Origin of the sequence: Citrobacter sp. FP75 (assembly GCF_018342065.1) — a bacterium.
GTDB lineage: Bacteria > Pseudomonadota > Gammaproteobacteria > Enterobacterales > Enterobacteriaceae > Citrobacter.
Window position 1 is genome coordinate 346,030 of the sequence record NZ_JAFDOE010000002.1, and the last position, 57,227, is coordinate 403,256.

At 53.2% G+C, this 57,227-nt stretch carries 56 protein-coding genes and 1 other RNA gene (2 of these 57 only partly in view); 30 read left to right on the top strand and 27 right to left on the bottom strand.

What is annotated here, in order from left to right:
- Both JQ822_RS09320 and JQ822_RS09325 read right to left on the bottom strand, forming a co-directional pair.
- Positions 1–117, bottom strand: the start of a protein-coding gene (locus tag JQ822_RS09320) for a YggT family protein (RefSeq protein WP_003825417.1). 450 nt of this gene lie to the left of the window's left edge; the window shows 117 of its 567 coding nt (coding positions 1–117); its start codon is at positions 115–117; the stop codon falls past the left edge of the window.
- Positions 118–135: 18 nt separating this feature from the next.
- Complete coding sequence (locus JQ822_RS09325; RefSeq protein ID WP_213133234.1) at positions 136–840, bottom strand: YggS family pyridoxal phosphate-dependent enzyme; 705 nt, start codon at positions 838–840, stop codon at positions 136–138.
- Positions 841–857: 17 nt separating this feature from the next.
- Between JQ822_RS09325 and JQ822_RS09330 the strand changes: the two genes are divergently transcribed.
- Positions 858–1,838, top strand: coding sequence for a type IV pilus twitching motility protein PilT (locus tag JQ822_RS09330; protein ID WP_213133235.1), 981 nt, complete (start codon positions 858–860; stop codon positions 1,836–1,838).
- Positions 1,839–1,847: 9 nt separating this feature from the next.
- Here JQ822_RS09330 and ruvX read toward each other — a convergent pair whose 3' ends face one another.
- The 8 genes from ruvX to metK all read right to left on the bottom strand — a co-directional run bounded on the left by ruvX (position 1,848) and on the right by metK (position 9,015).
- Complete coding sequence (gene ruvX / locus JQ822_RS09335; RefSeq protein ID WP_213133236.1) at positions 1,848–2,264, bottom strand: Holliday junction resolvase RuvX; 417 nt, start codon at positions 2,262–2,264, stop codon at positions 1,848–1,850.
- Positions 2,264–2,827, bottom strand: coding sequence for a YqgE/AlgH family protein (locus tag JQ822_RS09340; protein WP_213133237.1), 564 nt, complete (start codon positions 2,825–2,827; stop codon positions 2,264–2,266). Before JQ822_RS09340 ends, ruvX begins: the two co-directional genes overlap by 1 nt.
- Positions 2,828–2,938: 111 nt before the next feature.
- Positions 2,939–3,886, bottom strand: a complete 948-nt coding sequence (gene gshB, locus JQ822_RS09345; protein WP_213133238.1) for a glutathione synthase — start codon at positions 3,884–3,886, stop codon at positions 2,939–2,941.
- Between the two features lie 12 nt (positions 3,887–3,898).
- On the bottom strand, positions 3,899–4,630 hold the full coding sequence (gene rsmE / locus JQ822_RS09350) for a 16S rRNA (uracil(1498)-N(3))-methyltransferase (protein WP_213133239.1): 732 nt from the start codon (positions 4,628–4,630) through the stop codon (positions 3,899–3,901).
- Positions 4,631–4,705: 75 nt separating this feature from the next.
- The gene (gene endA / locus JQ822_RS09355) at positions 4,706–5,413 is read right to left on the bottom strand and encodes a deoxyribonuclease I (RefSeq protein ID WP_213133240.1); all 708 of its coding nucleotides are present in this window, start codon (positions 5,411–5,413) and stop codon (positions 4,706–4,708) included.
- Positions 5,414–5,507: 94 nt separating this feature from the next.
- Entirely contained in the window at positions 5,508–6,005 is a 498-nt protein-coding gene (locus JQ822_RS09360) for a SprT family zinc-dependent metalloprotease (protein ID WP_213133241.1), read from the bottom strand.
- 78 nt (positions 6,006–6,083) lie between these two features.
- Positions 6,084–7,478, bottom strand: coding sequence for a galactose/proton symporter (gene galP / locus JQ822_RS09365; protein ID WP_213133242.1), 1,395 nt, complete (start codon positions 7,476–7,478; stop codon positions 6,084–6,086).
- Positions 7,479–7,860: 382 nt separating this feature from the next.
- The gene (metK, locus tag JQ822_RS09370; RefSeq protein ID WP_135324376.1) at positions 7,861–9,015 is read right to left on the bottom strand and encodes a methionine adenosyltransferase; all 1,155 of its coding nucleotides are present in this window, start codon (positions 9,013–9,015) and stop codon (positions 7,861–7,863) included.
- A gap of 547 nt (positions 9,016–9,562) precedes the next feature.
- Between metK and JQ822_RS24520 the strand changes: the two genes are divergently transcribed.
- The 5 genes from JQ822_RS24520 to speB all read left to right on the top strand — a co-directional run bounded on the left by JQ822_RS24520 (position 9,563) and on the right by speB (position 13,846).
- The gene (locus JQ822_RS24520; protein WP_274608444.1) at positions 9,563–9,700 is read left to right on the top strand and encodes a hypothetical protein; all 138 of its coding nucleotides are present in this window, start codon (positions 9,563–9,565) and stop codon (positions 9,698–9,700) included.
- A 91-nt stretch (positions 9,701–9,791) separates the two neighbouring features.
- The gene (gene yqgB / locus JQ822_RS09380) at positions 9,792–9,923 is read left to right on the top strand and encodes an acid stress response protein YqgB (RefSeq protein ID WP_137382624.1); all 132 of its coding nucleotides are present in this window, start codon (positions 9,792–9,794) and stop codon (positions 9,921–9,923) included.
- 8 nt (positions 9,924–9,931) lie between these two features.
- Entirely contained in the window at positions 9,932–11,908 is a 1,977-nt protein-coding gene (speA, locus tag JQ822_RS09385; RefSeq protein ID WP_213133244.1) for a biosynthetic arginine decarboxylase, read from the top strand.
- Positions 11,909–12,059: 151 nt separating this feature from the next.
- A complete protein-coding gene (locus JQ822_RS09390) occupies positions 12,060–12,791 on the top strand; it encodes a hypothetical protein (RefSeq protein ID WP_213133245.1) in 732 nt (243 codons plus the stop codon).
- Between the two features lie 134 nt (positions 12,792–12,925).
- Positions 12,926–13,846, top strand: a complete 921-nt coding sequence (gene speB, locus JQ822_RS09395) for an agmatinase (RefSeq protein WP_198905842.1) — start codon at positions 12,926–12,928, stop codon at positions 13,844–13,846.
- Positions 13,847–14,040: 194 nt separating this feature from the next.
- Here speB and loiP read toward each other — a convergent pair whose 3' ends face one another.
- Entirely contained in the window at positions 14,041–14,799 is a 759-nt protein-coding gene (gene loiP, locus JQ822_RS09400) for a metalloprotease LoiP (protein WP_213133246.1), read from the bottom strand.
- A gap of 279 nt (positions 14,800–15,078) precedes the next feature.
- Between loiP and tkt the strand changes: the two genes are divergently transcribed.
- The 7 genes from tkt (at position 15,079) to JQ822_RS09435 (ending at position 22,736) form a co-directional block, all read left to right on the top strand.
- The gene (gene tkt, locus JQ822_RS09405) at positions 15,079–17,070 is read left to right on the top strand and encodes a transketolase (protein ID WP_213133247.1); all 1,992 of its coding nucleotides are present in this window, start codon (positions 15,079–15,081) and stop codon (positions 17,068–17,070) included.
- Between the two features lie 316 nt (positions 17,071–17,386).
- Positions 17,387–17,830: a PTS mannitol transporter subunit IIA gene (gene cmtB, locus JQ822_RS09410; protein WP_213133248.1), complete on the top strand. Its 444-nt coding sequence runs from the start codon at positions 17,387–17,389 to the stop codon at positions 17,828–17,830.
- A gap of 27 nt (positions 17,831–17,857) precedes the next feature.
- Positions 17,858–19,234: a PTS mannitol transporter subunit IICB gene (locus tag JQ822_RS09415; RefSeq protein WP_213133249.1), complete on the top strand. Its 1,377-nt coding sequence runs from the start codon at positions 17,858–17,860 to the stop codon at positions 19,232–19,234.
- A gap of 24 nt (positions 19,235–19,258) precedes the next feature.
- On the top strand, positions 19,259–20,536 hold the full coding sequence (locus JQ822_RS09420) for a zinc-binding dehydrogenase (RefSeq protein WP_213133250.1): 1,278 nt from the start codon (positions 19,259–19,261) through the stop codon (positions 20,534–20,536).
- Positions 20,533–21,504, top strand: coding sequence for a class II fructose-bisphosphatase (gene glpX, locus JQ822_RS09425; protein ID WP_213133251.1), 972 nt, complete (start codon positions 20,533–20,535; stop codon positions 21,502–21,504). Before JQ822_RS09420 ends, glpX begins: the two co-directional genes overlap by 4 nt.
- A 15-nt stretch (positions 21,505–21,519) precedes the next feature.
- Positions 21,520–22,029: an MltR family transcriptional regulator gene (locus JQ822_RS09430; RefSeq protein ID WP_213133252.1), complete on the top strand. Its 510-nt coding sequence runs from the start codon at positions 21,520–21,522 to the stop codon at positions 22,027–22,029.
- On the top strand, positions 22,026–22,736 hold the full coding sequence (locus JQ822_RS09435; protein WP_213133253.1) for a nucleoside/nucleotide kinase family protein: 711 nt from the start codon (positions 22,026–22,028) through the stop codon (positions 22,734–22,736). The genes JQ822_RS09430 and JQ822_RS09435 overlap by 4 nt, the downstream gene beginning before the upstream one ends.
- Here JQ822_RS09435 and JQ822_RS09440 read toward each other — a convergent pair.
- Genes JQ822_RS09440 through JQ822_RS09460 form a run of 5 tightly spaced genes read right to left on the bottom strand, consistent with a single transcriptional unit; the run spans position 22,693 to position 25,771 of the window.
- Positions 22,693–23,376, bottom strand: a complete 684-nt coding sequence (locus JQ822_RS09440) for an ABC transporter ATP-binding protein (protein ID WP_213133254.1) — start codon at positions 23,374–23,376, stop codon at positions 22,693–22,695. The two genes, JQ822_RS09435 and JQ822_RS09440, sit on opposite strands and share 44 nt — an antisense overlap.
- Complete coding sequence (locus JQ822_RS09445; RefSeq protein WP_213133255.1) at positions 23,370–24,047, bottom strand: ABC transporter ATP-binding protein; 678 nt, start codon at positions 24,045–24,047, stop codon at positions 23,370–23,372. Before JQ822_RS09445 ends, JQ822_RS09440 begins: the two co-directional genes overlap by 7 nt.
- Positions 24,035–24,742 (bottom strand): energy-coupling factor transporter transmembrane component T, encoded by a 708-nt coding sequence (locus tag JQ822_RS09450; RefSeq protein ID WP_213133256.1) that lies wholly within the window; start codon positions 24,740–24,742, stop codon positions 24,035–24,037. Before JQ822_RS09450 ends, JQ822_RS09445 begins: the two co-directional genes overlap by 13 nt.
- Complete coding sequence (locus tag JQ822_RS09455; RefSeq protein ID WP_213133257.1) at positions 24,743–25,321, bottom strand: ECF transporter S component; 579 nt, start codon at positions 25,319–25,321, stop codon at positions 24,743–24,745.
- A gap of 24 nt (positions 25,322–25,345) precedes the next feature.
- On the bottom strand, positions 25,346–25,771 hold the full coding sequence (locus tag JQ822_RS09460; protein WP_213133258.1) for a PPC domain-containing DNA-binding protein: 426 nt from the start codon (positions 25,769–25,771) through the stop codon (positions 25,346–25,348).
- Positions 25,772–26,146: 375 nt separating this feature from the next.
- On the opposite strand from JQ822_RS09460, the gene epd reads away from it, so the two are divergent.
- From epd to JQ822_RS09480, 4 genes are all read left to right on the top strand, one after another.
- On the top strand, positions 26,147–27,166 hold the full coding sequence (epd, locus tag JQ822_RS09465; protein WP_135324388.1) for an erythrose-4-phosphate dehydrogenase: 1,020 nt from the start codon (positions 26,147–26,149) through the stop codon (positions 27,164–27,166).
- Between the two features lie 48 nt (positions 27,167–27,214).
- On the top strand, positions 27,215–28,378 hold the full coding sequence (gene pgk / locus JQ822_RS09470; RefSeq protein ID WP_135324389.1) for a phosphoglycerate kinase: 1,164 nt from the start codon (positions 27,215–27,217) through the stop codon (positions 28,376–28,378).
- Between the two features lie 214 nt (positions 28,379–28,592).
- Positions 28,593–29,672, top strand: coding sequence for a class II fructose-bisphosphate aldolase (fbaA, locus tag JQ822_RS09475; RefSeq protein ID WP_135324390.1), 1,080 nt, complete (start codon positions 28,593–28,595; stop codon positions 29,670–29,672).
- Positions 29,673–29,862: 190 nt separating this feature from the next.
- A complete protein-coding gene (locus JQ822_RS09480; RefSeq protein ID WP_213133259.1) occupies positions 29,863–30,720 on the top strand; it encodes a small-conductance mechanosensitive channel MscS in 858 nt (285 codons plus the stop codon).
- Between the two features lie 48 nt (positions 30,721–30,768).
- Here JQ822_RS09480 and dctP read toward each other — a convergent pair whose 3' ends face one another.
- Entirely contained in the window at positions 30,769–31,818 is a 1,050-nt protein-coding gene (gene dctP, locus JQ822_RS09485) for a TRAP transporter substrate-binding protein DctP (RefSeq protein ID WP_244848829.1), read from the bottom strand.
- Positions 31,819–32,005: 187 nt separating this feature from the next.
- Here dctP and argO point away from each other — a divergent pair, with 187 nt between their 5' ends.
- From argO to srsR, 3 genes are all read left to right on the top strand, one after another.
- Positions 32,006–32,641, top strand: a complete 636-nt coding sequence (gene argO, locus JQ822_RS09490) for an arginine exporter ArgO (protein WP_213133261.1) — start codon at positions 32,006–32,008, stop codon at positions 32,639–32,641.
- Positions 32,642–32,734: 93 nt separating this feature from the next.
- Positions 32,735–33,481, top strand: coding sequence for an oxidative stress defense protein (locus JQ822_RS09495; RefSeq protein ID WP_213133262.1), 747 nt, complete (start codon positions 32,735–32,737; stop codon positions 33,479–33,481).
- A 121-nt stretch (positions 33,482–33,602) separates the two neighbouring features.
- A complete protein-coding gene (gene srsR / locus JQ822_RS09500; protein ID WP_213133263.1) occupies positions 33,603–34,499 on the top strand; it encodes a LysR family transcriptional regulator SrsR in 897 nt (298 codons plus the stop codon).
- On the opposite strand, the gene JQ822_RS09505 is transcribed toward srsR, so the two are convergent.
- From JQ822_RS09505 to argP, 5 genes are all read right to left on the bottom strand, one after another.
- Entirely contained in the window at positions 34,496–35,962 is a 1,467-nt protein-coding gene (locus JQ822_RS09505; protein WP_213133264.1) for an acetyl-CoA hydrolase/transferase family protein, read from the bottom strand. The two genes, srsR and JQ822_RS09505, sit on opposite strands and share 4 nt — an antisense overlap.
- Positions 35,963–35,986: 24 nt before the next feature.
- On the bottom strand, positions 35,987–36,772 hold the full coding sequence (gene scpB, locus JQ822_RS09510) for a methylmalonyl-CoA decarboxylase (protein ID WP_213133265.1): 786 nt from the start codon (positions 36,770–36,772) through the stop codon (positions 35,987–35,989).
- Between the two features lie 10 nt (positions 36,773–36,782).
- Positions 36,783–37,778 (bottom strand): methylmalonyl Co-A mutase-associated GTPase MeaB, encoded by a 996-nt coding sequence (gene meaB / locus JQ822_RS09515; RefSeq protein ID WP_213133266.1) that lies wholly within the window; start codon positions 37,776–37,778, stop codon positions 36,783–36,785.
- Positions 37,771–39,915: a methylmalonyl-CoA mutase gene (scpA, locus tag JQ822_RS09520; protein WP_213133267.1), complete on the bottom strand. Its 2,145-nt coding sequence runs from the start codon at positions 39,913–39,915 to the stop codon at positions 37,771–37,773. The genes meaB and scpA overlap by 8 nt, the downstream gene beginning before the upstream one ends.
- Positions 39,916–40,134: 219 nt before the next feature.
- Entirely contained in the window at positions 40,135–41,028 is an 894-nt protein-coding gene (gene argP, locus JQ822_RS09525; protein WP_003026988.1) for a DNA-binding transcriptional regulator ArgP, read from the bottom strand.
- A 170-nt stretch (positions 41,029–41,198) separates the two neighbouring features.
- Here argP and rpiA point away from each other — a divergent pair, with 170 nt between their 5' ends.
- Positions 41,199–41,858, top strand: a complete 660-nt coding sequence (gene rpiA / locus JQ822_RS09530; protein WP_136345248.1) for a ribose-5-phosphate isomerase RpiA — start codon at positions 41,199–41,201, stop codon at positions 41,856–41,858.
- Positions 41,859–42,132: 274 nt separating this feature from the next.
- Positions 42,133–43,365 carry a phosphoglycerate dehydrogenase gene (gene serA, locus JQ822_RS09535; RefSeq protein ID WP_135324400.1) on the top strand — a complete coding sequence of 411 codons (1,233 nt, stop codon included), beginning with the start codon at positions 42,133–42,135 and terminating at the stop codon, positions 43,363–43,365.
- Positions 43,366–43,746: 381 nt separating this feature from the next.
- On the opposite strand, the gene JQ822_RS09540 is transcribed toward serA, so the two are convergent.
- The 3 genes from JQ822_RS09540 to zapA all read right to left on the bottom strand — a co-directional run bounded on the left by JQ822_RS09540 (position 43,747) and on the right by zapA (position 44,917).
- Positions 43,747–44,343 (bottom strand): 5-formyltetrahydrofolate cyclo-ligase, encoded by a 597-nt coding sequence (locus JQ822_RS09540; protein WP_213133268.1) that lies wholly within the window; start codon positions 44,341–44,343, stop codon positions 43,747–43,749.
- A 19-nt stretch (positions 44,344–44,362) separates the two neighbouring features.
- A non-coding RNA gene (ssrS, locus tag JQ822_RS09545) (6S RNA) lies at positions 44,363–44,546 on the bottom strand.
- A 41-nt stretch (positions 44,547–44,587) separates the two neighbouring features.
- On the bottom strand, positions 44,588–44,917 hold the full coding sequence (gene zapA / locus JQ822_RS09550) for a cell division protein ZapA (protein ID WP_096755784.1): 330 nt from the start codon (positions 44,915–44,917) through the stop codon (positions 44,588–44,590).
- A gap of 166 nt (positions 44,918–45,083) precedes the next feature.
- On the opposite strand from zapA, the gene JQ822_RS09555 reads away from it, so the two are divergent.
- The 8 genes from JQ822_RS09555 to JQ822_RS09590 all read left to right on the top strand — a co-directional run bounded on the left by JQ822_RS09555 (position 45,084) and on the right by JQ822_RS09590 (position 55,357).
- Positions 45,084–45,665, top strand: a complete 582-nt coding sequence (locus JQ822_RS09555) for a YecA/YgfB family protein (protein ID WP_213133269.1) — start codon at positions 45,084–45,086, stop codon at positions 45,663–45,665.
- A gap of 25 nt (positions 45,666–45,690) precedes the next feature.
- Positions 45,691–47,007, top strand: coding sequence for a Xaa-Pro aminopeptidase (gene pepP / locus JQ822_RS09560; RefSeq protein ID WP_213133270.1), 1,317 nt, complete (start codon positions 45,691–45,693; stop codon positions 47,005–47,007).
- Positions 47,004–48,182 (top strand): 2-octaprenyl-6-methoxyphenyl hydroxylase, encoded by a 1,179-nt coding sequence (ubiH, locus tag JQ822_RS09565; protein WP_213133271.1) that lies wholly within the window; start codon positions 47,004–47,006, stop codon positions 48,180–48,182. The genes pepP and ubiH overlap by 4 nt, the downstream gene beginning before the upstream one ends.
- Positions 48,183–48,397: 215 nt before the next feature.
- Complete coding sequence (ubiI, locus tag JQ822_RS09570; RefSeq protein WP_213133272.1) at positions 48,398–49,600, top strand: FAD-dependent 2-octaprenylphenol hydroxylase; 1,203 nt, start codon at positions 48,398–48,400, stop codon at positions 49,598–49,600.
- Between the two features lie 452 nt (positions 49,601–50,052).
- Positions 50,053–51,147, top strand: a complete 1,095-nt coding sequence (gcvT, locus tag JQ822_RS09575; protein ID WP_213133273.1) for a glycine cleavage system aminomethyltransferase GcvT — start codon at positions 50,053–50,055, stop codon at positions 51,145–51,147.
- A gap of 25 nt (positions 51,148–51,172) precedes the next feature.
- Positions 51,173–51,562 (top strand): glycine cleavage system protein GcvH, encoded by a 390-nt coding sequence (gene gcvH, locus JQ822_RS09580; protein ID WP_213133274.1) that lies wholly within the window; start codon positions 51,173–51,175, stop codon positions 51,560–51,562.
- A gap of 117 nt (positions 51,563–51,679) precedes the next feature.
- Complete coding sequence (gene gcvP / locus JQ822_RS09585) at positions 51,680–54,553, top strand: aminomethyl-transferring glycine dehydrogenase (RefSeq protein WP_213133275.1); 2,874 nt, start codon at positions 51,680–51,682, stop codon at positions 54,551–54,553.
- Positions 54,554–54,613: 60 nt separating this feature from the next.
- Positions 54,614–55,357 (top strand): SDR family oxidoreductase, encoded by a 744-nt coding sequence (locus JQ822_RS09590; RefSeq protein WP_213133276.1) that lies wholly within the window; start codon positions 54,614–54,616, stop codon positions 55,355–55,357.
- A gap of 41 nt (positions 55,358–55,398) precedes the next feature.
- Here JQ822_RS09590 and bglA read toward each other — a convergent pair whose 3' ends face one another.
- A complete protein-coding gene (gene bglA / locus JQ822_RS09595; RefSeq protein ID WP_213133277.1) occupies positions 55,399–56,832 on the bottom strand; it encodes a 6-phospho-beta-glucosidase BglA in 1,434 nt (477 codons plus the stop codon).
- A gap of 120 nt (positions 56,833–56,952) precedes the next feature.
- Positions 56,953–57,227: the 3' end of a MurR/RpiR family transcriptional regulator gene (locus JQ822_RS09600; RefSeq protein ID WP_213133543.1), read on the bottom strand. Its footprint extends 454 nt past the window's final position; only the last 275 of its 729 coding nucleotides appear in the window; its start codon lies beyond the right edge, outside the window; its stop codon occupies positions 56,953–56,955.

Consider the following 57,227-nt stretch of genomic DNA (forward strand, 5'->3'; position numbering starts at 1 on the left):
AAACTGCGAGAACGGGTTGTAGAAATCGCAGCGAGACCATTGCATCCACACGCGCAGTAGCAGCGCCATGGTATACAGCTCAATTACCGTTGAGAGCAGGAAGGTCAACGTATTCATGGTGTTCCTTAGTTTTCCTTAATTTTTTGTGTAATCACGAGCACCAAAAATAGCAGTGCCGATGCGCACCATCGTGCTACCCGCCGCGATGGCGGCATCCATATCATCAGACATGCCCAGTGAGAGCGTATCGATAGTCGGGTAGCGTGTTTTCAACCCGGCAAATGCTACAGCCATTTGCTGTGCAACTTCAAACTGCCTTACATAATCTGACTCAGGCGCCGGGATTGCCATCAGACCACGCAGGGTAATGCGCGGTAGTGCGGCGACCTCTGCGGCCAGTGCATCAAGCTCCGCCAGCGGAATACCTGATTTGCTGTTCTCATCGCTGATATTTATCTGAATCAGCACATTCAGCGGCGGCAACTCAGTCGGGCGCTGTTCACTTAAACGGGCAGCTATACGCAGACGGTCTATCGTATGGCACCAGTCAAAATGTTCAGCGACCAGACGGCTTTTGTTGGACTGCAATGGACCGATAAAGTGCCACTGCAGATTATTGACGCCTTTTTCCTGAAAGTAGCGGATTTTGTCCACGCCTTCCTGAACATAGTTTTCGCCAAAAGCATGCTGCCCGGCGGCAATGGCTTCTTCGATGGCGCTCGCAGGTTTGGTTTTGCTCACTGCAAGCAATGTAACTTCTTCTGAAGACCGCCCGCAACGCGTCGCGGCGGCTGAGATTTTGTCCCGGACATGTGCCAGGTTATGCGCGATATCGTTCATTTTCCGAGGATGTTCATATGAATATGGAAGAAATAGTGGCCCTTAGTGTAAAGCATAACGTGTCGGATCTACACCTGTGCAATGCATGGCCTGCGCGTTGGCGCATATGTGGGAGGGTAGAAATCGCACCGTTTACCGTGCCTGACGTAGACGCGCTGCTATTAACCTGGCTCAGTGAGCAACAACAGGTACAGTGGCGGGAAAATAGCCAGGTTGATTTTGCCATCGCGTTGGCGGATTCCCGGCGTTTACGGGTCAGCGCGTTTGCCCATCAGCAGGGAACTTCGCTGGCGCTGAGACTGCTGCCAGTTGCCTGTCCACGGTTAGATGAGCTCCAGACGCCCGCTGTTTTACCTGAACTGCTGCACAGTGAAAATGGATTGATTCTGGTGACGGGGGCGACCGGCAGCGGTAAGTCGACGACGTTGGCGGCGATGGTGGATTATCTCAATCAACACGTTGAAGGTCATATTCTGACGCTGGAAGACCCGATTGAATACCGCCATACCAGCCAGCGTTGTCTGATCCAACAGCGTGAAATTGGTGTGCACTGCACTTCTTTTGCTGCCGGTCTTCGGGCCGCATTACGTGAAGATCCGGATGTGATCTTACTGGGGGAACTGCGCGACGGTGAGACGATTCGTCTGGCGCTCACCGCAGCGGAAACCGGGCATCTGGTGCTGGCAACGTTGCATACGCGCGGCGCGGCGCAGGCGGTGGAGCGGCTGGTGGATACGTTTCCCGCGCAGGAAAAAGATCCGGTGCGTAATCAACTGGCGGGGAGTTTGCGGGCGGTGCTCGCGCAAAAGTTGGAGGAAGATAAGCACGGCGGGCGCGTGGCGTTATTCGAAATGCTCGTCAACACGCCTGCCGTCGGCAATCTGATCCGTGAAGGGAAAACTCATCAGTTGCCCGGTGTGATACAAACCGGGCAACAGGCGGGTATGCAGACGTTTGCACAGAGCCAGCAGCAGCGTCAGGCGCAGGGCAGGCTGTAAATATGAGCCTTAGTAGCCCTGTTCGAAATAGCTTTCGAGAATAATGACGGCAGACGCGGAGTCTACTTTACCTTTATTTAGCGCGCGGTATCCACCTTGCTCAAACAGGCCGGAACGTGCTTCGACGGTGCTCAGACGTTCATCGTGCAGCGTGACGGTTACGCCAAAACGGCCGTGAATGCGGTTGGCGAACTTGCGTGCGCGTGCGGTAAGCGGTTGTTCGGTGCCATCCATATTGAGCGGCAGGCCGACAATGATTTCATCCGGCTGCCACTCTTTCAGCAGGCGTTCAATCACGTTCCAGTCCGGCGTACCGTCCTGCGCTTTGATGGCGGGCAACGGTCTGGCAGTGCCGGTGATACGCTGACCAATTGCCACGCCAATACTTTTGGTACCGAAATCAAAAGAGAGTAATGTTTTACTCATTATGCGTGTCCCGCCACGCCAGGCATGGTCAGGATATCAATCCCGATAAGTTTGGCCGCGTCGCGCCAGCGATCTGCAATCGGCGTTTTAAACAGAATGTTGAGATCGGCGGGAGCGGTGAGCCAGGCGTTATCCAGCAACTCTTGCTCCAGTTGGCCTTTTTCCCATGATGAATAACCCAAGGTGACCAATACTTCAGAAGGTTGTTCCTGAGTACCTAAGGTTTCCAGCACATCGCGGGAGGTCGTGATAATGGTGTTGTCCGAAATGCGAATACTGGATGCAAAGCGTGAAGGCGGAGTATGCAGAATAAACCCACGGTCTTCCGCCAGCGGGCCGCCGAGCATCACGGGTTTATCCAGACGGATCGCCGGATCTCGCGCCTCAGGGGTGATCTTCAGCTTTTCCAGAATCCCTTCAATCTGTAAGTTTTCCAGGGGCTTATTGACGATAATCCCCATTGCTCCGTTCTCATTGTGTTCACAGATGTACACCACGGAACGGCGGAAAATTGGATCCTGGAGAGCAGGCATGGCAATAAGAAAGTGATGCTGTAAATTCATTGTCAGAGGTTCTGTTTCCTGGTTCAAAAAAGCAACAGCGCCCAGTATGCGTACAAACAGAGGCGCTGTCACTACTAGTGTTGGTAGGGTCCCTTCTACCGACGAGCTTTTTTATTTTTGCAAACGCGCTTCAATGGCATCCATCAGCATACCGGTAATAGACACCGGGAACTCAGCTTCAATTTCGCGAATACAGGTTGGGCTGGTGACGTTTATCTCCGTCAGGCGATCGCCAATGATGTCCAGACCGACAAAAATCAAACCTTTGGCTTTAAGCGTTGGTCCAATGCGACGGGCAATTTCCCAATCGCTGTCGGTTAACGGACGCGGTTCGCCACGACCACCGGCGGCCAGATTGCCACGGGTTTCGCCGCCCTGCGGAATGCGCGCCAGGCAGTACGGAACGGGTTCGCCGTCGACCACCAGTACACGTTTATCGCCATCTTTAATCGCGGGCAGATAGTTCTGCGCCATGCAGTAGCGGGTACCGTGCTCGGTCAGCGTTTCGGCAATGACGCCGAGGTTAGGATCGCCTTCCTTCACGCGGAAGATAGAGGCCCCGCCCATGCCGTCCAACGGCTTAAGAATGATGTCGCTGTGTTTTTGCCAGAAGGCTTTCAACTGCGCTTTGTTACGCGTGACCAGCGTTTCTGGCGTCAGGTCAGCGAACCAGGCGGTGAACAGCTTTTCGTTGCAATCACGCAGGCTCTGCGGTTTGTTGACGATCAGCGTCCCTTGTTCTTCTGCACGCTCCAGAATATAGGTGGCGTAGATAAACTCGGTATCAAACGGAGGATCTTTACGCATTAGAATGACGTCCAGGTCAGCCAGCGGCAGATCCTGCTCGCTGTTGAACTCATACCATTTGTCGTAGTTCTGCTCTACGCTCAGGGTACGCGTGCGGGCGCGGGCTTCACCATTGATCAGATAAAGATCGGCCATCTCCATGTAATGAAGTTCGTAACCACGACGTTGTGCTTCCAGTAGCATAGCGAAGCTGGAATCTTTCTTGATGTTGATGCTAGCGATGGGGTCCATCACGATGCCGAGCTTGATCATTCTAGTTCTCCTTTAGCCCAGATCGCCAAAACGCACCTGTAGCGCAGTAATGGCGGTGAGCGCAGTTGTCTCAGTACGCAGAACGCGAGGTCCTAACAGAATATCAGTAAACTGATACCGTGCGGTCATGGCAATTTCATCTGCCGACAGCCCGCCTTCCGGGCCAATCAGCAGTCGGATGCGCTCCACCGGTAGCGGCAGCGTGTTAATACTGGCACTGGCACGCGGATGCAGGTTCAGTTTTAATCCCTCGTCCTGTTCGGCACACCACGTTTCCAGATCCATTGCCGGGCGAATCTCTGGCACCCGGTTGCGACCGCACTGTTCGCAGGCGGCAATAGCAATCTTCTGCCACTGCTGGAGCTTCTTGTTCAGGCGTTCACTGTCCAGTTTAACGCCGCAACGCTCAGAAAAAAGTGGCGTAATGAGGCTTACACCCAGTTCGATCGATTTCTGGATAGTAAATTCCATTTTTTCACCGCGCGACATCACCTGACCCAGGTGGATGTGCAACGGCGATTCACGGTCGTCAAGTTCAGCGCTGATTACCTTCACATCCACGCTCTTTTTACTGGCGTGGGTGATTTCGGCGTCAAATACCTGGTTGCTGCCGTCAAACAGCTGTAGCGCCTGGCCTGGCCCCATGCGCAGCACGCGACCGATATGGTTGGCGGCATCTTCACACAGTGAAATTTGGCTGCCGGAGGAGAGTGGTTCAGGGTGATAAATGCGAGGAATGCGCATAGTTAACCATCCGCGTCATCGCCCTGGGCGGCAAAACGCCAGGGCATGGGTTAAAAATATTGACGCTAGTGTAGGTTAGCTCTTTTGCGCCTGGCAAGCGCGTTGCACGTATGGGTTATGGTTCCCCTGCACCTTTGCAATGCGTTCGTCGCGTTCGCACTCCCAGTCGGTCACCGGATACTGTTTATTCCAGGCATTAAAAAGCTGGGTTTGCTGACGGGAAAGCGTCAGGTTGTACTGGTCGCGCATGTAAAAATAGGTGCGTGCGATGGCGCCGCGGGCGCGGGCTGGTGGCTCAGCAACTTTTTCTTTGAAATCGACTTTCATACCGCATTGCCCGTACTGGCCTTCGCCGCCGTTCCACTGGCTGTACATAAAGTTAGCGCGATCGCCATTCACTTCACCCACCGCGGGTTGCAGGTTATGCATATCACTTTCCATCTTGCGATAGACGGGATCTTTGGCGCAGTTTTTGCGCCCTCCGTCCTGCCAGCACTGGCGTTGATGACCAAATTGCCAGGCGGGAACAACGTGTTCCCATTCAATACGGCTGGCGCGGTTCTCGTTTTTTCGCACTTTATAGCCGCAGGATTCGAGGTCAACGACCCCTTTTTTGCCTTGCCAGTTAATTTTACAGCCGCAGTAGAAATCGCCGGGCGCATCGGCGTTTACTTTTACGCCTGCGGCTTTTGCCTGAGAAAAACTGTTGATGCCTTCGGCGAACACTGCGCCTGAAAATGCAGCGGCTAATATGGCCGCTGCAAAAGAAAGATTACGGTACATCACGAACTCCGTGTCAAAACGAGCCCGCAACGTAGCGAAAGTTGTTCCTGTATGCAATCAGCTAGATCAGAAAAGTTCCTGATAATTAGGAGTATTATTCGGCAACCAGTGGTTCACCACAGTGGACGCAACGATAGGTTGCCTCGCCGCGCACAATGCGGTTATGACGGCGAACGGTCAACTGGTGTTCCTGGCACTTGCAGCGGTAGGTAAAGGTATTGCGCTGCACGGATTGCAGTTCGAACTGATGCGTGCGTCGGGCCGGAACGCCCAGCACGCTCTCCATCATCCATTTCCACTCTTTTCCGTGCGGCGGCACGCGACCAAAGTGTTTCCATACCAGCAAGTGCGCCAGTTCATGCGGCACAACCTCGTTAACAAACGCCTCCACGTTCTCCAGCAGCAGTACCGGGTTAAGGCGAATTTCGTAACTTTGTAGCCACGCCGTACCCGCAGCGGTACCGCGCTGTTGGTACACCAGCTTGGGTTCAGGGTAATTGCGTTCGAGCTTGAGATTGGCCTGAGCGAGTTTTTCCCGCAGGCTGCGCATAACGGCTTGCTGGATGGCGATGGGAAGACGGGAGGTTTTCATAACGCCAGAGGATAGTGCGACAGGAAAAGGACTGCAAGAGGAAGGCTCCCTCCCGTCAGGGGAGGAAGCCGCAGGCGATTAGTCGTGTGCGCCAATTTCGCGCAGTTTACGACCTTTCATCAGATTACGTTCAATGTGTTCCAGAGAGACATTTTTGGTTTCCGGAATCAGCCACAAGGTCAGAAAGATGAACAGGACGTTCAGACCGCCGTAGACCCAGAAGGTGTTGGCGCTGCCCAGCGAGTTCAGCATCGTCAGGAAGGTTGCGCCGACTATCATGTTGGCTATCCAGTTGGTGGCGGTAGAACAGGTGATACCGAAATCGCGGCCTTTCAGCGGCTGGATTTCAGAACACAGTACCCAAATCAGCGGACCGGCGCTCATTGCGAAGCCAACGATAAACATCAGCAGCATCAGCACGGCAAAGTACTGGGCGGCAGGGGAGTGGATGCCTATGTGCATCATTGTCCCCAGTACGCCCATACCGACAGCCATCACGATAAAACCGAGGATCAGCGTAGGTTTACGACCCCAACGGTCAACCAGGCCAATGGCGATAAAGGTAGCCAGCACGTTGGTCAGGCCAACGATAACGGTGCCCCACATCTGCTCGGTGGTATTGGTATAGCCCGCCAGTTCAAAGATTTTTGGCGCGTAGTACATGATGACGTTCATCCCGGTAAACTGCTGCATCACTTGTAACAGCACGCCAAGAAATACCGCGCGGCGGAAGTTGCTGTTTTCTTTAAACAGCGCCCAGCCACTCTGTTTTACCTGCAGGCTTTCACGAATTTCATCCAGCTCACGTTTAGCTTCTGCGCTGGTATCGCGCAGACGCAACAACACGCGTTCGGCATCCACAAAGCGACGTTTAGCCGCGAACCAGCGCGGGCTGTCCGGCAGGAAGAACACGCCAACCAGCAGCAGCAGGGCAGGAATGATGATCACGCCCAGCATCCAGCGCCATGCACCGCTATAGCTAAAGGCGGTATCGGACAGGTAGGCGCCGAGGATCCCGATGGTGATCATCAACTGATACATGGAGATCATGCTGCCACGAATTTTTTCCGGCGCGATCTCAGACAGATACAGAGGCGCAGTGTAGGAAGCTACACCTACGGCCAGACCCAGCAGGATACGGGAGAGAAGCAGCACTTCCACGTTAGGCGCGGCGGCAGAGAACAGTGAACCCGCGACAAACAGGATCGCGCCGATCATCAGGCTTTTTTTGCGCCCCAGTTTGAAGGAGAGCCAACCGCTGCCGACAGCACCCACGGCAGCGCCAAACATCATGGAGCTGACCACCCATTCCTGAGTGTGCGGGGTAATTTGAAACTCATCGGTGATGAACGGTAACGCACCGGCAATAACACCGATATCCAGGCCAAAAAGTAATCCTGCCAGGGCTGCCAGAAAGCAGACAAAAAATGTCATGGCTTTGTTGGAACGCCCCTGTTTTTTAGTACCAGGCATGATGCCCTCCGGTTGGGTAACTTATTTTGTTGATGTTAAGGGTAGGTGAGTACGGAGTAAAAAAATGCGATTCATATCACATTAGTGTAATCGCTTACACTACCATTCAGATGGGTTATGTATTAATGCATTGAAAATTAAGGGTTTTAATAAAAGTAGAGGATAGGTGATTGCCTGAAATTAAGACAACACTGAAAAATAATGTAACATCAATGAAAATGCAGAAACAAAGGGATGTAAAGCCAGTTATAAAAGATGATAGCTAAATGTAATCGCTTTCATTTGTATTGATAGTCAGGGCGAAACAGAAGAGAGGCGAAGGTGCAGGCAAAAAAAAGACCAGCCTTCAGGCTGGTCTTGGTAAGCGTTCAGTCTTCAGTTATTACTTCAGGCCGGCAGCATCACGCAGCAGCTGCGCTTTGTCGGTTTTTTCCCATGGGAAATGTTCACGACCAAAGTGGCCGTAGGCTGCGGTTTCTTTGTAGATCGGGTGCAGCAGATCCAGCATCTGGATCAGACCGTACGGACGCAGATCGAAGAACTCGCGTACCAGCAGGGTCAGTTGCTCAGAAGGCACTTTTTCAGTCCCGAACGTTTCAACCATGATAGAGGTCGGTTCAGCCACGCCAATGGCGTAGGAAACCTGAATCTCGCAACGGTCAGCCAGACCTGCAGCAACGATGTTTTTCGCGACATAACGGGCTGCATAGGCAGCAGAACGGTCAACTTTAGACGGATCTTTACCCGAGAATGCGCCGCCACCGTGACGCGCCATGCCGCCGTAGGTATCCACGATGATCTTACGACCGGTCAGACCGCAGTCACCCATTGGGCCACCGATAACGAAACGGCCAGTCGGGTTGATGAAGAACTTGGTCGATGCGGTCAGCCATTCGGTCGGCAGCACCGGCTTGATGATCTCTTCCATCACCGCTTCTTGCAGTGATTTCTGGTCGATATCCTGAGAGTGTTGAGTAGACAGAACGACTGCATCAATACCGACAATTTTGCCATCGTCATATTGGAAGGTGACCTGGCTTTTCGCATCCGGACGCAGCCAGGACAAGGTGCCGTTTTTGCGCACTTCAGCCTGACGCTGTACCAGACGGTGAGCGTAAGTGATTGGCGCAGGCATCAGCACGTCGGTTTCGTTGGTCGCATAACCAAACATCAGGCCCTGGTCGCCAGCGCCCTGTTCCAGCGGATCGGCACGGTCAACGCCCTGGTTGATATCCGGGGACTGTTTACCGATAGCGCTCAGTACTGCGCAAGAGTTGGCGTCAAAGCCCATGTCGGAATGCACATAGCCAATTTCGCGAACCGTATTACGCGTGATCTCTTCGATATCGACCCATGCGCTGGTGGTGATTTCACCGCCAACTAAAACCATACCGGTTTTAACATAGGTTTCGCAGGCGACGCGTGCTTTCGGATCCTGCTCGAGGATAGCGTCCAGCACGGCATCAGAGATTTGGTCAGCGATTTTGTCAGGATGCCCTTCTGATACGGACTCGGACGTAAAAAGGTGTTTTGCCATATTTAATTTCACCTAAGGAGAATTTGGTTAGCTCAAACTGTCGAGTGGAATAGCCATGTGTAGACGATTCTACCATGAGTCTGCAGATTTCGGACACTGGCAGTCTGAGTGTTAATCGGTATAGATGGATTAACATCTGGATGGCTATTTTAGGACAGTTCTTCGCCTGATTTCCAGCTTTTTTTGAGTAAGGTCTCATTGTACTGCAAATGTAACTGGAAATTTTTCCTGACGGTGCTGGCAATGTGCGCATTTATCTTTTGCTTTTTCGCATTGTTGTAGGTATAAAACGCGGCGCGCGGCTCATATCCGTCATACTTCAAGTTGCATGTGCGTTGGCTTCCTCGCTCGCCCCAGTCACTTACTAATGTAAGCTTCCGGGGACTCCCTGCGTTGCCGCCTGCCCGCAACTAGAATTATTTTGGATAGACAAAAAGCACACGACGTTTTCATCGTGTCGCCACTTCCAGCCGGGTTAACACTTTAGCTTTAGCTTTGGCTTGTGGGTTCGTTCCGTATGGAGCGACCGTGGAGGTGATACGAGATAATGAACCGTTGTATTCTGCTGAATCTGCCACACCGTTCTGGTGTACATATGTCCCCCGCAATCTGCATCTTGCATACCTGCCGATGTTATACCCATCTCGGCGCTTCTCAGGACTCCAGAGCCGGTAACGGTCACTAAGAACTGAACAAGGGCGCTCTTGGTAAACAAGAGTTTTCTCGTGGTTTCGCCGAACCGTCAGCATTAAGTTCGGTTACGTGTTTACAATGATATGAAAAAGAAACCGGTCGCACAGTCGGAGCGTCAGCACTATCTGCTGGAAAATCTGCCTGTTTATGGGTTGTTATCGCCTCTTCGGATTGCGATAGTAGTCAACTGTTTTACACTTGTTAATAAAATCTGAGGTTCGCTATGTCTGACGACATTTCTATGGGTTCGCCTTCGTCAGCAGGCGGACAGGGTGTACTACGCTCCATGCAGGAGGTTGCAATGAGTTCCCAGGAAGCCAGCAAGATGCTGCGTACATACAATATTGCCTGGTGGGGTAATAACTACTACGACGTCAACGAACTCGGTCACATCAGCGTGTGTCCGGACCCTGACGTCCCGGAAGCACGCGTTGATCTTGCCGAACTGGTAAAAGCCCGTGAAGCGCAGGGGCAACGCCTGCCTGCGCTGTTCTGCTTCCCGCAGATCCTGCAACACCGTCTGCGTTCGATTAACGCCGCGTTCAAGCGCGCACGTGAATCCTACGGCTACAAGGGTGATTATTTCCTCGTTTACCCGATCAAGGTCAACCAGCACCGTCGCGTGATTGAATCTCTGATCCACTCCGGTGAACCGCTGGGGCTGGAAGCGGGTTCCAAGGCTGAACTGATGGCGGTTTTGGCCCATGCAGGTATGACCCGCAGCGTGATTGTCTGTAACGGTTACAAAGACCGCGAATACATTCGTCTGGCGCTGATTGGCGAGAAGATGGGCCACAAGGTCTATCTGGTCATCGAGAAGATGTCTGAAATCGCTATTGTGCTGGATGAAGCCGAACGTCTGAATGTGATCCCGCGTTTGGGTGTGCGTGCGCGTCTGGCATCGCAAGGTTCCGGTAAATGGCAGTCCTCCGGCGGCGAAAAATCTAAATTCGGCCTGGCGGCGAACCAGGTGCTGCAACTGGTAGAAATTCTGCGCGAGCGCGGTCGTCTGGACAGCATTCAGCTGTTGCACTTCCACCTTGGTTCGCAGATGGCGAATATTCGCGATATCGCCACCGGCGTGCGTGAATCTGCGCGTTTCTACGTTGAGCTGCACAAGCTGGGCGTGAATATCCAGTGCTTTGACGTGGGTGGCGGACTGGGCGTGGACTACGAAGGGACGCGTTCGCAGTCTGACTGTTCCGTGAATTACGGTCTGAACGAATACGCCAACAACATTATCTGGGCGATTGGCGATGCCTGTGAAGAACACGGCCTGCCGCATCCGACGGTGATCACCGAATCGGGTCGTGCGGTGACTGCGCACCACACTGTGCTGGTGTCGAACATTATTGGCGTTGAGCGTAGCGAAATTTCCGACGCCACGCCGCCGGCTGACGATGCGCCGCGTTCCCTGCAAAATATGTGGGAAACCTGGCAGGAGATGCACGAGCCGGGCACTCGCCGTTCGCTGCGCGAATGGCTGCACGACAGCCAGATGGATCTGCACGATATTCACGTGGGCTACTCTTCTGGCAACTTTAGCTTGCAGGAGCGCGCGTGGGCAGAGCAGCTCTATCTGAACATGTGCCATGAAGTGCAGAAACAGCTCGACCCGAGCAACCGCGCGCACCGTCCGATTATTGACGAGCTGCAGGAACGTATGGCGGATAAGATTTACGTCAACTTCTCGCTGTTCCAGTCGATGCCGGATGCGTGGGGGATCGATCAGTTGTTCCCGGTGATGCCGCTGGAAGGGCTGAACCAGGTACCTGAGCGCCGTGCGGTGCTGTTGGATATCACCTGTGACTCTGACGGGGCTATTGACCATTACGTTGACGGGGATGGCATTGCCACCACCATGCCGATGCCGGAATACGACCCAGAGAACCCGCCGATGCTGGGCTTCTTTATGGTTGGTGCGTATCAGGAGATCCTCGGCAATATGCATAACTTGTTCGGCGATACCGAAGCGGTTGACGTGTTCGTCTTCCCTGACGGCAGCGTAGAAGTTGAGCTGTCCGACGAAGGCGATACCGTGGCGGATATGCTGCAGTACGTGCAGCTGGATCCGAAAACTTTGCTGACGCAGTTCCGTGACCAGGTGAAAAACACCGATCTGGATACCGAGCTGCAACAACAGTTCCTCGAAGAGTTTGAAGCGGGGCTGTACGGATATACTTATCTCGAAGACGAGTAATTAAGATTATTCCGCTTGAGGGTCGGCTTATTTATATAAGTCGGCCCTTTTTAGTAAATAATATCTGAAATATGATATTAATCCCTTCTTTTCTTTTTTTATATCCCTACCATTGCTGCCAGATTAACTTGCCACCGTAAAAGGAATGGATATGAAGGGATTTAAATTTAGCGCATTATTTGCGGTTGTTTTTTTGTTTCTCGGCGGCTGCTCGACTCCGATGCAACGTAGCAATGCTCCGGATTCCGAAGTGGGAACGACCTGGGGTAATGATGTTCACTCTACGGTGACGGGCGTGTCTGCTGAGCGCGTAGACCGTGAGCCAACAGAGATGATAGTCATTAATTACTCGACGAAATATCAGTCTGGTTATGACCAGGTTTACAGTATTCGTATTAGCGAGCTGGAATATGCGGTTCGTGATGCTAATTTCAAATCTATCCCTATTACCCGGAGCTATAATAATTCTGTTGGCAAATGGCAATATATTATCCCGGCAAAAGTGGGTATGACCTATCAATTGTATGTGCGTAACAACAGTCGCGATACGAATTACGAAATTGTGACCACGGTCGATGGACTGGATGTTCTTACCGGTAAGCCGGGTTCACTGAGCCACAATGGCTATATTGTAAATGCGGGAGATTCTTTGGCAATCAAAGGGTTCCGCAAAGACAGCAATACCGAAGCGGCATTCCAGTTTTCCTCTGCCTCCGACTCTTACGCGGCTAATTCCGCACAGGGCGATGTGCGTAACACCGGAGTGATTGGTTTTGCCGCCTTTGAGCTACAGGGAAAAGCCGTGAAGGCGTTACCGCCGTGCTCTGCCCAGGCGTTTCCAGCGGACAGTAACGGTTACGCGCCGCCGCCTTGCCGGAAGTAAACGCTTTGCTTGAAGCAGCGCAGTTTTAAGGCGATAATTACGCAAAATACGTTATTCGTAAATCAATCCCTTCCTCGTCGGGCTTAACGACGCGGAGGGGATTTTTTTTCACCGATTTTAAAAGAGGTCAGTACATGAGCACCTTAGGTCATCAATACGACAACTCCCTGGTTTCTAACGCCTTTGGTTTTTTGCGTCTGCCGATGAATTTCCAGCCATACGACAGCGATGCTGACTGGGTGATTACCGGCGTACCGTTTGATATGGCAACGTCCGGTCGTGCGGGCGGTCGTCATGGTCCGGCTGCGATCCGTCAGGTGTCTACCAACCTGGCCTGGGAGCATAACCGTTTCCCGTGGAACTTCGACATGCGTGAACGCCTGAACGTTGTGGACTGCGGCGATCTGGTTTATGCGTTTGGTGATGCCCGCGAAATGAGCGAAAAACTGCAAGCGCATGCTGAAAAGCTGCTGTCTGCCGGCAAGCGCATGCTCTCTTTCGGTGGTGACCACTTCGTCACGCTGCCGCTGCTGCGCGCGCACGCTAAGCACTTTGGTAAAATGGCACTGGTGCATTTTGATGCCCATACCGATACCTACGCCAACGGCTGCGAATTCGATCACGGCACTATGTTCTATACCGCACCGAACGAAGGTTTGATCGATCCGAACCACTCCGTGCAGATCGGTATTCGTACCGAGTTCGACAAAGACAACGGCTTTACCGTGCTGGATGCCTGCCAGGTGAACGATCGCGGCGTCGATGACATCATTGCTCAGGTGAAACAGATTGTCGGCGATATGCCAGTGTACCTGACCTTTGATATCGACTGCCTGGATCCGGCGTTTGCTCCGGGTACCGGCACGCCGGTGATCGGCGGTCTGACGTCGGATCGTGCGATCAAACTGGTGCGTGGTCTGAAGGATCTGAACATCGTCGGGATGGACGTGGTCGAAGTGGCTCCGGCCTACGATCAGTCAGAGATCACCGCGCTGGCGGCAGCTACGCTGGCTCTGGAGATGCTCTACATCCAGGCAGCAAAGAAAGGCGAATAACGGGGTTTCGGGCTATTTTACTCGCCATTTTGAACCCCGGGCAGTGCTCGCCATCCTCACGTACTCCGTGTACGCTCCGGTGGCTGTGCGCTGTCCGGGTCCAAACTTGCTTCGCCAATAACGCCCGATCACTGGACTAAATTTGTAGTTTTGTAGGCCGGATAAGGTAACGCCGCATTTGGCACGATTAACGGTTATTTGATCCCGTCTGCGCTCATGCGATCGCGAATATGCTGGGCGCGCTCGGCGGATGCCGGGTGATCGTCAAACATTGAGCTTTGACGACCGGCTTCCAGTTTTGCCAGTTTCTCAAAACTGGTCGCTAACCCCGCCGGATTGATCCCACGTTTGCGCAACAAATCATACGAGTAATCATCCGCTTCGGATTCCTGGCGCTGAGAGAACTGTGAGTTCACCAGTTTCTCGCCAAGATCGCCCAATTGCGACTGCGACAGGCTGCCGACAATGCCGCCAGCAGAAGCCGCTGCTGCACGCACGGCGTTGGTCCCCAACGCAACCTGCATGCCTTTCTTCACGTGGCCCAGCGCAACGTGCCCCATTTCGTGACCAATGACCGCCTCAACTTCGTTATCGGTCATCATATCCATCAGGCCGCTGTATACGCGGATGCAACCATTTGCCATCGCAAAGGCGTTGACGTCTTTCGCCACGTAGACTTTGTAATTCACCGGTTGGCCATTGATGTTATCGCCAAGCGCAGCGGCGATTTTGCCGAGACGTGTCGCATATTCGCTGCCAGCCGGGGCAATGGTCGCTTTGCTGTCCATATCCTGACAGGCCTGATTGCTCAGCGCGATGACCTGAGCATCGCTCAGGCTGTAGGCCTGGAAAGCGCCCGCGCCAGATGAAAGTAGTCCGTTGGAGTCCATATTCTGGCAGCCGGTCAATGCCGTTGCCATGCTCATAGCAAGCAGTAAAGCGCGAATTTTCATTTTTTCTCTTCCGCACGAAGTCAGGATTATTCTAAAAAATGCATCGTTTGCAGGTAAAACGACGCTCGACCTAAGTATAAAGAAAAGAACAACAAGCGGGCGAGAAGATTGCGCAACATGCGTGCATGATCCAGAGATTTCTGAAGCGGCAAAAGGATGCTCCATGTACATGGCACGCGGCTTGGGTTACATTGTTGGCACTTTTTTCCGGCGTAGCCCAAAACGCGCTGTCGTCAAGTCGTTTAGGGCGTGGCCTTCATTATCCGATCTGGAGTCAAAATGTCCTCACGTAAAGAGCTTGCCAATGCTATTCGTGCGCTGAGCATGGATGCAGTACAGAAAGCCAAATCCGGTCACCCGGGTGCCCCGATGGGTATGGCTGACATTGCCGAAGTCCTGTGGCGTGATTTCCTGAACCACAACCCGAACAACCCGTCCTGGGCTGACCGTGACCGCTTCGTGCTGTCTAACGGTCACGGTTCTATGCTGATTTATAGCTTGCTGCACCTCACCGGCTACGACCTGCCGATGTCTGAGCTGCAGAACTTCCGTCAGCTGCACTCTAAAACGCCAGGTCACCCGGAAGTGGGTTATACCGCGGGCGTAGAGACTACGACCGGTCCACTGGGTCAGGGTATTGCTAACGCGGTTGGTATGGCTATCGCTGAAAAAACGCTGGCGGCGCAGTTTAACCGTCCAGGCCACGATATTGTTGATCACTTCACCTACGCCTTCATGGGCGACGGCTGCATGATGGAAGGTATCTCTCACGAGGTATGTTCTCTGGCTGGTACGCTGAAGTTAGGCAAACTGGTTGCGTTCTACGATGACAACGGTATTTCTATCGATGGTCACGTTGAAGGCTGGTTCACTGATGACACCGCGAAGCGTTTCGAAGCTTACGGCTGGCACGTGGTGCGTGGCGTAGATGGCCATGATGCTGACGCGATTAAGCGCGCAGTAGAAGAAGCCCGCGCAGTGACCGACAAACCGTCCCTGCTGATGTGCAAAACCATCATTGGCTTCGGTTCCCCGAACAAAGCGGGTACTCACGACTCTCACGGTGCACCGCTGGGCGATGCAGAGATCGCACTGACCCGCGAACAGCTTGGCTGGAAATACGCACCGTTCGAAATCCCGTCTGAAATCTACGCTCAGTGGGATGCGAAAGAAGCAGGCCAGGTTAAAGAAGCTGCGTGGAACGAGAAGTTCGCTGCTTATGCGAAAGCCTTCCCGCAGGAAGCTGCTGAATTCACCCGTCGTATGAAAGGTGAAATGCCGTCTGACTTCGACGCAAAAGCGAACGAATTCATTGCTAAGCTGCAGGCGAATCCGTCCAAAATCGCCAGCCGTAAAGCATCCCAGAATGCTATTGAAGCGTTTGGTCCTTTGCTGCCGGAATTCCTCGGCGGTTCCGCTGACCTCGCGCCATCTAACCTGACTATCTGGTCTGGTTCTAAAGCCATTAACGAAGACGCTGCCGGTAACTATATCCATTACGGTGTACGCGAATTCGGTATGACCGCTATTGCTAATGGTATCTCGCTGCACGGTGGTTTCCTGCCGTATACCTCTACCTTCCTGATGTTCGTGGAATATGCCCGTAACGCGGTGCGTATGGCCGCGCTGATGAAACAGCGTCAGGTGATGGTCTATACCCACGACTCCATCGGTCTGGGCGAAGATGGCCCGACTCACCAGCCGGTAGAGCAGGTGGCTTCTCTGCGCGTGACCCCGAACATGAGCACATGGCGTCCATGTGACCAGGTTGAATCTGCGGTAGCGTGGAAATACGGCGTTGAGCGTCAGGACGGCCCGACTGCGCTGATCCTCTCCCGTCAGAACCTGGCACAGCAGGAGCGTACTGAAGAGCAGCTGGCAAACATCGCGCGCGGTGGTTACGTGCTGAAAGATTGCGCCGGTCAGCCGGAGCTGATTTTCATCGCTACCGGTTCTGAAGTTGAACTGGCTGTCGCTGCATGGGACAAACTGACTGCGGAAGGCGTTAAAGCGCGCGTGGTCTCCATGCCGTCTACCGACGCATTCGATAAGCAAGATGCCGCTTACCGTGAATCCGTACTGCCGAAAGCCGTTTCTGCTCGCGTCGCTATCGAAGCAGGTATCGCGGACTACTGGTTCAAATACGTGGGCCTGAACGGCGCTATCGTTGGCATGACCTCCTTTGGTGAGTCTGCTCCGGCTGAGCTGCTGTTTGAAGAGTTCGGCTTCACCGTAGACAACGTGGTCGCGAAAGCAAAAGAACTGCTGTAATTACGATTACAACGGTAAAACGGGTCGCTCAGGCGGCCCGTTTTGTATAAAAGAGAAATTTATTTTCATCTTTGCAATTGATTAATTGGGATGTTCATCACAAATTCAGCATTTATCAATTTCCTGTTATTGTAATGGAGATCACATAATTAACATTGCTTTTATTATTTCATTTCGTAATTCATTGTTTCTCAACGGATAGAGAAAACCCACCTCTTACAGCCCACATTTTTGACCTGGATTGATTTCGTTTTGCCGCGCGAGTATTTTATTTTTAACGCTAACTCGTACCCTAAAAATAAAATAAGGAAAATGTATGCGGCTGATTGATTACTTTCCAGAGTCATCTATCTCAATAAAAAATTCAGCAAAGAACTGGCAGGAGGCAATTGATTTTTCTATGTCATCCTTGCTTGCCAATCATTATGTTAATTCAGATTATATTCAGGCCATTAAAGATTCAACGATTAATAATGGCCCTTATTATATTTTAGCGCCTGGCGTCGCCATGCCGCACGCTCGCCCAGAATGTGGTGCGTTAAAAACCGGGATGTCATTAACACTTCTCAAACAGGAAGTTCAGTTTGCGGTTGATGATGAACCTGTGAAATTGTTAATTGGTTTATCTGCGGCAAATGCCGATTCACACATTGGTGCTATTCAGGCATTAAGTGAATTGTTATGTGAAGAAGAAACGCTGTCTGCACTGTTAACTGCTAAATCAGAAAAACAACTTGCGGATATTATTGCTAGCGCATAACTCATACTCCTTTTTCAGGATAATATTATGGAAAACAAGTCTGCTCGAGCAAAGGTCCAGGCTTTTGGCGGGTTTCTGACGGCCATGGTCATTCCCAATATCGGCGCTTTTATTGCCTGGGGATTTATAACAGCATTATTCATTCCTACTGGCTGGATGCCAAATGAGCATTTCGCCAAAATTGTCGGTCCGATGATTACCTATTTACTTCCTGTCATGATTGGCTCGACGGGAGGGCATCTTGTCGGAGGGAAACGTGGTGCTGTCATGGGAGGGATTGGTTCTATTGGCGTCATTGTCGGCGCGGATATCCCGATGTTCCTGGGTGCCATGGTTATGGGCCCCCTCGGCGGCTGGGTGATTAAGCATATAGACCGTCTGCTTGAAAAGCGTATCCCTGCCGGTTTTGAGATGGTGATTAATAACTTCTCTCTGGGTATCGCGGGGATGTTGTTATGCCTGTTGGGATTTGAAGTTATCGGTCCGGCAGTGCTCATTGCCAACAACTTCGTAAAAGAGTGCATAGAATCGCTGGTCCATGCGGGTTACCTGCCGTTGTTATCGGTGATTAATGAGCCTGCAAAAATTCTCTTTCTGAATAACGCTATCGATCAGGGCGTGTATTACCCGCTGGGAATGCAGCAGGCCTCTGAAACGGGGAAATCCATTTTCTTTATGGTGGCATCTAACCCCGGTCCGGGATTGGGTTTGTTACTCGGCTTTGCCATCTTTGGTAAGGGAATGAGCAAGAAGTCAGCCCCGGGAGCCATGATCATCCACTTCCTTGGTGGTATTCATGAACTCTATTTCCCTTATGTGCTGATGAAGCCGTTAACTCTGATTGGCATGATTGCAGGTGGGATGACCGGTACATGGGTATTCCATCTTTTAGACGGCGGGCTTGTGGCTGGACCGAGTCCAGGATCGATATTCGCTTATCTGGCATTGACGCCAAAAGGTTCTTTCCTGGCAACTATTGCGGGTGTTACTGCAGGTACGCTTGTCACCTTTGTCATTACCGCCGTCATACTGAAAATGGAAAAGAACGTCGAAACAGAACGTGAAGATGAATTCTCTGAGTCAGCCAGAACCGTAAAGGCGATGAAGCAGGAAGGTCAATTCGCTTATAAAAATATTAAACGTGTCGCTTTTGTGTGTGACGCGGGAATGGGTTCCAGTGCGATGGGGGCTACCACGTTTCGTAAACGTCTGGAAAAGGCCGGGTATGCTATTAATGTGACACATTATGCTATCGAAAATGTTCCACAGGATGCAGATATTATTGTCACCCATGCCAGTCTTGAAGGTCGTGTTAAGCGAGTGAGTGAAAAACCTTTAATCTTGATTAAGAACTATATCGGTGACCCATTGCTGGACGACTTATTTAAGAAAATCACTGCTTAGCATTGTTCAATTTTTGGAGTAAATATGAAAACGAAAGTAGCTGCTATATATGGCAAGCAGGACGTCCGCATCCGTGAATTCGAATTGCCCGAAATTACAGAAAATGAATTGTTAGTGAACGTAATATCCGATAGCGTTTGTTTATCCACCTGGAAAGCGGCAGCGTTAGGAAGTGAACATAAACGGGTGCCAGACGATCTGGAAAACCATCCAGTTCTAACCGGGCACGAATGCGCCGGAATTATTGTAGAAGTTGGAAAGAACCTGGCCGATAAATACAAAAAAGGCCAGCGCTTTGTTTTGCAACCCGCCATGGGATTGCCGAGTGGATATTCAGCAGGCTACAGCTACGAATTTTTTGGTGGTAACGCGACCTATATGATTATCCCGGAGGTAGCGGTCAATCTGGGGTGTGTTTTACCTTATCACGGTTCCTATTTTGCCGCTGCGTCACTGGCGGAGCCAATGTGCTGCATTATTGGCGCGTATAACGCGAATTACCATACGACGCCGTATGTTTATGAACACCGGATGGGGGTTAAACCCGGCGGCAACATCGCACTCTTAGCCTGTGCCGGTCCCATGGGTATTGGCGCGATCGATTATGCCATTAACGGTGGGCTCCAGCCGTCACGCGTGGTGGTGGTCGATATTGACGAAACGCGACTGACGCAGGCTAAAAAGCTGTTACCGGTTGAGCTGGCGGCAGAAAAGGGAATTGAACTCATCTATGTGAACACCATGGGGATGAAAGATCCTGCTACCGAGCTGCGGGCATTAACAAATGATGTCGGATTCGATGACGTTTTTGTCTATGCCGCCGTTCCCGCAGTCATTGAAATGGCTGACGATCTGCTGGCAGAAGATGGTTGCCTGAACTTCTTTGCCGGGCCAACGGATAGCAACTTTAAAGTACCGTTCAATTTTTACAACGTGCACTACAACAGTACGCATGTGGTTGGGACATCCGGAGGCTCAACGGATGATATGAAAGAGGCCATTGCGTTAAGCGCGACGGGGCAGCTTCAGCCTTCGTTTATGGTGACGCATATTGGCGGGCTTGACGCGGTACCGGAGACTGTTCTGAATCTGCCAACTATTCCGGGCGGTAAGAAGCTTATCTATAACGGCGTGACGATGCCGCTGACGGCGATTAGCGATTTTGCCGAAAAAGGAAAAACCGATCCGCTGTTCAGCGAGCTGGCGCGTCTGGTTGAAGAGACACACGGTATCTGGAACGAAAAAGCGGAGAAATACCTGCTGGCACAATTCGGTGTTGATACCGGGGAGGCCGCGGCATGATGTCTCTGGCATGGCCGCTATTTCGTATTACGGAACAGGCTGCGCTGGCAGCCTGGCCGCAAACCGGGTGCGGTGATAAGAACAAAATCGACGGGCTGGCTGTTGCGGCGATGCGAACAGCCTTAAATGAAATTGCTATTCGTGGGCGGATAGTCATCGGTGAAGGGGAGATCGATCACGCGCCGATGCTGTGGATTGGTGAGGAAGTTGGGAAGGGTGTTGGGCCGGAGGTGGATATTGCGGTCGATCCTATCGAAGGCACCCGAATGGTGGCGATGGGGCAAAGTAATGCGCTGGCAGTGATGGCTTTTGCACCTCGGGGTAGCCTGTTGCATGCTCCCGATATGTATATGAAAAAACTGGTTGTTAACCGGTCAGCAGCAGGTGCGATTAACCTTTCTTTACCGCTGGTAGATAACCTACGCAATGTGGCGCAGGCGCTGGGCAAACCGCTGGAACGACTGCGTATGGTGACGCTGGATAAACCGCGTATGCGCGAGGCGATTACGCAGGCGACACAGTTAGGCGTGAAGGTGTTTGCGCTTGCGGATGGCGACGTGGCAGCCAGTGTTCTGAGCTGTATGCAAAACAATACCTATGACCTGATGTACACCATTGGTGGTGCGCCGGAAGGCGTTATCTCGGCCTGCGCGGTAAAAGCGCTGGGAGGGGATATGCAGGCAGAACTGATCGATTTCTGTCAGGCAAAAGGTGACACCACTGAAAACCATCTGGTCGCAGTGCGGGAGCGTGAACGCTGCGCTGAGATGGGGGTTGAGGTGAATCGTGTCTATTCGCTCGACGAGCTGGTAGGAGGAAATGACATCCTCTTTAGCGCGACGGGGGTTACGGGCGGCGATCTTGTTAATGGCATCCAACAGGTTACGAATGGTGTGCGTACGCAAACTTTACTGATCGGCGGCGCAGATCGAACGTGTAATATAATAGACTCTCTGCATTCATGGTGATTGATCGGATAACGAATGACGACGCTGACAGAAGACGATGTGCTTGAGCAACTGGATGCTCAAAATAACTTACTTACGTTTATGACGACGGCACATAACATTTTGCTACTGGGCATTAAACGCTTTCTGCCGTCGCTGTTTGTCGATAACGATGAAGAGATCGTGGAATATGCAGTGAAGCCGTTACTCGCACAGAGCGGGCCGCTTGATGATATCGATGTTGCGCTACGTCTGATTTATGCGCTGGGGAAAATGGATAAATGGCTGTATGCCGATATCACTCATTTTTCCCAGTTCTATCAGTATCTAAATGAACAGGAGACGATCCCCGGCTTCGCCGATGATATGACCTGGGATTTTATCAGCAACCTGAACAGCATTACGCGTAATACCACCCTATATGGCGCGCTGGAATCAATGAAATTTGCTGATTTTGCCACGTGGTCTGAGGTGCGTTTTACGGCAATGGTCAAGACGGCGTTAACGCTGGCGGTAACGACAATTTTAAAGGAATTAACGCCGTGAAAATCGGGCTAATGGTCAATGGGCTTCATGTTGAAGCGCATTATGATGATGATGAAGTCGAGAACGTTCACAAACCCTTGTTACAACGGCTGGCGAGATTACATTCCGCGAACCCGCAGCGCCGCACAATTGTTTTTCTTAGCGCACCACCCGGTACGGGAAAATCCACACTCACCACTTTCTGGGAATACCTCACCCGTCAGGATCCTGCGCTGCCGGAGATCCAGACGCTGCCGATGGATGGCTTCCATCATTACAATGCCTGGCTGGATGCCCATAATCTGCGGGCATATAAAGGCGCGCCGGAAACGTTTGATGTCGATAAACTGGCGCAAAATCTGCGGCAAGTGAGAGAGGGGGAAAGCACCTGGCCACAGTACGACCGGCAAAAACATGACCCGGTTGAAGATGCTGTTGTGGTAACAGCCCCGATCGTGATTGTTGAAGGCAACTGGTTATTACGGGATGACGAAAAGTGGCGAGGATTAACGGAATTCTGTGACTTTTCGTTGTTTATTCACGCCCCGGCTGATGCCCTGCGTGCACGGTTGGTGGGTCGTAAACTGGCAGGCGGGCTTTCACAAGTAGACGCTGAGGCATTTTATGAACGCACCGACGGACCGAATGTTCGCCGGGTACTGGAAGGTAGTCTGCCCGCTGATCTCATGCTGGAGATGACGGTCGAGGGTGAATATCGGCTTGTGTGAGGGCACTGTTGTGTAGGCGAACAATTCGCGAGAAATGGCGCTGGGTAAATGCAGCGTCATGACTGATCGCGACCACGCTGGTGCCACGCGTACGGCACACCGCCAGCCAGTTTTCAAATACCGCCAGCCAGTGCGCGTCAAAATCCCGACTCGGTTCATCGAGCAGGAGAATGGCTGGAGCCATGGCTTCAAGGCTGGCGACGGCGACCATACGTCGTTGGGCGGTATGCAGATCCAGAGGATGGGCGTCGGCAGCGTCCTCTAACTGGCATAACCGCAAGGCTGCCATCGTTCGTTGCGCAACGTCCGTCGCGGGTAATTTTTGTAACCGCAATCCAAAGGCCACTTCTTTTGCGACCGTACTGTGAAAAATTTGGTTTTCAGCTTCCTGAAACAGCACGCCGAGTACGGTTGCTCTTTCTCGATTTTTCAGTTGTGCAATCGGTCGGTCATTCAGTGCGATCGTGCCGGAGGAGGGCGACAGAAGGCCTGCCATCACCCGCAGCAGCGTGGATTTTCCCGCTCCATTGTCACCGGTAAGCGCCAGCCATTCACCCGCATTGAGTCTCAGCGAGACGTTGCGCAAGCAGTCATTGGCCGCATTTGGCCAGCGATATGTTACCTGGTTTAGCGTTAGCATAGCGGTGACAGCGCTCCGTCGCGCAGTTGCCATGCCTGCTGGCAGTGGCTGATAAAAGGAGAATGATTGCGTTCGAAAAGAATAACCAAAGCATGCTGTTCCTGCGCCCATTGTTGCAGCCGCGCCAGTAACATCGCGGTGGCCTGCGCGGTCAGGCGACTGAACGCTTCATCCAGAATCAATATTTTCGGCTGCATGGCTAGTGCGCTGGCAATCACTACCCGCTGGGTTTCCCCGCCGGAAAGGGTACCGGGATGACGATGGCGCAGGGGCTGACATTCCGTCAGCGTCAGGGCGGCATCTATGCGCTGCATAATTTCAGTCTCGGTAAGGCAGAGATTTTCCGGGCCAAACGCCACTTCCTCTTCCACGCTGAAGGTACAGCCGGAAAGCTGTAGATAAGGTGACTGCTGCACAAGCTGGATGGTGCACGACTGCTCGACGAGCGACAGTTGTCCGACAGGGTTACCCAGCAGCGTTCCTGTGCCCTCAATGTCTCCGGGCAGAAAATCGGGATACCAGCCAGCCATCAGCTGCGCCAGTGTGCTTTTTCCGCTACCGTTATCGCCAAAAATGGCCACCATGCCCGGCTCTGCGTAGTGGAAATCGAAGCAGGCAGACGGGCGCGTAGCGTGTGTCGGGAGATAGCGAAACTGCTCTAGCGTAACCATATCCAGACTCCTGTTTCGACCAGCATAGCGAGGACCATCGTGTAACGGGCCGCGCGTTGTAAGGTGCTGTCTTCTGGCGCCCATAACGTTGTGCGCCTGCGATGAAGGCGGAAAGCCCGCATATCCAGCGCCGCGCCGCGAACCACCAGATCGTTGAGTGCATTATGCGTGAGCGGCACGATCAACGCGGGCATCGCGCGCAGGCGCTGATACCAGCGCTCATCCAGGGGCACGCCGCGCGCGCGTTGGGCCTCGTGAATCATCGCCAACTGGCGTTTGAGCTGCTCGACGACCAGCAGTGGACCCGCAAACAGATAGGCAACACCGGGCGGCAGGCGGGAGGCAAACAGGGCGCGAATAAACCGCGATACCGGCACGTACTGCATCCACAGTTGCGACGTTGAGACAATCGCCAGGATCCGCAGCCACAGTGCGACGGCATCGGCCCAGCGTTCCTGCGAGCGTGGTTGCCCGCTTATCCATTCGGTCAGCCACCCGCCGTGGACCAGCCACAGACCAACGCCCAGGGGTACCATCAGCCAGACGACATATTTCGCCCGGCTACGTGTGGCCTGCATACACAGTAAGAGCAGGAACACTATCGTGCTGTAAACGGTAAGCGGTATTCCCGCGGGCAGCAGCAATGTTGAACATGCCGCGAGCGCCCACAGGGTTAACGACGTAAACGGGTGCATTTAGCGCACGGCTGACATCGTAGGGAAATGACGCGTGGTGCGTAGCGGAAGCTGGCGTAACAGCACCCAAACAAGCACGGCGGTGAGGATTTTATCCACCAGATTTGCTCCAATGACGGTAATAGCGACCGACTCCACCAGGTTCTGGCCGACCGAGTGCATCCAGGCAACAAATAAATCAGCACCGCTACCAGTGACGCCGCCAAACAGGGTGGTGCGGATTGGCACGGCAACGACAGTGACAGCCAGGGTAATAATCACGCCGCTGATCACCACTTTCGGTAAGGTGCGAAACCATCCCGCACGCGCCAGCCATCCGGCGACCAGTCCGATAACCATAGCTACCGGTGCGAACGCGGCAGCGATAGGGTCAGTCAATAAGCCCCACAGCAGGTTGGTGAGTAATCCGGTCAACATTCCTACAACCGGGCCTAACAGCACGGCACTAATAATGGTGCCGATGGAGTCGAGAAAAATAGGCAGTTTCAACATGCTGATAAGCTGTCCGCCGATCATGTTGATGGCGATGGCAATGACAATCAGTACCAGAGACTGGCTGGAAAATTGGCGACGCGCCATAGAAAACCTCTTTTATGTAAAGCGTTAACGGGATGTGATAACCAGTTCGTCATAGCCAGAAACGACACAAGGTTGGCGGCTAAAAGCCAGCCCTGTGAGTTCACCAATCACCAGTTCCAGCGTGGTGCGCACGGTGCAGCCTGCCATCATGTGGCCTCCCAGCATCGCGCCCTGTGGATCAGAAACCGCCAGATGGAGATGCTCGCCAGTGAGATCCAGCGTGCCGTTCAGGGAGATAATTTCCCAGGTGCCGGTGAGTAATGTGGTTTCTTCCTGACCCGCGAAGCGTAAGGCAATGTTGGTCAAACTCCCGGTACAACCGGCAATCCAGGCGGCGTGTAATTGGTGCTGCTGGACAAAATCGTGCAGTCGGGAAAAAACTTCCTGACCGGGGAGTAAACGCAGCGCATGAAAGCGAGCTTCAGAAGCGTGGGAAGTGCATGTGACCATAGGTTGAGGGACTCCGAGACTCGGACGTAGCGCTGATAATATAGACGCAGTTTAGGGAGCTTTCTGATATAAATCAGGATTTGTGACGCGGCAACGAAATAATCTTGCTACGCTTATTCGCAATTCTGCAATGTGGAATAAATTTAGCGGCGCAGGGCGCTAAAATGTGACGCAAGTCAGATAACTGTGTTCTGTTGCTGGACAATCATTCCTTTTATTCCTTGTTTCGCTTATTCTAGCTGAAGCGTTTCAGTCGATTAAATGTTCGACAATTAATCAATTAGTCGCAGTTTGCGACAGGTAAGGTTTCCCTGAGCGATTTGCTGCATTACTCTGTCAGCCACATCGTTTCTGAGAAATCCTTGCAGGAGACCTATGACCGTACGCGTAGCGATTAATGGTTTCGGTCGCATCGGGCGCAACGTGGTTCGTGCTTTATATGAATCCGGGCGTCGGGCGGAAATCACCGTGGTGGCCATCAACGAACTGGCGAGTGCTGAAGGCATGGCGCATTTGTTGAAATATGACACCAGCCATGGACGTTTTGCCTGGGATGTTCGCCAGGAACGTGACCAGCTCATTGTTGGCGACGACGCGATTCGCATTCTGCATGAGCGAACACTCGATGCGCTTCCTTGGCGCGAACTGGGTGTTGACGTCGTGCTGGACTGTACGGGGGTCTTCGGTAGCCGCGAACACGGCGAAGCGCATATTGCCGCTGGTGCAAAAAAAGTGCTCTTTTCACATCCTGGTAGTCACGACATCGACGCAACCGTTGTGTTTGGCGTTAATCAGGATCAGCTGCGCGCTGAACACCGGATCGTTTCCAACGCCTCCTGCACCACGAATTGTATAATTCCCGTTATTAAATTGCTGGATGATGCCTACGGCATCGAGTCCGGTACCGTTACGACGATCCACTCCGCGATGCACGATCAGCAGGTTATTGATGCCTATCATCCCGACCTGCGTCGTACGCGAGCGGCCAGTCAGTCGATTATTCCCGTTGATACCAAACTGGCGGCGGGGATCACTCGAATTTTCCCGCAATTTAACGATCGTTTTGAAGCAATTGCGGTGCGCGTGCCGACCATAAATGTGACGGCGATCGACTTAAGCGTGACGGTGAAAAAACCAGTAAAAGCGTGTGAAGTCAACCAGTTGCTGCAAAAAGCAGCGCAAGGTGCATTTCATGGTATAGTTGACTATACGGAATTACCGTTGGTCTCTGTAGATTTTAACCACGACCCGCACAGCGCCATCGTCGATGGTACGCAAACGCGCGTGAGTGGCGCACACCTGATCAAAACATTGGTCTGGTGCGATAATGAATGGGGCTTTGCTAACCGTATGCTCGACACAACGTTAGCTATGGCTGCTATTGGTTTCAGGTAAGGCGCGTGAGCGCTTGCAAAACTTTAAGAATCAACGAGAGGATTCACCATGTCTGTAATTAAGATGACCGATCTGGATCTTGCTGGTAAACGTGTTTTTATCCGTGCGGATCTGAACGTACCAGTTAAAGAAGGGAAAGTAACCAGCGACGCGCGTATCCGTGCTTCTCTGCCGACCATCGAACTGGCCCTGAAGCAGGGTGCAAAAGTGATGGTAACTTCCCACCTGGGTCGTCCTACCGAAGGCGAGTACAACGAAGAATTCTCTCTTCTGCCGGTTGTTAACTACCTGAAAGACAAACTGTCTAACCCGGTTCGTCTGGTAAAAGATTACCTGGACGGCGTTGAAGTTGCAGCCGGTGAACTGGTGGTTCTGGAAAACGTTCGCTTTAACAAAGGCGAGAAGAAAGACGACGAAGCGCTGTCCAAAAAATACGCGGCACTGTGCGACGTATTCGTAATGGACGCTTTCGGTACGGCTCACCGTGCGCAGGCTTCTACCCACGGTATCGCTAAATTCGCTGACGTAGCTTGCGCAGGTCCGCTGCTGGCCGCTGAGCTGGACGCACTGGGTAAAGCCCTGAAAGAACCTGCTCGCCCGATGGTTGCTATCGTGGGTGGTTCTAAAGTCTCTACCAAACTGACCGTTCTGGACTCTCTGTCTAAAATCGCTGACCAGCTGATCGTGGGCGGCGGTATCGCTAACACCTTCGTTGCTGCTCAAGGCCACAACGTTGGTAAATCCCTGTACGAAGCGGACCTGGTTGACGAAGCCAAACGCCTGCTGACTATCTGCGACATTCCGGTACCGGCTGACGTTCGCGTGGCAACTGAGTTCTCTGAAACTGCACCAGCAACGCTGAAATCCGTTAACGACGTGAAAGAAGACGAGCAGATCCTGGATATCGGTGACGCATCTGCACAGCAGCTGGCTGATATCCTGAAGAATGCAAAAACCATTCTGTGGAACGGCCCGGTTGGCGTGTTCGAATTCCCGAACTTCCGCAAAGGTACTGAAATCGTGGCTAACGCCATCGCAGACAGCGAAGCATTCTCTATCGCAGGCGGCGGCGACACTCTGGCGGCTATCGATCTGTTCGGTATCTCCGACAAAATTTCCTACATCTCCACTGGTGGCGGCGCGTTCCTCGAATTCGTGGAAGGTAAAGTCCTGCCAGCAGTAGCAATGCTCGAAGAGCGTGCTAAAAAGTAAGACACTAATGGGCAGGGTAACCTGCCCAATTTTCAGCGCGCTTTAGAGCACGCTTCAATTCTTTACACAAAATCATTCGAGTTGCATCAAGGCGGCAACAGAGTGAGTTCCCGGGAGCTTATTTAAGTAAGTGACTGGGGCGAGCGAGGGCAGCCAACGATGAGGCGGCTTGAAGGATGATGTGTACAACGGCCGAAGATACAGGACTCGTAATATGTCTAAAATTTTTGATTTCGTAAAACCAGGCGTAATCACTGGTGATGACGTACAGAAAGTTTTCCAGGTAGCTAAAGAAAACAACTTTGCTCTTCCAGCCGTTAACTGCGTCGGTACCGACTCCATTAACGCCGTTCTGGAAACCGCTGCAAAAGTTAAAGCTCCGGTAATCGTCCAGTTCTCCAACGGTGGCGCATCTTTCATCGCGGGTAAAGGCGTGAAGTCTGACGTTCCTCAGGGCGCGGCAATTCTCGGTGCTATCTCTGGTGCGCATCACGTTCACCAGATGGCTGAACACTACGGTGTTCCGGTTATCCTGCACACTGACCACTGCGCGAAGAAACTGCTGCCGTGGATCGACGGTCTGCTGGACGCGGGCGAAAAACACTTCGCCGCAACCGGCAAACCGCTGTTCTCTTCTCACATGATCGACCTGTCTGAAGAGTCTCTGGAAGAGAACATCGAAATCTGCTCCAAATACCTGGCACGCATGTCCAAAATGGGCATGACTCTGGAAATCGAACTGGGTTGCACCGGTGGCGAAGAAGACGGCGTAGACAACAGCCACATGGACGCTTCTGCACTGTACACCCAGCCGGAAGACGTTGATTACGCGTTCACTGAACTGAGCAAAATCAGCCCGCGTTTCACTATCGCTGCTTCCTTTGGTAACGTGCACGGCGTGTACAAACCAGGTAACGTGGTTCTGACCCCGACTATCCTGCGCGACTCTCAGGACTATGTTTCTAAGAAACATAACCTGCCGCACAACAGCCTGAACTTCGTCTTCCACGGCGGTTCCGGTTCTACTGCTCAGGAAATCAAAGACTCCGTAAGCTACGGCGTAGTGAAAATGAACATCGATACCGATACCCAATGGGCGACCTGGGAAGGTGTTCTGAACTATTACAAAGCAAACGAAGCTTACCTGCAGGGTCAGCTGGGCAACCCGAAAGGCGAAGATCAGCCGAACAAGAAATACTACGATCCGCGCGTATGGCTGCGTGCTGGTCAGGCAACGATGATCACCCGTCTGGAACAGGCTTTCAAAGAACTGAACGCGGTTGACGTTCTGTAATTTACGCCGTTCTACGTGACATGGGGCCCGCAAATGCGGGCCTTTTTTATTGCCACTTCAATATACGGCAGGTAGATAATTCTGTGATCTGTTTGGCAAAATCCGGGTTTATTGTTTACCCTTGTCAGGTTGCCAGTTCCGTCAGGGTGGCTTTATTTCTCCCGTTTGGGTAAGCAAAAAGGAATAGTGAATGGAAGATTTGAATGTTGTCGATAGCATAAACGGTGCGGGCACCTGGCTTGTGCGTAACCAGGAGTTGCTGCTGAGCTATGCCGTCAACATCGTTGCGGCTATCGCCATTGTCATCGTCGGGATGATTGTGGCGCGCGTTGTGTCTAATACCATTAACCGTGTGATGGTGGCGCGTCAAATTGATGCGACCGTTGCTGATTTCCTCTCTGCGCTGGTGCGCTACGGTATTATCGCTTTCACGCTGATTGCCGCGCTGGGCCGTGTTGGCGTGCAGACGGCCTCCGTTATCGCCGTGCTCGGTGCCGCTGGTTTAGCCGTCGGTCTGGCGTTGCAAGGCTCGCTGTCTAACCTCGCCGCAGGTGTCCTGCTGGTGATGTTCCGTCCGTTCCGCGCGGGTGAGTACGTAGATCTTGGCGGCGTGGCCGGTACCGTGCTTAATGTGCAGATTTTCTCCACTACCATGCGTACCGTTGACGGTAAGATTGTGGTGATCCCAAACGGTAAAATCATCGCCGGGAACATCATTAACTTCTCTCGCGAGCCGGTTCGTCGTAACGAATTTATTATCGGCGTAGCCTACGACTCCGATATTGATCAGGTGAAAAAAATCCTCACCGAGATTATTCAGTCTGACGAGCGTATTCTTAAAGACCGTGAAATGACGGTACGACTGAATGAGCTGGGTGCGTCCTCGATTAATTTTGTGGTGCGCGTCTGGAGTAATAGCAGCGATCTGCAAAGCGTCTACTGGGACGTGCTGGAACGTATTAAGCGTGAGTTTGATGCCAACGGTATCAGCTTCCCGTATCCGCAAATGGATGTGAATTTCAAACGCGTGAAAGAGAGCGCGGAATAAATCCTCTCGCAAAAAAGGCTCACTGATTAGCGGTGAGCCTTTCGTTTTCTAGCGCATGGCTTTGTCAAGTCGACTGGCTACCAGAGGAAGCAGACGCTGGGCATCGCCAGCACTGTTTTTCTCCAGGGTAGCGAGCCATTTTTCTTGCTCCTGTTGGTAGCGGCTGGTCTGTTGCCAGGACCTGAGCTCATCAGGTGTCAGGAGTGATACCTGTGCCCCCTCTTTACGCATATTTTCGACCATGCTGTTGACACTACGGTCAAGCATCGGCCCAAGCGCCGCAAGCGTCGTCTCACCTGCACGCTGGATCGCTGCTTTCTCCTCTTTACTGAGGTTTTCCCAGCGCTGTTTATTCATCGCTAACAGGTAAACATGCCCCAGCCACAGTCTTTGGGAAAACAAAATATGCCTCGCTGCCTGCTGCGCTTTTATGTCATCGCCGCTGTCCAGATTGACCAGTAATCCATTAAGCGTTCCTGCTTTCAATGCCTGAGTGATTTGCTCGTCCCATGGCATTTTTATCACGCGACCACCGGCATTTTCCAGATACGCCTGATGCCAAAAACTGGCGGTTCGCCAGGTTGTCCCTTGTAACGTATTTAACGTTAGATTTGGCGCGGTGCTAAAAAATGCCGCAGGGTAGCCGAGAAAGAATTGAAGATTAACCAGGTTGTTGCGCGCCAGTTCGGCTGTAAATTCAGGCAATTCGTTAAACACCTGGCTGAAAAATCTCACTTGCTTTTCACTGTTTTTCGGACCGAGGGGAAAGCTTTTAAACATCTGATGCAGCGGCAATTGTTGCGGCGTGTATTCTGGTACTACGACGCCAATATCCGCCACTTGTCCCTCCTGAACGGTGCGTAACGCGTTATAGCTGGTGGAGAGTTCACCTCCCCAGTGAGCATCAATGCGTATGCGACCCAATGATTCTTTCTCAATGGCTGCGAATAAAATTTCATTTATGGCACGCGTACGCATATTGCCGTACGGTTCGTGATCAGTATAGCGCAGCACAATTTCGGCATTGGCGGCGCTCTGGAGCATAATGAAAAGTGAGAAAACCGCCAGCAGGCGCGAGACTAAAGCGGTGAGCGACATGTGCGATCCCTCGTTGTAAATATTTGGGTAAGTATACGGAGTGTTCATCCTGGGCAGGCCAGGTCGTTTATCTTAAAAATGCATTAGTTATTAGCTATACTTATTTGTCATTAAAATTATCAATTTCCGCTAATGATTATCCCGCGCTATAGTCTGCGCTTAAGAGAAACAGTTCGGGACATTTAACGTGTTATCATATTATTTTCAAGGGCTTGTGCTTGGTGCGGCGATGATACTTCCGCTCGGCCCACAAAATGCTTTCGTGATGAATCAGGGTATTCGTCGCCAGTATCACATTATGATCGCTTTACTTTGCGCCATCAGCGATTTAGTGCTGATCTGCGCGGGGATCTTTGGCGGTAGCGCCTTGCTGATGCAGTCACCGTGGCTGATGGCGCTGGTGACCTGGGGCGGGGTGGCGTTTTTACTCTGGTACGGTTTCGGTGCGTTAAAAACGGCGATGAGCAGCAATCTGGAACTGGCCAGCGCTGAGGTGATGAAGCAAGGGCGCTGGAAAATTATCGCCACCATGCTGGCGGTGACGTGGCTTAACCCGCATGTCTATCTGGATACCTTTGTGGTGCTGGGTAGCCTCGGTGGTCAGTTGGACGTTGAGCCGAAGCGCTGGTTTGCACTGGGTACCGTTAGCGCATCGTTCCTGTGGTTCTTTGGTCTGGCGTTGCTGGCAGCCTGGCTGGCGCCGCGTCTGCGTACCGCCAAAGCACAACGAATCATCAATACGCTGGTGGGATTAGTGATGTGGTTTATTGCTTTTCAACTGGCAAAAGAAGGTGTTGCGCACGTTGATGCGCTGTTCAACTAAGCGTTGTCTGATGGACAACAGGCTGAGATCCGCTAAGCTTGCCTGCATGCGCCCTGAGCTTCGGGGTAAATAATGAAACATGGAGGAACGACAGTGAAGTTCAAAATAATGGCCCTGGCGGCATTAGTCGGATTCAGTGCACTTTCGGTACAGGCAAATGAATTGCCGAATGGACCGCACATCGTGACTTCCGGAACGGCAAGCGTGGATGCGACACCTGATATCGCGACGCTGGCAATTGAAGTCAACGTGGCGGCAAAGGATGCGGCCTCAGCGAAGAAACAGGCTGACGAACGCGTGGCGCAGTATCTTTCTTTCCTTGAACAAAACCAGATAGCGAAGAAAGATATCAGTTCTGCAAACCTGCGTACGCAGCCGGATTATGATTACCAGAATGGTAAGAGTGTGCTTAAAGGCTATCGCGCGGTACGTACCGTTGAAGTCACGCTGCGTCAGCTGGACAAACTCAACGCATTGCTGGATGGCGCGCTGAAAGCCGGTCTGAACGAGATTCGTTCGGTGTCGCTGGGCGTGGCCCAGCCGGATGCCTACAAAGATAAAGCGCGTAAAGCGGCCATTGATGATGCGATTCATCAGGCTGAACAGCTGGCGGCGGGCTTTAACAGCAAGCTCGGCTCGGTTTACAGCGTGCGCTACCACGTTTCGAATTATCAGCCGAGCCCGATGGTACGGATGATGAAAGCCGACGCAGCGCCTGCGGCATCGGCTCAGGAAACCTACGAACAACCGGTTATTCAGTTTGACGATCAGGTTGATGTGGTCTTCCAGATTGAGCCAGCGGCGGGTCAGCCAGCGGCAGCGCCTGCCAAAACCCAGTAATCTTTTCAGACCCGGCTTATCAGCCGGGTTTTTTCTGTGAGCAACTGTAAAAATGCGACCGCGTCGTGAGTCTTTTTTTTGTCTGAATGAGGATATGCCGTAGTGATTTTATGAGGTGACTATGGATATTTTTATCTCGAAAAAGATGCGTAATTTCATTCTACTGGCACAAACTAATAACATCGCCAGAGCGGCAGAAAAAATCCACATGACCGCATCGCCTTTTGGTAAAAGCATTGCTGCACTGGAAGATCAAATCGGCTATACGCTGTTTACCCGCAAAGATAACAACATCAGTTTGAACAAAGCCGGGCAGGAGCTGTATCAGAAGCTGTTTCCCGTCTATCAGCGTCTGTCTGCTATTGATAACGAAATCCATAACGCCTCTCGCCGCTCGCGGGAAATCGTTATTGGCATCGATAATACCTATCCGACAATCATTTTTGACCAGTTGATTAGTCTTGGTGATAAGTATGAAGGCGTGACCGCCCAGGCCGTTGAGTTCAGCGAGAACGGGGTCATTGATAATCTGTTTGACCGACAGCTGGATTTTATTATTTCGCCGCAGCATGTCTCTTCGCGCGTGCAGGAGTTGGAAAATTTGGCGGTTAGCGAACTGCCGCCCCTGCGCCTGGGGTTTTTAGTTTCAAGGCGTTACGAAGAAAAACAGCCGCAGGATCTGCTGCGAGAACTCCCGTGGCTGCAAATGCGCTTCCAGAACCGCGCCAACTTTGAAGCTATGCTGGACGCTTACATGCGGCCTTGTGGGATCAACCCGACGATTATCTACCGTCCGTACAGCTTTATGGCCAAGATTAGTGCGGTGGAGCGCGGACAGTTTCTGACGGTGATACCTCATTTCGCGTGGCGACTGGTGAACCCGTCGACGCTGAAGTATTTCGATGCGCCCGGTAGCCCGATGTACATGCAGGAATTTCTCTATTCGCTGAAAAATCATCGTTATACCGCCACAATGATCCAGCAGATTGCTGAAGATCGTGACGGTACGGCAAGTTAACCGAGCATCGATCCGGTCTCGATCAGGTTACGGTGAAGATCGAACGCATGACTGAGATCGTGATGAATATGCCCGCCGGGCGCCTGTTCCAGATATTGATTCAGGTACTCGCGGTAAAGCGGGTGCGCACAATTGTCGATGATGGTGTGCGCCCGTTGCAGCGGCGATAACCCGCGCAGATCGGCAATGCCCTGTTCGGTGACGATCACTTTAACGCTGTGTTCGCTGTGATCAACATGGCTGCACATCGGGACAATCGTCGAAATTTTTCCGTCTTTGGCAATCGACGGAGCCATAAAGATAGACAGATAAGCGTTGCGCTCGAAATCTCCGCTGCCGCCTATGCCGTTCATCAGGTTTACTCCCGCGACATGCGTGGAGTTAGCATGACCGTAGATATCAAATTCCAGGCCGACATTAAGCGCAATCACCCCAAGGCGGCGGATGATCTCCGGGTTATTGGAAATCTCCTGCGGGCGCAGAACAATGCGGCTGGCGAAGAAATCCATATTGGCGTAAATATTCTGCAGCGAGGCGGCGGAAATCGTCAGGCTGGAGGCGCTGGCGCCGGTTATCTTACCCGTTTCCAGCAGATGCACCACCGACTCCTGCAGCACCTCGGAGTACATCATAAAGGGCGGTATATCCGGGTTCTCGCCCAGTCGCGCCATCACCGCGTTATTGATATTACCGACGCCGCTCTGCAAGGGAAGAAACTCAGGTGGGATGCGCTTGTGCGCCATTTCCGCCAGCAGAAAGCTCACCACGTTATCGGCAATTTTCTGGCAGAGCGGGTTGGTTTTATCTGACATACTGCCGGCATCGGGCAGGTTTGTTTCCACCAGCGCGACAATCTTTTTTGGGTCAATCTGTACGCACTGGTTGCCGATGCGATCCATGGTATGAAAAATGGGCACGCTGTTACGGCGCGGTGGAGCGCCAGGTATCACGATGTCGGCCAACTCCGCCACGCGCGGATTGTGATAATGATTCAACTCGATAATGACTTTTTTCGCCCGCAGCAGCCAGGTTGGTGCGTTGCCGATCCCGCTGGTAAGCCAGATCCTGCCGTCCGGCGCAATGGCTGAGGCTTCAATGACGGCAACATCAATCTCGCCAAAAAAGCCGTAATTGACCATCTGCGCCACTTCACTGAGATGGAGGTCAACAAACCGTACCTGGCCCTGATTAATTTTCTGGCGTAGGCCAGACGAGGTTTGATAAGGCGCTCGCCAGGAAACGGCATCCGCCTCTGAGAGCGCATCATCAGCGGCGGCGCTAATTGATGCCCCGGTCAGCAGACGGATTTGAAAGGGCTTCCCGACCTGATGCAATTCGCTGGCATGTTGGGCAATCGCCGCGGGCAACGCTTTTGGCGAACCCGCAGGCGTAAAGCCGCTGAACGCCACCATATCATCATGCTGAATAATTTCTGCCGCCTGTTCGGCGCTCATCCGTTTCATGGATTTTCCTTTAGCTGACCGCGATTAATGGCCGACGAAGTTAGGTTTCCGTTTTTCTAAAAACGCATTCATCCCTTCCTGATAGTCATTGCTGTCATAAACCGCGCGGCGCATCCCCTGGATGCGTTCAAACTCATCGGAATTCATGGTGTGCGCTTCGCCCAGCACGCGCAGTTCTTCTTTGATCACGGCAATCGCCAGCGGCGCTTTCTCCGAGATGTGGTGCGCCATTTGCAGGGTAAAATCCTCCAGCTCTTCGACAGCGACCACATGGTTGAGAATACCGACTGCCAGTGCACGCTGAGCGGTAATGGGCGAGGCGGTAAAAATCAGCTCTTTAACGATGTGAAAACCGGCATCGCGGGTCAGGTTGTGGATGCCCACCAGGTTATACGGCACACCGAGGTTGACCGGTGTCATTGAGAAGGTGGAGGTACTGGCTGCGATGATCAGATCGGAACTCATGATCATCTCGAATGCGCCGCCCCAGACGCTGCCTTCAACCATTGAGATAATTGGTTTTGGGTATTTTTGGATCATGCGGGTTATCTGGCGCAGCGGATCGTCATACGAGAGCGGATCGCGACGTCCGGTAGGGAGCTCATGAATGTCATGTCCGGCAGAGAACACTTTGGCTCCGCTCGGTGCGCGCAGAATAATGCAGCGAATGTCCGGGCGATTGAGATCGTTCAGTGCCAGCATAAGATCGTCAATAAACACTTTGCTCAGGGCGTTAAGCTTGCGGGCATAATTGAACTCAATGACTGCGACTTTCTGGATGATGACCACGTTGACGTATTGATAAGACATAATGTTCTCTTTAATCAAAGTAATGATGTTGGATAAATTCGCTGATGTGCCGTAGACCGGTACGCGGTGAAAGGTCATTGTTCCTGACAGACTGCAGTGTTTGCTGGAAATAGCGCTCGAAATCAGCGCGAGAAAACAGCAGGTGCAGCGCTTCTTCTTCGGCCTGTTTTTGTAACCAGTCCACCGCCTGCTGCTGGCGGACTTTTTCCAGCCGACCGCTAGCCGTAAGGCATGTTTTAAAGTCGGTGATGGCCTGCCAGATTTCCTCAATGCCGCGTTTTTCCAGGGCGCTACAGGTCAGGGCCAGCGGCTGCCACTCGTCATATTTGCGGCGCAGAATGTGCAGCGCGGAGTCATACATATGACGGGCGATAGCGACGCAGGCGCGGTTTTCGCCGTCATCCTTGTTGATGACGAGTAGATCCGCCATCTCCATGATGCCTTTCTTGATGCCCTGCAGATCGTCACCGCCGCCAGCTATTTGCAGCGAGATAAAACAATCCACCATACCGGCCACTTCGGTTTCGGACTGCCCGACGCCGACGGTTTCGACAATCACTACGTCGAAGCCTGCTGCTTCGCATAGCAGCATTAATTCACGGGCGCGCTGGCTGGCACCGCCCAAATGTCCGCTCGATGGAACCGGGCGAATAAACGCGGCGTCCGCACGCGCCAGTTCCGTCATTCGGGTTTTATCGCCCAGGATGCTGCCGCCGCTGACCGGGCTGCTGGGATCGACGGCGATCACCGCCACCCGTAACCCCTTGCGGATCAGCAGCATGCCAAAAGCTTCCAGAAAGGTGCTTTTTCCTGCGCCTGGCGTGCCGGTAAGCCCCAGACGCAGGACGTTACCGGTGAATGGCATAATGGCGTCCAGCAATTGTGTGCTTAGCGCCTGATGACGCGGATGCTGGCTCTCGACCAGCGTCATGGCCTGGGCGAGCGTGGCGCGCTCCCCCAGACGCAGACGGCGGACGCTATCAGCCAGCGTGGCGGAGCTAATCATGGTGCTGGCCGATGCGGGTTAATACGTCACGCACGCTGTCGAGCATCGGCGTACCGGGACCATAAATGGCAGCGACACCGCGCTCCTGCAGGAAAGCGTAATCCTGTGGCGGAATAACACCGCCTGCCACCACGCAGATATCCTCGCGCCCCCAATTTTTGAGAGCTGCCACCAGTTCAGGGATCAGCGTTTTATGACCTGCAGCCAGCGAAGAAGCGCCAACCACATGCACATCGTTTTCAACCGCCAGGCGGGCGATCTCTTCCGGCGTGGAGAACATCGGGCTGAGATCAACATCGAAACCGAGATCGGAATAGGCGCTGGCGATCACTTTCGCCCCGCGATCGTGACCATCCTGACCCATTTTGGCGATCAGAATGCGCGGACGGCGCCCCGTGTCTGCGAGGAATTGTTCGGTTTGGGCAACAATGGCGTCAAACTCGTCGGCGGATTTTTCAGACTGGTGGTAGCTTTGCGCAATTACCCCGGTGACGCACTGGCTGGGCACCAGGTAACGGTCAAAGGCTGATTCCAGCGCGTCGGAGATTTCACCGAGCGTGGCGCGAACGCGGGCGGCATCTATCGCGGCGGCCAGCAGGTTTTCATTGTGCTGCGCCGCGTGGGTCAACGCCTTCAGTGCGGTTTTCACGGCACTGTCGTCGCGGGTTGCGCGGATATGCTGCAGCGAGGCAATTTGCTCGTTGCGCACCTTCACGTTGTCGATTTCCAGTACAGACGTGGCGTCTTCTTTATCCAGTTTGTACTTGTTCACACCGACGATAACGCGGTTACCCTGGTCGATCAGCGATTGTCCTCGTGCAGACGCTTCTTCGATCATCCGTTTAGGGAGTCCGGCTTCGATCGCTTTTGCCATTCCGCCCACGTCATCAATCTGTTTGATTATTGTGCGCGCCTGCTTAACGATTTGGTCGGTGAGTGATTCGACGTAGTACGATCCGGCCAGCGGATCGACGGTGCGGCAGATTTCCGACTCCTCCTGAATGATGATCTGCGTATTACGTGCGATACGCGCGGAGAAATCGGTCGGCAGGCCGAGCGCTTCATCAAAGGCGTTGGTATGTAAAGACTGAGTGCCGCCGAGGGTTGCGCCCAGCGCTTCGATGGTGGTGCGCACCACGTTGTTGTACGGATCCTGCTCGGTCAGGCTCCAGCCGGACGTCTGGCAGTGGGTGCGCAACGCTAAGGATTTTGGGTTGGTGGCACCAAAACCGCTGACGGCTTCACTCCACAAATAACGCGCCGCGCGCAGCATGGCGACGTTCATAAACAGATCCATGCCAATGCCGAAGAAGAATGACAGGCGCGGGGCGAAATCATCAATTTTCAGCCCGGCGGACAGTGCCGCTTTGATGTACTCAATGCCGTCCGCCAGCGTAAACGCCACCTGCTGCACGCAGTTCGCACCGGCTTCGCCCATGTGATAACCGCTGATACTGATGGTATTGAAACGTGGCATATTGCCTGAACACCAGGCGATGATGTCGGCGATAATACGCATGGAGGGTTTTGGCGGATAAATATAGGTGTTGCGGCACAGGTACTCTTTCAGAATATCGTTCTGAATGGTCCCGGTGAGCTGTTCAGGCGTCACGCCTTGCTCCTGCGCCGCGACGATATAAAACGCCAGCACCGGCAGCACCGCGCCATTCATGGTCATCGATACCGACATTTTATCCAGCGGGATCTGCTCGAACAGCACCTTCATGTCTTCGACGGTATCAATTGCCACGCCCGCTTTGCCAACGTCACCCGCCACGCGCGGATTGTCCGAGTCGTAGCCGCGGTGGGTGGCAAGGTCAAAGGCGACGGAAAGTCCCTTTTGTCCGGCGGCGAGGTTGCGGCGATAAAACGCGTTAGATTCTTTGGCGGTGGAAAAACCGGCGTACTGGCGAATGGTCCATGGCTGCGCGGTATACATGGTGGCACGCGGGCCGCGAACGTAAGGCGGTAAGCCGGGAAGGGTACCCGTCACTTCCAGGTTATCGAGGTCAGCTTCGGTGTACAGTGGCTTGATGGCAATGCCTTCTGCCGTCTGTTTTACCAGCGAGTCGACGGTTTTTTCCCGCCGGCTGAGTTCTTTGTTGGCGAGTGTTTGCCACGCCTGCATATTGGTCATTTTTCGCTCCGCATTACGCAATAAGTTGAATCTTTGCGAATACGGTGAGCTTTTTTATCTGGCTTGTCGCCAGCAAAAAATAGCCAACCGGGCGTCGTTTTTTGCCGCGTGGTGTGCTTTATTTTGTGATGGATTTCAAAGACGTGTCGGGAATAACGTGAAAAGGCGGTAGCCGGATAAGGCGTTCACGCCGCCCTCCGGCATCAATGTGGAAAATCGCTAGTCCTGACGCAGAACCTTGTGCCCGTATTCCAGCAATGCATCGGTGACGTTGCGCATCATGCGGCTTTCCGGCGCAAAGCGATGCCAGTAGAGCATCCGACGCTGGAACAGGCCTGGCGTTAAGTCGATAAGTTCGCCGCTTTCCAGCTCTTTTTCGATCTGTAAGTGTGGGATCATACAGCAGGTGGTGCCCTGACGTGCCAGTTGCACAAAGGCTTCAGACGAGTTAACGATATGGCATGGTACGCTGCCTGGCGGAAGATCGAAGTTTTGCTGCAGGAAGGCCTGGTGCATATCGTCGAGATGGTCAAACGCAACCGCCGGGGCTTTCAGCAGAGCAGAGCGGGTGACGCCGTTAGGAAAATAGCGTTCGGCAAAAGGCTTTGAGCCAACAAACAGGTAGTCCAGCGCACCAAGTTTATCCACCAGGCAGCTTGGCAGCGCCTGATGTTGAATACTCACTGCACCCACTACTTCACCGCGACGCAGGCGTTCCTGGGTGCGCGTTTCATCTTCAACCTGCAGGTTCAGGCGAATCGGCGAATTGGCCAGCACCGGGGCCAGCGCCGGGAGCAACCAGGTTGCCAGGCTGTCGGCGTTTACCGCCAGTGAGAGCAGCAGCGGCGTTGAGCCGGTTTGTTCATCCCCCAGCCACTCGTCTTCCAGAAGCTCAACCTGACGTAAAAGCGCCAGCAGCTTTTGTCCCTGTTCGGTTGGGCGAGGCGGTACGGTACGCACCAGCAGCGGTTGTCCGAACATATTCTCAAGCTGTTTTATGCGTTGTGAAACGGCGGATTGCGTGATGCACAGCTTTTGCGCCGCGCGCTCAAATCCTCGTTCACGAATAACCGCATCCAGTGCTTGTAGTGTTCTGTAGTCCGGACGTTTCATTGCTTTGACGCACTCCTGAAAGTTTTGCTTGTTCTGCACTATGACACAAATTTAGGTTGGGTAAAGACGAAATCCGCCGCCTGCGCGCGGGTGTGGGGACATTTTTCTGCACAATGTTCTATAATGCGCGTGAATTTTCCCACCATATTCACACCACAGGCGAAACGATCATGACGCAGGATGAACTGAAAAAAGCAGTAGGATGGGCGGCACTTCAGTATGTACAGCCCGGCACCATTGTGGGCGTAGGTACAGGTTCAACGGCCGCACACTTTATTGATGCGCTGGGCACCATGAAAGGTCAGATTGAAGGTGCGGTGTCCAGTTCGGACGCATCGACTGAAAAACTCAAAAGCCTCGGTATCCACGTGTTCGATCTTAACGAAGTGGACAGCCTTGGCGTGTACGTTGATGGCGCAGACGAAATCAACGGCCATATGCAGATGATCAAAGGCGGCGGCGCGGCGCTGACCCGCGAAAAAATCATTGCATCGGTGGCGAAGAAATTTATCTGTATCGCTGATGCGTCCAAAGAAGTCGACATTTTGGGTAACTTCCCGCTGCCGGTAGAAGTGATCCCGATGGCGCGTAGCGCGGTTGCCCGTCAGTTGGTGAAGCTGGGCGGTCGTCCTGAATACCGTCAGGGCGTGGTGACTGACAACGGCAATGTGATCCTTGATGTACACGGTCTGGAGATCCTCGACGCCGTGGCGATGGAAAACGCCATCAACGCGATTCCAGGTGTTGTGACCGTGGGGTTATTTGCCAACCGTGGTGCGGATGTCGCGCTGATCGGCACGGCAGATGGCGTGAAAACTATCGTAAAATGATCTGACGGCCGAGATCTTCTGTCGTTAAAAAAATTTTGGCAGGGCAAATTTGGTGACTTGTGTCACGTTTACAATATTGTCCTGCCGATCCCTCCAAAGAAAAAGTTATCACCAGAATTTTACTCTGACATTTCTCTTTGAATGACGCTTCTTCAGCACGACGACGCAAACGTTCATATTGCTGCAATATTTTTTTTTGATATGTTGAAGAGGAGGATGAAAAATCCCACACACAACACATCAGATTGAACTAAAAAAAGACAGGGTCGGGGAAATGGCAAAGGTATCACTGGAGAAAGAGAAGATTAAGTTTCTGCTGGTTGAAGGTGTGCATCAAAAAGCACTGGAAAGCCTTCGTGCGGCAGGTTACACCAACATCGAGTTTCATAAAGGCGCTCTGGACACTGAACAACTGAAAGAGTCCATCCGTGATGCCCACTTCATTGGCCTGCGTTCCCGTACTCATCTGACTGAAGATGTGATTGACGCCGCAGAGAAACTGGTTGCGATTGGTTGCTTCTGTATTGGCACCAATCAGGTTGATCTGGGGGCGGCGGCAAAACGTGGGATCCCCGTGTTTAACGCGCCATTCTCTAACACGCGTTCCGTTGCCGAACTGGTGATTGGCGAGCTGCTGCTGCTGCTGCGCGGCGTGCCGGAAGCGAACGCCAAAGCGCACCGTGGCGTGTGGAATAAACTGGCTACCGGCTCTTTTGAAGCGCGTGGCAAAAAACTGGGGATTATCGGTTACGGCCACATTGGTACCCAGTTGGGCATTCTGGCGGAATCGCTGGGGATGCACGTCTATTTCTATGATATTGAAAACAAACTCCCGCTGGGGAACGCCACCCAGGTACAGCATCTTTCCGACCTGCTTAATATGAGCGATGTCGTCAGCCTCCACGTGCCGGAAAATGCCTCCACCAAAAATATGATGGGCGCGCAAGAGATTGCTCTGATGAAACCGGGTGCGCTGCTGATCAACGCCGCGCGCGGAACGGTCGTTGATATTCCGGCGCTGTGCGATGCGTTAGCCACCAAACATCTGGCAGGGGCGGCAATCGACGTCTTCCCTACGGAGCCGGCGACCAACAGCGATCCGTTCACGTCTCCACTGTGTGATTTCGACAACGTGATCCTGACGCCGCACATTGGTGGTTCAACGCTGGAAGCGCAGGAAAACATTGGTCTGGAAGTGGCGGGAAAGCTGACGAAGTATTCCGACAACGGTTCTACGCTGTCTGCGGTTAACTTCCCGGAAGTGTCGCTGCCGCTGCACGGTGGTCGTCGTTTGATGCATATTCACGAAAACCGTCCAGGTGTATTGACCGCGCTAAACCAAATCTTCGCCGAGCAGGGCGTTAACATTGCCGCGCAGTATCTGCAAACCTCCGCGCAGGTGGGGTATGTGGTTATTGATATCGAGGCGGATGAAGATGTGGCGGAGAAGGCGCTGCTGGCGATGAAAGCCATTCCGGGGACGATTCGCGCGCGCATGCTGTACTAATTTCCTCTACATGGGCAGGCGGTTGACCTGCCCGTACTTCCTCTTATTTCCTTTCCGCGCTATCTCTTTTTGTAACGCATACATTCTGTTTTCGAGCCTTGCCGCAATTGGTAATTAAAGGCTGAGCTCTGCGTTGTACATCAATAAAAGGAATTTACGATAGGGGCTCAGTATAATGCTGAAACGGGAAAGCCCCTACCGAAGCAGGGGCTTTAAAAAGGAAAGGGACGATGATGAGATACGTCATCATGCTGCTGATCCTGTTAATCATCGCTTACCCAGCATATTAACAGAGAGTACGCAGGAGGGAGGTTTGCCTCCCTCACCCTTCACCGAGAATTTAGGTCAAAAAAACGACGCTGTCAATCGGCAAAAAAAAAGCTACCACTCCCAAATTTTGGATGGCGTCACTACCGCTGGCAGTGGAATATCCCACTCTTCAACCGGTAACTTTTCTACTCGCTGGCAATCATGTGCATAACCTACGGGTTGGATCCGATTCTGTTGCCAGTTTTGTAGCGTGCGGTCGTAAAATCCGCCGCCCATACCTAAACGCTGTCCGTCGTCGTCAAACGCCACTAGCGGCGTAATCAATACATCCAGTTTTGACAGCGGCAAGACGTCGCGCACATCAAGCCGCGGCTCCAGGATTTTTAAGCGATTGGTCACCAGGTCGCTGTGCGGATGATAGTGCAGAAACAGTAAATGACCGGGGCTAAACGGGTGCAGTACAGGGAGATAGACGCGCTTGCCGGCACGCCACAGCTGTTCGATCAGCGGTTGGGTATCGAGTTCACCATCAAAAGAGAGAAATACCGCCACGGTGTGGGCGAGTAAAACAGGGGGAAAGCTCAGCATTCTGCTCGCGGCCTGCTGACCGAAATCGCGTTGTTGCTCAGGGGATAGCGCACGGCGTCGTTGCCGAATCAGTTGACGAATTTCTTGCCGGGATAAAGGAAGTTCAGAAAGTAGTGTCATGGCTGTCGCCAGGTAGAAGGGAATCTCCGAGATGCCGCCGCAGGCTGTAACCCTTGAACCCTTGGTTCAAGGTGAATGTGTCGTCACAGTTTTAAGGCTTCTCGGACGAACCGAGCATGCTCACCAACCGTGGAGCGCCACATTCTTGTGGTATGAAATATCGGCTCAGGGGACTGGCCCGCTTGCAAACATCTCAGAGAAATTTTGTCTTCACGGTCACTCTACCACAGTAAACCGAAAAGTGTTATTCAAAGTTTTGGCCCGTTTTTTCGGTTATGCGACCCTGATCAAGCAACGCCTGTTCAATGGTTTGTTGTAGCATCCGAATACGTTGTTCCATGCTCGCCGCGTAGTCACGCGTCTTCGCTTTTTCCTGAGTTAATTCATAGCTGATGTTCAACGCGGCGATGAAAACCAGCTGCTCAGTATTTGTGACTCTAGTGCGAACTTTCAGATCTTGCAATCGCTGATTCAGATCGTCCGCAGCCTGATTCAACGCATCTTGTTGTTCAGGCGGGCAATTCACTCGCAGTGAACGGCCAAAAATTTGGATATCGACGGGTTGTGCAGACATGCCACCTTCCTGCTGATTGACTGCGCTGCCTTCGTCTCCAGACCTTGGGTCCGCGAAGGGGCGACACTATAGCTACCCTGGTATGAACATACAAGCCCTTTTCTGGTCCACCAGGGCCCAAAGTGGTAGCATATCATGAATATCCTCCCTTTGATGACGAATGCTTATGTCTATACAGAACGAAATGCCTGGTTACACCGAAGTTAGCCAGTTTTTGAACCAACAAGGGGCTGGATTAACCCCGGCCGAGATGCACGGTTTGATCAGTGGGATGATTTGCGGCGGCAACAATGACAGCTCATGGCAGCCTCTGTTGCACGACCTGACCAACGAAGGTCTGGCCTTTGGTCATGAGCTGGCTCAGGCTCTGATCAAAATGCACGCGGCGACCAGCGATGCGCTGGAAGATGACGGCTTCCTTTTTCAGCTTTATCTGCCTGAAGGCGACGACGTCAGCGTGTTCGATCGCGCCGATGCGCTGGGGGGCTGGGTAAATCACTTTTTGCTGGGCCTCGGGGTTACACAACCCAAGCTCGACAAAGTGACCGGCGAAACCGGAGAAGCGATCGACGACCTGCGCAATATCGCCCAGTTGGGATATGACGAAGACGAAGATCAGGAAGAGCTGGAAATGTCGCTCGAAGAGATCATCGAGTACGTGCGTGTTGCTGCGCTTCTGTGCCATGACACGTTCACGCGTCAGCAACCGCCGACAGCGCCGGAAGTTCGTAAACCGACTCTGCACTAAGAACAACAACGCCAGGGAGAGTGTCATGACTCAGCAAGAATACTTACGCCGTCGCCAGGCTTTGCTGGCGCAAATGCAGCCGGGCAGCGCCGCGCTGATTTTCGCCGCACCGGAAGCGACGCGCAGTGCGGACAGTGAATATCCGTACCGTCAGAGCAGCGACTTTTGGTACTTCACCGGTTTTAACGAGCCTGAAGCTGTGCTGGTGCTGATTAAAAGTAATGACACTCATAACCATAGCGTTTTGTTTAACCGGGTACGCGATCTGACAGCGGAGATCTGGTTTGGCCGCCGTCTGGGGCAGGATGCCGCACCGGAGAAACTGGGCGTTGATCGGGCGTTAGCTTTCAGCGAAATCAACCAACAGCTGCATCAGTTGCTTAACGGTCTGGACACGGTGTACCACGCGCAGGGCGAATATACCTGGGCTGATGAAATCGTGTTTACGGCGATGGATAAGCTGCGTAAAGGCTCCCGGCAGAACCTGAAAGCGCCAGCCACGATAATTGACTGGCGTCCGATGGTACATGAAATGCGGCTGTTCAAATCGCCGGAAGAGATAGCGGTCATGCGTCGCGCGGGTGAAATCAGCGCACTGGCGCATACCCGCGCGATGGAAAAATGTCGCCCGGGAATGTTCGAGTACCAACTGGAAGGGGAGATCCACCACGAGTTTACTCGTCATGGTGCGCGTTATCCGTCTTATAACACCATCGTTGGCAGCGGCGTAAACGGCTGCATTCTGCATTACACCGAAAACGAAAGTGAAATGCGCGATGGCGATTTGGTGCTGATTGACGCCGGATGTGAATACCGAGGTTACGCTGGCGACATTACCCGCACCTTCCCGGTCAACGGTAAATTTACCCCAGCACAGCGTGAAATCTACGACATCGTACTGGAATCGTTAGAGACCAGCCTGTGTCTGTATCGTCCGGGTACGTCCATCCAGGAAGTAACGGGAGAGGTGGTGCGCATCATGATTACCGGTCTGGTAAAGCTGGGTATTCTGCACGGTGATATTGATCAACTGATTGCTGACAACGCGCATCGTCCTTTCTTTATGCATGGCCTGAGTCACTGGCTGGGGCTGGATGTGCACGACGTCGGTGCCTATGGTCAGGATCGCTCGCGTATCCTGGAGCCGGGGATGGTGCTTACCGTCGAGCCTGGGCTGTATATCGCGCCGGACGCAGACGTCTCACCGGCTTATCGCGGTATCGGTATTCGTATTGAAGATGACATTCTGATTACCGAAGACGGTAATGAAAACCTGACCGCCAGCGTAGTGAAAAAGGCGGATGACATTGAAGCACTGATGGCCGCGGCGCGACTGCAATGAGCGTGATTATTGTCGGTGGCGGTATGGTCGGCGCGACGCTGGCGCTGGCTATTTCAGAGCTTAGTCATGGGACGCTACCGGTCCATCTTATTGAAGCGAGCGAGCCAGATACTGACCGCCATCCGGGGTTTGACGCCCGGGCGATAGCGCTGGCGGCAGGCACTTGCCAGCAACTGGCGCGAATTGGCATCTGGCAGGCTATTGCCGATTGCGCAACCGCGATCAAAACGGTACTCGTCAGCGATCGTGGGCATGCCGGGAGTGTGACGCTTGATGCGCAGGAATACCGTATTCCTGCGCTGGGTCAGGTGGTGGAACTGCATGACGTCGGGCTGCGCCTGTTTGCGCTGTTGCGCAAGGCGCGCGGCGTCACGTTACATTGCCCTGACCGTGTTGCCAGCGTGTCGCGTACCCAGGAGCACGTTGAGGTTACGCTTGAGAATGGCGAGGTGATTACCGGTCGCGTGCTGGTAGCTGCCGATGGTACACGCTCTGCGCTGGCTAGCGCCTGTGGCGTTGACTGGCAGCAGCAGCCGTACGAACAGCTGGCGGTGATTGCCAACGTCACGACCTCAGTCCCGCATAACGGGCGGGCGTTTGAACGCTTCACGCAGCATGGCCCGCTGGCTATGTTACCGATGTCAGATGGCCGCTGTTCGCTGGTGTGGTGCCATCCGCTGGAGAAGCGTGATGAGGTTATGGCCTGGTCTGATGAACAGTTTTGCCGTGAACTGCAAACCGCGTTCGGCTGGCGGCTGGGGCGCATTACGCAAGCGGGTAAACGTAGCGTCTACCCGCTGTCTTTAACCACCGCCGTGAAGTCGATTACTCATCGTACCGTGCTGGTGGGCAATGCGGCACAGACGCTGCATCCTATTGCCGGGCAAGGTTTTAACCTCGGCCTGCGCGACGTCATGAGTCTTGCCGAAACCTTAACGCAGGCGCAGGACGATGCAGAAGACATTGGCGATTATGCGGTACTGTCGCGCTATCAGCAGCGTCGTGAGACCGATCGCGAGACAACAATTGGCGTCACCAACAGTCTGGTGTATCTGTTTGCCAACCGCTGGGCCCCGCTAGTTGTTGGGCGTAACGCGGGTCTTATGGCGATGGAATTATTGACGCCAGCACGCGATGCGCTGGCGGAGCGGACCCTGGGTTGGGTTGCGCGATAGTCCTGTCACAGCAGGCTATTTTATTTGCCATTTTGGACCAGGGCAGTGCTCACACAAAACTCGACAGAGTTTTGAACGCCCTTCAGGGCAGCCCGAAGGGGGAGCAAAGCGAATCATCCTCACGTACTGCGTGTACGCTCCGGTTGTTCCGCGCTGTCCGTGTCCAAACTGGCTGCAACAATTACGCCTGCTGAGCCAGGCATCAGGAGTGGATTGTGCAAAGTGTTGATGTAGCAATTGTTGGTGGCGGCATGGTGGGACTGGCGGTTGCCTGCGGCTTGCAGGGCAGCGGGTTACGCGTTGCTGTGTTAGAACAACATGTTCCACAGCCTCTGGCGGCGGATGCACCTCCTCAGCTTCGCGTGTCGGCCATTAACGCCGCCAGCGAAAAACTGCTGACCCGTCTTGGCGTATGGTCAGACATTGTTGCCCGCCGGGCTTGCTGCTATCACGGCATGGAAGTCTGGGACAAAGATAGCTTTGGACGCATCGAATTTGATGACCAAAGCATGGGTTACAGCCATTTGGGACATATCGTTGAAAATTCGGTGATCCACTACGCACTGTGGCAAAAGGCGCAGCAGTCGGCAGACATTACGCTGATGGCTCCGGCAGAACTACAGCAAGTAGCCTGGGGGGAGAACGACGCTTTTCTGACCCTGAAGGATGGCTCGATGATGACCGCGCGCCTGGTTATCGGTGCGGACGGTGCAAACTCCTGGTTGCGTAACAAAGCGGATATTCCGCTGACCTTCTGGGATTACCGCCATCATGCTCTGGTGGCAACCATCCGTACCCAGGAAGCGCATGGAGCGGTTGCGCGTCAGGCGTTCCACGGGGAAGGTATTCTGGCATTCCTGCCGCTCAGTGACCCGCATCTGTGCTCTATTGTCTGGTCACTTTCGCCGCAGGAAGCCGAACGCATGCAGCAGGCAAGCATTGACGAGTTTAACCAGGCGCTGAATATCGCCTTTGATAATCGCCTGGGATTATGTTGCGTTGAGAGTGAACGTCAGGCGTTTCCGCTGACGGGGCGCTATGCTCGCCAGTTTGCCGCCCATCGTCTGGCGCTGGTGGGGGACGCGGCGCATACCATCCATCCGCTGGCAGGACAGGGAGTGAATCTCGGCTTTATGGATGCAGCGGAGCTGATCGACGAGCTTAAGCGCCTGCAACGGCAGGGCAAAGATATCGGTCAGTACCTCTATCTGCGTCGCTATGAGCGTAGCCGTAAGCACAGTGCGGCGATGATGCTGGCCGGTATGCAGGGGTTCCGCGAGCTGTTTGCTGGCGAGAATCCGGCGAAGAAACTGCTGCGTGATATTGGTCTGAAACTAGCCGATACCCTTCCTGGCGTAAAACCGAAACTTATTCGTCAGGCGATGGGGTTAAACGATCTTCCTGAGTGGTTGCGCTAACGTCCGTAAGGACAATCTTAAGAGTTTGAAACCCGTCACACTTTCCTCTCCCGGCCTGCGCGCCGGGATGCTTCTCTCATTTGAAATAATCTAATTCCACACCTTTTTTCGCATTAGTTTTTTTAATATTACTAATTTCTCATAACGCCATTTTTGACATTTTTTCAACATTTAGTATGGGTTGTTGCGGAATAATCCCGCTTGTATCTGTTAATTGTTCTGACTTGATGGCTATTTATTGGTTTTTTATTCTGACGGCGATCTGGTCATTTTTAGCCATAAGCTAATGTGATGGCTAATTTTGCCTTATGGTTTAGCGTCTGTTTCGGTGGTAAGTTCAAGGCAAAGAGAACGTTTGCGTCGTAGCCCATGGAGCGGCTACGGTGCTGGGTTTCGTGGTGAAGATTTCACCGCGAAAGAGTTGATAGCCCCGCTTATTCAACGAGGAAAAGATGGCTCAACAGACTCCTTTGTACGAACAACACACGCTATGTGGCGCGCGCATGGTTGATTTCCATGGCTGGATGATGCCTCTGCATTACGGTTCTCAGCTTGATGAGCATCACGCTGTCCGCACCGACGCCGGTATGTTTGATGTGTCGCATATGACCATCGTCGATCTGCGCGGCAGCCGCACCCGGGAGTTCTTGCGTTATCTGCTGGCAAACGACGTCGCGAAGCTAACGAAAACCGGCAAAGCCCTGTACTCCGGTATGCTCAACGCTTCAGGCGGCGTAATAGATGACCTGATCGTCTACTACTTTACTGAAGATTTCTTCCGCCTCGTTGTAAACTCCGCCACCCGCGAAAAAGACCTCTCCTGGATTACCCAACACGCTGAACCTTACGCCATCGACATCACTGTTCGTGATGACCTGTCGATGATTGCGGTGCAGGGACCGAATGCCCAGGCCAAAGCTGCGACGCTGTTTAATGAAGAGCAGCGCCATGCGGTTGAAGGCATGAAGCCATTCTTCGGCGTGCAGGCCGGTGATTTGTTTATCGCCACCACCGGTTATACCGGCGAAGCGGGCTATGAAATCGCTCTGCCAAATGAACAAGCGGCGGATTTCTGGCGTGCGCTGGTTGACGCAGGCATACAGCCGTGTGGTCTGGGCGCGCGCGATACGCTGCGTCTGGAAGCCGGTATGAACCTTTACAGCCAGGAGATGGACGAGGGGATTTCTCCGCTGGCCGCCAACATGGGCTGGACCATCGCGTGGGAACCTGCTGACCGCGACTTTATTGGTCGCGAAGCGCTGGAAATGCAGCGTGAAAAAGGTCACGAACAGCTGGTCGGGCTGGTGATGACCGAGAAAGGCGTGCTGCGTAATGAACTGCCGGTGCGTTTCACCGATGCTTCCGGCAACCAGCATGAAGGTATTATCACCAGCGGGACATTCTCTCCAACTCTGGGTTACAGCATCGCACTGGCGCGTGTCCCAGCGGGTATTGGCGAGACCGCAATTGTGCAGATTCGTAACCGTGAAATGCCGGTAAAAGTGACTAAACCTGTTTTTGTGCGTAACGGCAAAGCCGTCGCGTAATTCATCCTTTTTTGGAGATTGATTGATGAGCAACGTACCTGCAGAACTGAAATACAGCAAAGAACACGAATGGCTGCGCAAAGAAGCTGACGGCTCTTACACCGTTGGTATCACCGAACACGCTCAGGAGCTGTTAGGTGACATGGTTTTCGTTGACCTGCCCGAAGTTGGCGCCACCGTCAGCGCAGGCGATGACTGCGCCGTTGCGGAATCCGTAAAAGCGGCTTCCGATATCTATGCGCCAGTGGGCGGTGAGATTGTGGCGGTTAACGACACGCTTAGCGACTCCCCGGAACTGGTCAACAGCGAGCCGTACACCGGCGGCTGGATCTTCAAGATTAAAGCCAGCGACGAAAGCGAAATCGAATCGCTGCTGGATGCGACCGCATATGAAGCATTGTTAGAAGACGAATAATGTTGTGCCGGATGGCGATAATGCTTATCCGGCCTACTCACTGCACCGCGAATTATTTGCGTATTCAGGTAAGTAGAGACACCTACGATTCACTGCACGTTTCAGGAACCATCGCCCATGACACAGACGTTAAGCCAGCTTGAAAACAGCGGCGCTTTTATTGAACGCCACATCGGACCGGACGCCGCGCAGCAGCAAGAGATGCTGAATGCAGTTGGCGCCGAGTCGTTAAACGCGCTGATCGGCCAGATTGTGCCGAAAGACATTCAGCTCGCAACCCCGCCACAGGTGGGCACTGCTGCGACCGAATACGCTGCGCTGGCTGAATTAAAAGCCATCGCCGGGCGTAACAAGCGCTTCACGTCCTACATTGGCATGGGCTACACCGCCGTGCAGTTGCCACCGGTTATCCTGCGTAACATGCTGGAAAACCCGGGCTGGTACACCGCGTACACACCGTATCAGCCAGAAGTCTCTCAAGGGCGTCTGGAAGCGCTGCTCAACTTCCAGCAGGTCACGCTGGATCTGACCGGTCTGGATATGGCCTCCGCTTCTCTGCTGGATGAAGCCACCGCTGCTGCTGAAGCAATGGCGATGGCAAAACGCGTCAGCAAACTGAAAAACGCCAACCGCTTCTTTGTGGCGGCTGATGTTCATCCGCAAACGCTGGATGTTGTGCGTACCCGTGCGGAAACCTTTGGTTTTGACGTCATTGTTGATGATGCTGCAAAAGCGCTGGATCATCAGGATGTATTTGGTGTGCTGTTGCAACAAGTAGGCACCACCGGTGAAGTGCACGACTACAGCACACTGATTGCTGATCTTAAATCCCGCAAAGTTGTGGTCAGCGTCGCGGCCGATTTTATGGCGCTGGTTCTGCTGACTGCGCCGGGTAAACAGGGCGCGGACATTGTTTTCGGCTCTGCGCAACGCTTCGGCGTACCGATGGGCTACGGCGGTCCACACGCGGCATTTTTTGCTGCTAAAGACGAATTCAAACGCTCCATGCCAGGCCGTATTATCGGCGTTTCCAAAGATGCGGCGGGCAATACCGCACTGCGCATGGCGATGCAAACTCGCGAGCAGCATATCCGCCGTGAGAAAGCGAACTCCAATATTTGTACCTCGCAGGTCCTGCTGGCCAACATCGCCAGCCTGTATGCCGTTTATCATGGTCCGGTCGGACTGAAGCGCATTGCCAATCGTATCCATCGCCTGACTGACATTCTGGCAGCCGGTCTGCAACAGAAAGGGCTGAAGCTGCGTCATGCGCACTACTTTGACACCCTGTGTGTTGAAGTGGCCGACAAAGCCTCCGTGCTGGCGCGTGCTGAAGCGGCAGAAATCAACCTGCGCAGCGATATTCATAACGCGGTAGGTATTACGCTCGATGAAACGACCACCTGTGAAAACGTGGTGCAGTTGTTCAATGTTCTGCTGGGCGACAGCCACGGCCTGAACATCGACATGCTGGATAAAGACGTGGCGCTCGACAGCCGTTCCATTCAGGACAGCATGCTGCGTAATGATGCAATCCTGAGCCATCCGGTGTTCAACCGCTACCACAGCGAAACTGAGATGATGCGCTACATGCACTCGCTGGAGCGTAAAGATCTGGCGCTGAACCAGGCAATGATCCCGCTGGGTTCCTGCACCATGAAGCTGAACGCGGCCGCCGAGATGATCCCAATTACCTGGCCTGAATTTGCTGAACTGCACCCGTTCTGTCCGCCAGAGCAGGCAGAAGGGTATCAGCAGATGATTGGTCAGCTTTCTGAGTGGCTGGTAAAACTGACCGGCTATGACGCCGTCTGCATGCAGCCGAACTCCGGCGCGCAGGGCGAGTATGCGGGTCTGCTGGCGATTCGCCATTATCACGAAAGCCGTAACGAAGGCCATCGCGATATCTGCCTGATCCCAGCCTCTGCCCACGGTACCAACCCGGCTTCCGCTCAGATGGCAGGTATGCAGGTGGTGGTGGTTGCTTGTGATAAGAACGGCAACATCGACCTGGACGATCTGCGTGCAAAAGCAGAACAACACGCTGAAAGCCTCTCCTGCATCATGGTGACCTATCCGTCCACCCACGGCGTGTATGAAGAAACGATCCGCGAAGTATGCGAAGTCGTGCATCAGTTTGGCGGCCAGGTTTACCTCGATGGCGCGAACATGAACGCTCAGGTGGGGATCACCACGCCGGGCTTTATCGGTGCGGATGTATCACACCTCAATCTGCATAAAACTTTCTGCATTCCACACGGTGGCGGTGGCCCGGGTATGGGACCGATCGGCGTTAAATCGCATCTGGCACCGTTCGTGCCGGGTCACAGCGTGGTGCAGATTGAAGGTATGCTCACCCGTCAGGGCGCGGTTTCTGCCGCACCGTTCGGTAGTGCATCTATTCTGCCAATCAGCTGGATGTACATTCGTATGATGGGCGCAGAAGGTCTGAAGCAGGCAAGCCAGGTGGCAATTCTGAATGCTAACTACATTGCCAGCCGTCTGAAAGATGCCTATCCGGTGTTGTATACCGGTCGCGATGGTCGTGTGGCACACGAGTGTATTCTCGACATTCGTCCATTGAAAGAAGAGACTGGAATCAGCGAACTGGATATTGCCAAGCGCCTGATCGACTACGGTTTCCATGCTCCGACCATGTCGTTCCCGGTTGCGGGTACGCTGATGGTGGAGCCAACGGAATCTGAAGGTAAAGTGGAACTGGATCGCTTTATCAATGCGATGCTGGCAATCCGCGCAGAGATCGACCGTGTGAAAGCGGGTGAATGGTCGCTTACAGATAACCCGCTGGTTAACTCCCCGCACACGCAAAACGAGCTGGTGGCGGAGTGGAACCACGGTTATAGCCGTGAAATCGCCGTCTTCCCGGCGGGGGTGGCAAACAAATATTGGCCGACCGTAAAACGTCTTGATGATGTTTATGGCGACCGTAACCTGTTCTGCTCCTGCGTGCCGATGAGCGAATATCAGTAATTGCTGATTCGACTATCTTTTAAAGGCGCTTCGGCGCCTTTATTTTTTGGGAGAAATGTTATGGGCATTGCACTTGTTACCGGCGGCAGTCGCGGTATTGGCCGCGCAACCGCACTGCAGCTGGCGCAAGAGGGTTACACGGTCGCGGTGAACTTTCATCACAATATTCGTGCTGCAACCGAGGTGGTGAGTCACATTACGACAGCAGGCGGCAAGGCAATTGCTTTGCGGGCGGACATCAGTGATGAAAGCCAGGTTGTGGCAATGTTTGAGGCCATCGACCGCGTAGGAGAACCGCTGACTGCGCTGGTGAATAATGCCGGTATTTTGTTCGAGCAGAGCACGGTGGAAAACTTAACCGCCGAGCGGATCAACCGCGTACTGGCGACCAACGTTACCGGCTATTTTCTGTGCTGTCGCGAAGCCGTTAAGCGGATGTCGTTGAAGCATGGCGGTAAGGGTGGGGCGATTGTTAACGTCTCATCGGCAGCATCGAGGCTTGGTGCTCCGTTTGAATATATCGACTACGCCGCGTCGAAAGGCGCGGTGGATACGCTGACGACCGGACTGGCGCTGGAAGTGGCGGCGCAGGGCATCCGCGTGAACTGTGTGCGACCGGGTCTTATCTACACTGAAATGCATGCCTCTGGCGGTGAGCCGGGAAGAGTCGATCGCGTGAAATCCATGCTCCCTATGCAGCGTGGCGGGCAACCGGAAGAAGTCGCGCAGGCGATTACCTGGCTGCTGAGCGAGAAAGCGTCTTACGTCACGGGGAGTTTTCTGGAACTGGCAGGCGGAAGATAATGAGTTGTTTGCCGGATGGCGCAGCGCCATCCGGCAAAAAATCACAGATTCTCGCCGTTGCTGGCGATCACCTCTTTGTACCAATTGAAGCTTTTCTTGCGTGAACGCGACATATCGCCGGTGCCGTCATCGTGCTTGTTCACATAGATAAAGCCGTAGCGTTTGCTGTACTGACCGGTGGTGAACGACACGCAGTCGATGCAGCCCCACGGCGTGTAGCCCATCAAGTCTACGCCATCATACGTTACCGCTTTCATCATTTCTTCGACGTGGGCGCGCAGATACTCAATGCGGTAGTCGTCGTTGATGCTGCCGTCTGCTTCCACTTTGTCGTAAGCGCCAAACCCGTTTTCAACGATAAACAGCGGCTTCTGATAGCGTTCATACAGCTCACATAAGGCGTAGCGCAAGCCCACGGGATCTATCTGCCAACCCCAGTCGGAGGCTTTAACGTGCGGGTTAGGTACGCTGCCTTCAAAGCCGGAAATCGCATCGCCGCTGCCGCCTTCCGCTTTTACGGCGTTGGTCATGTAGTAGCTGAAACCGAGATAGTCACAGGTGCCTTCGCGCAGGATCTGCTCGTCTTCCGCTTCCATTTTGATGTTGAACTCACGACGTTCCCACTCGTTCAGCACATAAGAGGGGTAGTAGCCGCGCAACTGGACGTCGGTGAAGACGTAGCGCTCACGCATCGATTCCTGCGCAAACATCATATCTTCCGGCTTACAGGAGAACGGATACAGCGGCACCATCGCCAGCATGCAACCGACTTTCATTTCGGGATTAATACGACGTGCCGCCTTCACCGCCAGCGCGCTGGCGATAAACTGGTGGTGCAGCACCTGGTACATGGTCTCTTCGGGGTTTTCGTGCTCGGTGTACACCACGCCGGAACAGCAGTAGCCAAACAGCGGCGCTCGCCAGTTACGCTGGTTGTTGATTTCATTAAAGGTCATCCAGTATTTGACCTTGTGCTTGTAGCGTTCAAATACAACTTCGGCAAAACGAACAAAGAAATCGACCACTTTGCGGTTGGTCCAGCTACCATATTGTTGCACCAGATGCAGCGGCATTTCAAAGTGGGAGAGGGTGATGACCGGCTCAATATTGTACTTAAGCAACTCATCGAACATGTCGTCGTAAAACTTCAGCCCTTCTTCATTCGGTTGGGTTTCGTCACCTTGGGGGAAGATTCGGGTCCAAGCGATAGACGTGCGAAAACATTTGAAGCCCATCTCAGCAAACAGCTTAATATCTTCTTTGTAATGACCGTAGAAATCGACGGCTTCGTGGTTTGGATAGTACTTACCTGGCACAACGTCCTGAGTGATTTCGCGCGGAACGCCGTGTGCGCCGCCGGTCAGTACGTCACAAATGCTTGGCCCTTTGCCGCCTTTGTTCCAGCCGCCTTCAACCTGATGCGCCGCAACCGCGCCGCCCCATAAAAAATCTTTCGGTAAAGTAAGTTTTTTCATTTGCGCTCAGTCTCAAATTAATATCATCTGATTTTGAGTCTAACAAAGGAAAGGTAAATGTCACGATATAACAAAATAGGTTTAATGTGATTTGTTACATCAAAAAAACAGATTGTTTTTTTACGCTAATCTTTTCGCCAGTTTGCGACCCAGTGATTCCAGAATATAAATAACGGGGATTTGCGTAGTAATATCATAGACACCGGCAATGCGGGTTTGCGGTACATGCCAGGAGAGGTTAAAGTCGGCCAACTTCGCCAGACGTGAATGCTCATGGCTGGTAACCGACATCACCTTGCAGTTGTGTAGGCTGAACTGGCTGGCGAAACGCAGGATCTCCTCGGTTTCACCAGAAACGGAAAGGACGATCGCCAGCGCGTTTCTGGCCATATCGT

What these genes read in the sequence shown, in the direction of transcription:
- cmtB (WP_213133248.1), top strand. Translation starts at nt 17,387, where the DNA reads ATGCGGCTGATTGATTACTTTCCAGAGTCATCTATCTCAATAAAAAAT.
- ruvX (WP_213133236.1), bottom strand. Translation starts at nt 2,264, where the DNA reads ATGAGTAAAACATTACTCTCTTTTGATTTCGGTACCAAAAGTATTGGC.
- gcvP (WP_213133275.1), top strand. Translation starts at nt 51,680, where the DNA reads ATGACACAGACGTTAAGCCAGCTTGAAAACAGCGGCGCTTTTATTGAA.
- JQ822_RS09415 (WP_213133249.1), top strand. Translation starts at nt 17,858, where the DNA reads ATGGAAAACAAGTCTGCTCGAGCAAAGGTCCAGGCTTTTGGCGGGTTT.
- ubiH (WP_213133271.1), top strand. Translation starts at nt 47,004, where the DNA reads ATGAGCGTGATTATTGTCGGTGGCGGTATGGTCGGCGCGACGCTGGCG.
- JQ822_RS09390 (WP_213133245.1), top strand. Translation starts at nt 12,060, where the DNA reads ATGAAGGGATTTAAATTTAGCGCATTATTTGCGGTTGTTTTTTTGTTT.
- JQ822_RS09450 (WP_213133256.1), bottom strand. Translation starts at nt 24,742, where the DNA reads ATGCACCCGTTTACGTCGTTAACCCTGTGGGCGCTCGCGGCATGTTCA.
- serA (WP_135324400.1), top strand. Translation starts at nt 42,133, where the DNA reads ATGGCAAAGGTATCACTGGAGAAAGAGAAGATTAAGTTTCTGCTGGTT.
- argP (WP_003026988.1), bottom strand. Translation starts at nt 41,028, where the DNA reads ATGAAACGTCCGGACTACAGAACACTACAAGCACTGGATGCGGTTATT.
- JQ822_RS09325 (WP_213133234.1), bottom strand. Translation starts at nt 840, where the DNA reads ATGAACGATATCGCGCATAACCTGGCACATGTCCGGGACAAAATCTCA.
- JQ822_RS09505 (WP_213133264.1), bottom strand. Translation starts at nt 35,962, where the DNA reads ATGAAACGGATGAGCGCCGAACAGGCGGCAGAAATTATTCAGCATGAT.
- JQ822_RS09455 (WP_213133257.1), bottom strand. Translation starts at nt 25,321, where the DNA reads ATGGCGCGTCGCCAATTTTCCAGCCAGTCTCTGGTACTGATTGTCATT.
- JQ822_RS09330 (WP_213133235.1), top strand. Translation starts at nt 858, where the DNA reads ATGAATATGGAAGAAATAGTGGCCCTTAGTGTAAAGCATAACGTGTCG.
- endA (WP_213133240.1), bottom strand. Translation starts at nt 5,413, where the DNA reads ATGTACCGTAATCTTTCTTTTGCAGCGGCCATATTAGCCGCTGCATTT.
- JQ822_RS09440 (WP_213133254.1), bottom strand. Translation starts at nt 23,376, where the DNA reads ATGCTAACGCTAAACCAGGTAACATATCGCTGGCCAAATGCGGCCAAT.
- speB (WP_198905842.1), top strand. Translation starts at nt 12,926, where the DNA reads ATGAGCACCTTAGGTCATCAATACGACAACTCCCTGGTTTCTAACGCC.
- pgk (WP_135324389.1), top strand. Translation starts at nt 27,215, where the DNA reads ATGTCTGTAATTAAGATGACCGATCTGGATCTTGCTGGTAAACGTGTT.
- pepP (WP_213133270.1), top strand. Translation starts at nt 45,691, where the DNA reads ATGACTCAGCAAGAATACTTACGCCGTCGCCAGGCTTTGCTGGCGCAA.
- fbaA (WP_135324390.1), top strand. Translation starts at nt 28,593, where the DNA reads ATGTCTAAAATTTTTGATTTCGTAAAACCAGGCGTAATCACTGGTGAT.
- JQ822_RS09590 (WP_213133276.1), top strand. Translation starts at nt 54,614, where the DNA reads ATGGGCATTGCACTTGTTACCGGCGGCAGTCGCGGTATTGGCCGCGCA.
- galP (WP_213133242.1), bottom strand. Translation starts at nt 7,478, where the DNA reads ATGCCTGGTACTAAAAAACAGGGGCGTTCCAACAAAGCCATGACATTT.
- dctP (WP_244848829.1), bottom strand. Translation starts at nt 31,818, where the DNA reads ATGTCGCTCACCGCTTTAGTCTCGCGCCTGCTGGCGGTTTTCTCACTT.
- epd (WP_135324388.1), top strand. Translation starts at nt 26,147, where the DNA reads ATGACCGTACGCGTAGCGATTAATGGTTTCGGTCGCATCGGGCGCAAC.
- srsR (WP_213133263.1), top strand. Translation starts at nt 33,603, where the DNA reads ATGGATATTTTTATCTCGAAAAAGATGCGTAATTTCATTCTACTGGCA.
- scpB (WP_213133265.1), bottom strand. Translation starts at nt 36,772, where the DNA reads ATGTCTTATCAATACGTCAACGTGGTCATCATCCAGAAAGTCGCAGTC.
- yqgB (WP_137382624.1), top strand. Translation starts at nt 9,792, where the DNA reads ATGAAAAAGAAACCGGTCGCACAGTCGGAGCGTCAGCACTATCTGCTG.
- JQ822_RS09555 (WP_213133269.1), top strand. Translation starts at nt 45,084, where the DNA reads ATGTCTATACAGAACGAAATGCCTGGTTACACCGAAGTTAGCCAGTTT.
- tkt (WP_213133247.1), top strand. Translation starts at nt 15,079, where the DNA reads ATGTCCTCACGTAAAGAGCTTGCCAATGCTATTCGTGCGCTGAGCATG.
- gcvT (WP_213133273.1), top strand. Translation starts at nt 50,053, where the DNA reads ATGGCTCAACAGACTCCTTTGTACGAACAACACACGCTATGTGGCGCG.
- gshB (WP_213133238.1), bottom strand. Translation starts at nt 3,886, where the DNA reads ATGATCAAGCTCGGCATCGTGATGGACCCCATCGCTAGCATCAACATC.
- JQ822_RS09340 (WP_213133237.1), bottom strand. Translation starts at nt 2,827, where the DNA reads ATGAATTTACAGCATCACTTTCTTATTGCCATGCCTGCTCTCCAGGAT.
- meaB (WP_213133266.1), bottom strand. Translation starts at nt 37,778, where the DNA reads ATGATTAGCTCCGCCACGCTGGCTGATAGCGTCCGCCGTCTGCGTCTG.
- JQ822_RS09460 (WP_213133258.1), bottom strand. Translation starts at nt 25,771, where the DNA reads ATGGTCACATGCACTTCCCACGCTTCTGAAGCTCGCTTTCATGCGCTG.
- JQ822_RS09360 (WP_213133241.1), bottom strand. Translation starts at nt 6,005, where the DNA reads ATGAAAACCTCCCGTCTTCCCATCGCCATCCAGCAAGCCGTTATGCGC.
- JQ822_RS24520 (WP_274608444.1), top strand. Translation starts at nt 9,563, where the DNA reads ATGAACCGTTGTATTCTGCTGAATCTGCCACACCGTTCTGGTGTACAT.
- JQ822_RS09420 (WP_213133250.1), top strand. Translation starts at nt 19,259, where the DNA reads ATGAAAACGAAAGTAGCTGCTATATATGGCAAGCAGGACGTCCGCATC.
- loiP (WP_213133246.1), bottom strand. Translation starts at nt 14,799, where the DNA reads ATGAAAATTCGCGCTTTACTGCTTGCTATGAGCATGGCAACGGCATTG.
- JQ822_RS09540 (WP_213133268.1), bottom strand. Translation starts at nt 44,343, where the DNA reads ATGACACTACTTTCTGAACTTCCTTTATCCCGGCAAGAAATTCGTCAA.
- scpA (WP_213133267.1), bottom strand. Translation starts at nt 39,915, where the DNA reads ATGACCAATATGCAGGCGTGGCAAACACTCGCCAACAAAGAACTCAGC.
- rsmE (WP_213133239.1), bottom strand. Translation starts at nt 4,630, where the DNA reads ATGCGCATTCCTCGCATTTATCACCCTGAACCACTCTCCTCCGGCAGC.
- JQ822_RS09480 (WP_213133259.1), top strand. Translation starts at nt 29,863, where the DNA reads ATGGAAGATTTGAATGTTGTCGATAGCATAAACGGTGCGGGCACCTGG.
- gcvH (WP_213133274.1), top strand. Translation starts at nt 51,173, where the DNA reads ATGAGCAACGTACCTGCAGAACTGAAATACAGCAAAGAACACGAATGG.
- rpiA (WP_136345248.1), top strand. Translation starts at nt 41,199, where the DNA reads ATGACGCAGGATGAACTGAAAAAAGCAGTAGGATGGGCGGCACTTCAG.
- JQ822_RS09445 (WP_213133255.1), bottom strand. Translation starts at nt 24,047, where the DNA reads ATGGTTACGCTAGAGCAGTTTCGCTATCTCCCGACACACGCTACGCGC.
- glpX (WP_213133251.1), top strand. Translation starts at nt 20,533, where the DNA reads ATGATGTCTCTGGCATGGCCGCTATTTCGTATTACGGAACAGGCTGCG.
- metK (WP_135324376.1), bottom strand. Translation starts at nt 9,015, where the DNA reads ATGGCAAAACACCTTTTTACGTCCGAGTCCGTATCAGAAGGGCATCCT.
- bglA (WP_213133277.1), bottom strand. Translation starts at nt 56,832, where the DNA reads ATGAAAAAACTTACTTTACCGAAAGATTTTTTATGGGGCGGCGCGGTT.
- JQ822_RS09430 (WP_213133252.1), top strand. Translation starts at nt 21,520, where the DNA reads ATGACGACGCTGACAGAAGACGATGTGCTTGAGCAACTGGATGCTCAA.
- zapA (WP_096755784.1), bottom strand. Translation starts at nt 44,917, where the DNA reads ATGTCTGCACAACCCGTCGATATCCAAATTTTTGGCCGTTCACTGCGA.
- speA (WP_213133244.1), top strand. Translation starts at nt 9,932, where the DNA reads ATGTCTGACGACATTTCTATGGGTTCGCCTTCGTCAGCAGGCGGACAG.